General features: G+C 39.6%; 57 protein-coding genes, 2 pseudogenes, 1 riboswitch and 1 other annotated feature. Of the genes and pseudogenes, 41 read left to right on the top strand and 18 right to left on the bottom strand.

Annotated features, from left to right (window positions below):
- The 3 genes from M3234_RS26855 to M3234_RS26845 form a co-directional block, all read right to left on the bottom strand.
- A partial coding sequence (locus M3234_RS26855; RefSeq protein ID WP_262307613.1) for a transposase occupies positions 1-191 on the bottom strand: 191 nt, incomplete at its 3' end.
- Between the two features lie 483 nt (positions 192-674).
- Positions 675-1,115 (bottom strand): YaiI/YqxD family protein, encoded by a 441-nt coding sequence (locus M3234_RS26850; RefSeq protein WP_262307612.1) that lies wholly within the window; start codon positions 1,113-1,115, stop codon positions 675-677.
- 168 nt (positions 1,116-1,283) lie between these two features.
- Positions 1,284-1,622 (bottom strand): YobA family protein, encoded by a 339-nt coding sequence (locus tag M3234_RS26845; protein ID WP_262307611.1) that lies wholly within the window; start codon positions 1,620-1,622, stop codon positions 1,284-1,286.
- Between the two features lie 238 nt (positions 1,623-1,860).
- On the opposite strand from M3234_RS26845, the gene M3234_RS26840 reads away from it, so the two are divergent.
- Positions 1,861-2,649 (top strand): enoyl-CoA hydratase/isomerase family protein, encoded by a 789-nt coding sequence (locus M3234_RS26840; protein WP_262307610.1) that lies wholly within the window; start codon positions 1,861-1,863, stop codon positions 2,647-2,649.
- Between the two features lie 243 nt (positions 2,650-2,892).
- A complete protein-coding gene (locus tag M3234_RS26835) occupies positions 2,893-3,747 on the top strand; it encodes a patatin-like phospholipase family protein (RefSeq protein WP_262307609.1) in 855 nt (284 codons plus the stop codon).
- 60 nt (positions 3,748-3,807) lie between these two features.
- Here the strand turns inward: M3234_RS26835 and M3234_RS26830 are convergent, their stop codons facing one another.
- The 3 genes from M3234_RS26830 to M3234_RS26820 form a co-directional block, all read right to left on the bottom strand.
- Positions 3,808-4,788: a metal-dependent hydrolase gene (locus M3234_RS26830; RefSeq protein ID WP_262307608.1), complete on the bottom strand. Its 981-nt coding sequence runs from the start codon at positions 4,786-4,788 to the stop codon at positions 3,808-3,810.
- Positions 4,789-4,930: 142 nt separating this feature from the next.
- Positions 4,931-5,728 (bottom strand): HAD family hydrolase, encoded by a 798-nt coding sequence (locus tag M3234_RS26825; RefSeq protein WP_262307607.1) that lies wholly within the window; start codon positions 5,726-5,728, stop codon positions 4,931-4,933.
- A gap of 125 nt (positions 5,729-5,853) precedes the next feature.
- On the bottom strand, positions 5,854-6,774 hold the full coding sequence (locus M3234_RS26820) for an alpha/beta hydrolase (RefSeq protein WP_262307606.1): 921 nt from the start codon (positions 6,772-6,774) through the stop codon (positions 5,854-5,856).
- A gap of 756 nt (positions 6,775-7,530) precedes the next feature.
- Here M3234_RS26820 and M3234_RS26815 point away from each other — a divergent pair.
- Entirely contained in the window at positions 7,531-7,716 is a 186-nt protein-coding gene (locus tag M3234_RS26815; RefSeq protein ID WP_262307605.1) for a YkvS family protein, read from the top strand.
- 253 nt (positions 7,717-7,969) lie between these two features.
- Here the strand turns inward: M3234_RS26815 and M3234_RS26810 are convergent.
- Positions 7,970-8,140 (bottom strand): annotated as a pseudogene (locus M3234_RS26810) (pirin-like C-terminal cupin domain-containing protein); the annotation flags it as partial.
- Between the two features lie 160 nt (positions 8,141-8,300).
- Positions 8,301-8,567 (top strand) — a binding site (T-box leader).
- A gap of 86 nt (positions 8,568-8,653) precedes the next feature.
- Between M3234_RS26810 and lysS the strand changes: the two are divergent.
- Positions 8,654-10,114 (top strand): lysine--tRNA ligase, encoded by a 1,461-nt coding sequence (gene lysS / locus M3234_RS26805; RefSeq protein ID WP_262307604.1) that lies wholly within the window; start codon positions 8,654-8,656, stop codon positions 10,112-10,114.
- Between the two features lie 85 nt (positions 10,115-10,199).
- Here the strand turns inward: lysS and M3234_RS26800 are convergent, their stop codons facing one another.
- Positions 10,200-10,484 (bottom strand): hypothetical protein, encoded by a 285-nt coding sequence (locus M3234_RS26800; RefSeq protein WP_262307603.1) that lies wholly within the window; start codon positions 10,482-10,484, stop codon positions 10,200-10,202.
- Positions 10,485-10,759: 275 nt separating this feature from the next.
- Between M3234_RS26800 and M3234_RS26795 the strand changes: the two genes are divergently transcribed.
- The 7 genes from M3234_RS26795 (at position 10,760) to M3234_RS26765 (ending at position 14,245) form a co-directional block, all read left to right on the top strand.
- Positions 10,760-10,960 carry a cold-shock protein gene (locus tag M3234_RS26795; protein WP_027322326.1) on the top strand — a complete coding sequence of 67 codons (201 nt, stop codon included), beginning with the start codon at positions 10,760-10,762 and terminating at the stop codon, positions 10,958-10,960.
- Positions 10,961-11,044: 84 nt separating this feature from the next.
- Positions 11,045-11,203, top strand: coding sequence for a DUF3934 domain-containing protein (locus M3234_RS26790; RefSeq protein ID WP_262307602.1), 159 nt, complete (start codon positions 11,045-11,047; stop codon positions 11,201-11,203).
- A gap of 161 nt (positions 11,204-11,364) precedes the next feature.
- Entirely contained in the window at positions 11,365-12,300 is a 936-nt protein-coding gene (locus tag M3234_RS26785; protein WP_262307601.1) for a hypothetical protein, read from the top strand.
- Between the two features lie 434 nt (positions 12,301-12,734).
- The gene (locus M3234_RS26780; protein WP_262307600.1) at positions 12,735-12,950 is read left to right on the top strand and encodes a hypothetical protein; all 216 of its coding nucleotides are present in this window, start codon (positions 12,735-12,737) and stop codon (positions 12,948-12,950) included.
- Positions 12,951-13,021: 71 nt separating this feature from the next.
- Positions 13,022-13,234 (top strand): hypothetical protein, encoded by a 213-nt coding sequence (locus M3234_RS26775; RefSeq protein WP_262307599.1) that lies wholly within the window; start codon positions 13,022-13,024, stop codon positions 13,232-13,234.
- A 158-nt stretch (positions 13,235-13,392) separates the two neighbouring features.
- Positions 13,393-13,641: a hypothetical protein gene (locus M3234_RS26770; RefSeq protein ID WP_262307598.1), complete on the top strand. Its 249-nt coding sequence runs from the start codon at positions 13,393-13,395 to the stop codon at positions 13,639-13,641.
- A gap of 94 nt (positions 13,642-13,735) precedes the next feature.
- Positions 13,736-14,245, top strand: a complete 510-nt coding sequence (locus M3234_RS26765; RefSeq protein ID WP_262307597.1) for a hypothetical protein — start codon at positions 13,736-13,738, stop codon at positions 14,243-14,245.
- 84 nt (positions 14,246-14,329) lie between these two features.
- Here the strand turns inward: M3234_RS26765 and M3234_RS26760 are convergent, their stop codons facing one another.
- Positions 14,330-14,575, bottom strand: coding sequence for a hypothetical protein (locus M3234_RS26760; RefSeq protein ID WP_262307596.1), 246 nt, complete (start codon positions 14,573-14,575; stop codon positions 14,330-14,332).
- A 344-nt stretch (positions 14,576-14,919) separates the two neighbouring features.
- On the opposite strand from M3234_RS26760, the gene M3234_RS26755 reads away from it, so the two are divergent.
- The 6 genes from M3234_RS26755 (at position 14,920) to M3234_RS26730 (ending at position 17,136) form a co-directional block, all read left to right on the top strand.
- Positions 14,920-15,450, top strand: a complete 531-nt coding sequence (locus M3234_RS26755) for a hypothetical protein (RefSeq protein ID WP_262307595.1) — start codon at positions 14,920-14,922, stop codon at positions 15,448-15,450.
- A gap of 27 nt (positions 15,451-15,477) precedes the next feature.
- On the top strand, positions 15,478-15,723 hold the full coding sequence (locus M3234_RS26750; RefSeq protein ID WP_262307594.1) for a hypothetical protein: 246 nt from the start codon (positions 15,478-15,480) through the stop codon (positions 15,721-15,723).
- A gap of 122 nt (positions 15,724-15,845) precedes the next feature.
- Positions 15,846-16,223: an Hsp20/alpha crystallin family protein gene (locus tag M3234_RS26745; RefSeq protein WP_262307593.1), complete on the top strand. Its 378-nt coding sequence runs from the start codon at positions 15,846-15,848 to the stop codon at positions 16,221-16,223.
- A 14-nt stretch (positions 16,224-16,237) separates the two neighbouring features.
- Positions 16,238-16,423, top strand: a complete 186-nt coding sequence (locus M3234_RS26740; protein WP_262307592.1) for a hypothetical protein — start codon at positions 16,238-16,240, stop codon at positions 16,421-16,423.
- A gap of 16 nt (positions 16,424-16,439) precedes the next feature.
- Entirely contained in the window at positions 16,440-16,793 is a 354-nt protein-coding gene (locus M3234_RS26735; RefSeq protein ID WP_262307591.1) for a hypothetical protein, read from the top strand.
- A 16-nt stretch (positions 16,794-16,809) separates the two neighbouring features.
- On the top strand, positions 16,810-17,136 hold the full coding sequence (locus M3234_RS26730) for a hypothetical protein (protein WP_262307590.1): 327 nt from the start codon (positions 16,810-16,812) through the stop codon (positions 17,134-17,136).
- Between the two features lie 41 nt (positions 17,137-17,177).
- On the opposite strand, the gene M3234_RS26725 is transcribed toward M3234_RS26730, so the two are convergent.
- Positions 17,178-18,752 (bottom strand): PucR family transcriptional regulator, encoded by a 1,575-nt coding sequence (locus M3234_RS26725; RefSeq protein ID WP_262307589.1) that lies wholly within the window; start codon positions 18,750-18,752, stop codon positions 17,178-17,180.
- The gene (locus M3234_RS26720) at positions 18,727-19,326 is read right to left on the bottom strand and encodes a 4Fe-4S dicluster domain-containing protein (RefSeq protein WP_262307588.1); all 600 of its coding nucleotides are present in this window, start codon (positions 19,324-19,326) and stop codon (positions 18,727-18,729) included. Before M3234_RS26720 ends, M3234_RS26725 begins: the two co-directional genes overlap by 26 nt.
- Before the next feature lie 131 nt (positions 19,327-19,457).
- Between M3234_RS26720 and M3234_RS26715 the strand changes: the two genes are divergently transcribed.
- The 7 genes from M3234_RS26715 (at position 19,458) to M3234_RS26685 (ending at position 27,541) form a co-directional block, all read left to right on the top strand.
- Positions 19,458-21,512 (top strand): molybdopterin-dependent oxidoreductase, encoded by a 2,055-nt coding sequence (locus M3234_RS26715; RefSeq protein ID WP_262307587.1) that lies wholly within the window; start codon positions 19,458-19,460, stop codon positions 21,510-21,512.
- A 470-nt stretch (positions 21,513-21,982) separates the two neighbouring features.
- On the top strand, positions 21,983-22,225 hold the full coding sequence (locus M3234_RS26710; RefSeq protein ID WP_262307586.1) for a hypothetical protein: 243 nt from the start codon (positions 21,983-21,985) through the stop codon (positions 22,223-22,225).
- Positions 22,218-22,838 carry a TorD/DmsD family molecular chaperone gene (locus tag M3234_RS26705; RefSeq protein ID WP_262307585.1) on the top strand — a complete coding sequence of 207 codons (621 nt, stop codon included), beginning with the start codon at positions 22,218-22,220 and terminating at the stop codon, positions 22,836-22,838. Before M3234_RS26710 ends, M3234_RS26705 begins: the two co-directional genes overlap by 8 nt.
- The gene (locus M3234_RS26700) at positions 22,832-25,033 is read left to right on the top strand and encodes a molybdopterin-dependent oxidoreductase (protein ID WP_262307584.1); all 2,202 of its coding nucleotides are present in this window, start codon (positions 22,832-22,834) and stop codon (positions 25,031-25,033) included. Before M3234_RS26705 ends, M3234_RS26700 begins: the two co-directional genes overlap by 7 nt.
- Before the next feature lie 12 nt (positions 25,034-25,045).
- Complete coding sequence (locus M3234_RS26695; protein WP_262307583.1) at positions 25,046-25,609, top strand: 4Fe-4S dicluster domain-containing protein; 564 nt, start codon at positions 25,046-25,048, stop codon at positions 25,607-25,609.
- Positions 25,609-26,412: a dimethyl sulfoxide reductase anchor subunit family protein gene (locus tag M3234_RS26690; RefSeq protein WP_262307582.1), complete on the top strand. Its 804-nt coding sequence runs from the start codon at positions 25,609-25,611 to the stop codon at positions 26,410-26,412. The genes M3234_RS26695 and M3234_RS26690 overlap by 1 nt, the downstream gene beginning before the upstream one ends.
- Before the next feature lie 31 nt (positions 26,413-26,443).
- Positions 26,444-27,541, top strand: a complete 1,098-nt coding sequence (locus tag M3234_RS26685) for a 4Fe-4S binding protein (protein WP_262307581.1) — start codon at positions 26,444-26,446, stop codon at positions 27,539-27,541.
- Between the two features lie 290 nt (positions 27,542-27,831).
- Here the strand turns inward: M3234_RS26685 and M3234_RS26680 are convergent, their stop codons facing one another.
- From M3234_RS26680 to M3234_RS26670, 3 genes are read right to left on the bottom strand one after another with little or no spacing between them, the layout of a single operon-like run.
- A complete protein-coding gene (locus tag M3234_RS26680) occupies positions 27,832-28,995 on the bottom strand; it encodes a Ger(x)C family spore germination protein (RefSeq protein ID WP_262307580.1) in 1,164 nt (387 codons plus the stop codon).
- 1 nt (position 28,996) lies between these two features.
- Positions 28,997-30,427 (bottom strand): spore germination protein, encoded by a 1,431-nt coding sequence (locus M3234_RS26675; RefSeq protein ID WP_262307579.1) that lies wholly within the window; start codon positions 30,425-30,427, stop codon positions 28,997-28,999.
- Positions 30,424-31,509 carry an endospore germination permease gene (locus tag M3234_RS26670; protein WP_262307578.1) on the bottom strand — a complete coding sequence of 362 codons (1,086 nt, stop codon included), beginning with the start codon at positions 31,507-31,509 and terminating at the stop codon, positions 30,424-30,426. Before M3234_RS26670 ends, M3234_RS26675 begins: the two co-directional genes overlap by 4 nt.
- 528 nt (positions 31,510-32,037) lie before the next feature.
- Positions 32,038-32,121: riboswitch (cyclic di-GMP riboswitch) on the top strand.
- A 28-nt stretch (positions 32,122-32,149) separates the two neighbouring features.
- Between M3234_RS26670 and M3234_RS26665 the strand changes: the two genes are divergently transcribed.
- From M3234_RS26665 to M3234_RS26625, 9 genes are all read left to right on the top strand, one after another.
- Positions 32,150-32,377: a hypothetical protein gene (locus tag M3234_RS26665; protein WP_262307577.1), complete on the top strand. Its 228-nt coding sequence runs from the start codon at positions 32,150-32,152 to the stop codon at positions 32,375-32,377.
- Positions 32,378-32,599: 222 nt separating this feature from the next.
- Positions 32,600-32,869 (top strand): CD3324 family protein, encoded by a 270-nt coding sequence (locus tag M3234_RS26660; protein ID WP_262307576.1) that lies wholly within the window; start codon positions 32,600-32,602, stop codon positions 32,867-32,869.
- A gap of 139 nt (positions 32,870-33,008) precedes the next feature.
- The gene (locus M3234_RS26655; protein ID WP_262307575.1) at positions 33,009-33,659 is read left to right on the top strand and encodes a FusB/FusC family EF-G-binding protein; all 651 of its coding nucleotides are present in this window, start codon (positions 33,009-33,011) and stop codon (positions 33,657-33,659) included.
- Positions 33,660-34,129: 470 nt separating this feature from the next.
- On the top strand, positions 34,130-35,242 hold the full coding sequence (locus M3234_RS26650) for a glycosyl hydrolase family 18 protein (protein WP_262307574.1): 1,113 nt from the start codon (positions 34,130-34,132) through the stop codon (positions 35,240-35,242).
- A 170-nt stretch (positions 35,243-35,412) separates the two neighbouring features.
- Positions 35,413-36,357: an HD-GYP domain-containing protein gene (locus M3234_RS26645; protein ID WP_262307573.1), complete on the top strand. Its 945-nt coding sequence runs from the start codon at positions 35,413-35,415 to the stop codon at positions 36,355-36,357.
- 168 nt (positions 36,358-36,525) lie between these two features.
- A complete protein-coding gene (locus M3234_RS26640; protein ID WP_262307572.1) occupies positions 36,526-37,452 on the top strand; it encodes a DMT family transporter in 927 nt (308 codons plus the stop codon).
- Between the two features lie 221 nt (positions 37,453-37,673).
- Positions 37,674-38,867 carry an MFS transporter gene (locus M3234_RS26635; protein WP_262307571.1) on the top strand — a complete coding sequence of 398 codons (1,194 nt, stop codon included), beginning with the start codon at positions 37,674-37,676 and terminating at the stop codon, positions 38,865-38,867.
- A gap of 426 nt (positions 38,868-39,293) precedes the next feature.
- Positions 39,294-40,475 (top strand): NupC/NupG family nucleoside CNT transporter, encoded by a 1,182-nt coding sequence (locus M3234_RS26630; RefSeq protein ID WP_262307570.1) that lies wholly within the window; start codon positions 39,294-39,296, stop codon positions 40,473-40,475.
- 101 nt (positions 40,476-40,576) lie between these two features.
- Positions 40,577-41,194 (top strand): AmiS/UreI family transporter, encoded by a 618-nt coding sequence (locus M3234_RS26625; protein WP_262307569.1) that lies wholly within the window; start codon positions 40,577-40,579, stop codon positions 41,192-41,194.
- Positions 41,195-41,363: 169 nt separating this feature from the next.
- Here M3234_RS26625 and M3234_RS26620 read toward each other — a convergent pair whose 3' ends face one another.
- Positions 41,364-41,663 (bottom strand): hypothetical protein, encoded by a 300-nt coding sequence (locus M3234_RS26620; RefSeq protein ID WP_262307568.1) that lies wholly within the window; start codon positions 41,661-41,663, stop codon positions 41,364-41,366.
- Between the two features lie 254 nt (positions 41,664-41,917).
- On the opposite strand from M3234_RS26620, the gene M3234_RS26615 reads away from it, so the two are divergent.
- The 5 genes from M3234_RS26615 (at position 41,918) to ppsA (ending at position 47,300) form a co-directional block, all read left to right on the top strand.
- A complete protein-coding gene (locus M3234_RS26615; RefSeq protein WP_262307567.1) occupies positions 41,918-42,394 on the top strand; it encodes a CarD family transcriptional regulator in 477 nt (158 codons plus the stop codon).
- Positions 42,395-42,609: 215 nt separating this feature from the next.
- Positions 42,610-42,807: a sporulation protein Cse60 gene (locus M3234_RS26610; protein WP_262307566.1), complete on the top strand. Its 198-nt coding sequence runs from the start codon at positions 42,610-42,612 to the stop codon at positions 42,805-42,807.
- 544 nt (positions 42,808-43,351) lie between these two features.
- Positions 43,352-43,966, top strand: a complete 615-nt coding sequence (locus tag M3234_RS29600) for a conserved phage C-terminal domain-containing protein (protein ID WP_262307565.1) — start codon at positions 43,352-43,354, stop codon at positions 43,964-43,966.
- Between the two features lie 324 nt (positions 43,967-44,290).
- The gene (locus M3234_RS26600) at positions 44,291-44,566 is read left to right on the top strand and encodes a hypothetical protein (protein ID WP_262307564.1); all 276 of its coding nucleotides are present in this window, start codon (positions 44,291-44,293) and stop codon (positions 44,564-44,566) included.
- A gap of 130 nt (positions 44,567-44,696) precedes the next feature.
- A complete protein-coding gene (gene ppsA / locus M3234_RS26595; RefSeq protein ID WP_262307563.1) occupies positions 44,697-47,300 on the top strand; it encodes a phosphoenolpyruvate synthase in 2,604 nt (867 codons plus the stop codon).
- 328 nt (positions 47,301-47,628) lie between these two features.
- Here ppsA and M3234_RS26590 read toward each other — a convergent pair whose 3' ends face one another.
- Positions 47,629-47,988: a darcynin family protein gene (locus M3234_RS26590; protein WP_262307562.1), complete on the bottom strand. Its 360-nt coding sequence runs from the start codon at positions 47,986-47,988 to the stop codon at positions 47,629-47,631.
- A gap of 1,378 nt (positions 47,989-49,366) precedes the next feature.
- Between M3234_RS26590 and M3234_RS26585 the strand changes: the two genes are divergently transcribed.
- Positions 49,367-49,846: a DUF2975 domain-containing protein gene (locus M3234_RS26585; RefSeq protein WP_262307561.1), complete on the top strand. Its 480-nt coding sequence runs from the start codon at positions 49,367-49,369 to the stop codon at positions 49,844-49,846.
- Between the two features lie 10 nt (positions 49,847-49,856).
- Positions 49,857-50,074 (top strand): annotated as a pseudogene (locus M3234_RS26580) (helix-turn-helix domain-containing protein).
- Between the two features lie 168 nt (positions 50,075-50,242).
- On the opposite strand, the gene M3234_RS26575 reads toward M3234_RS26580, so the two are convergent.
- The gene (locus M3234_RS26575; protein WP_262307560.1) at positions 50,243-51,046 is read right to left on the bottom strand and encodes a S8/S53 family peptidase; all 804 of its coding nucleotides are present in this window, start codon (positions 51,044-51,046) and stop codon (positions 50,243-50,245) included.
- A gap of 151 nt (positions 51,047-51,197) precedes the next feature.
- On the bottom strand, positions 51,198-51,368 hold the full coding sequence (locus M3234_RS26570) for a hypothetical protein (protein WP_262307559.1): 171 nt from the start codon (positions 51,366-51,368) through the stop codon (positions 51,198-51,200).
- Positions 51,369-52,104: 736 nt separating this feature from the next.
- Here M3234_RS26570 and M3234_RS26565 point away from each other — a divergent pair.
- Positions 52,105-52,289: hypothetical protein (locus tag M3234_RS26565; RefSeq protein ID WP_262307558.1), on the top strand; the 185-nt coding region annotated here is incomplete at its 3' end.

Below are 52,289 nucleotides of genomic sequence, written 5' to 3'. Positions count from 1 at the left end.
TTAAACTCTGTTGTATAAGATGTATAGGGTTTTATAAAAGCGTCCGCACCATGATGTTCATATTGTTTAATCCAATTTAATAAAACTGTATGATGCAAACCTAGGGATTTTGCAATAGACTTTACTCCCTCTGTCCCCTGTTGATAGCGTATAACCGCATCTATTTTTTCCTCTGTAGTAAATTTAGACATATAAAAACTGCACCTCCAATTGTTAGCTGTGTGTCTAACAATTGGGGTGCAGTTCATGAGCTCAGGTGGATTATTCCTGCCTAGCCGATCCCCCTTAGAGGGAACCGTCTATTACTGGACCAAACATGTGACAGCATGTTTGTTCTTTTTTAGTTTATAATTTGTATACCATTATTATAGCCGTTCCAGCATCTTTTGCAATTTTTTAAGAGGCACTTTTAAAAGCCTTAAATAGGTCAACAAATCGGGGTCATTACCTGCAGTCCTCTGGGAGGAGGACTATAAACGGGCAAATACAGGGTAAACAAACGTCCTGAGAAGGGGCGTAGAGTAGAGGATGCCCGCTATGGTATTGTTACGGTGACCAGGAACATTATGTGACCGCTGTAACTCTTTTTTTCCTATTAGATTTAATGGGGTTCTTGCCAATCGTTTTTAGTTTACTTTTTGTTAAGTTTTTTCATAAAAATGGAAGGTTCTTTTTTACTGTGAAATCGCTCTTTTAAAAAGTTTCTTAAATTTTTCTCTATCCTCTGATGTTAAAGGTTTTGGACCCTTTGTACGCTTTCCGCTTTTTCGAGCCATAGCACTCAAATAACGTGTTTGTAATAATTGGTCAATGTTTTCATTTGTATAGCTGAACCCACTATGGTGAAGTACCGTACAACCTTTTGCTAAACCCAGCGAAGCAAGACCATAATCTTGCGTAACGATGATATCTCCTTTTTCGGCTAACTTCATGATTCGATAATCCGCAGCATCTGCTCCAGAGTCGACATAAATGGTTTCTACACTCGATGGTTGTTGCGTATTAGAAAAATGAGAGAAGCTAGTAACAAGGGTAATAGGAATTTCCGCCTTCGTACCTTCAGAGATAATGATATCTTTTACCGGACAAGCATCTGCATCGACATAAATTTTCAAACATATCTCCCCATTGTAAAGTTTGAATTGATAATAATGATAAATTTAGCCTTTGTCAAACCGATAAAGATTTGGGTTGCAAAGAGGGTGATGCTGAATGACAGTTTTTTATGCTTTAATGCTTGTTAGATTATGAATGATCTACTTAATATTGCACGTATCTCCTATTCAATTTATTAATTCTACATTCGTTACATTAATTCTAAAAGGATAAGATTCTCGTACCTCACCCTCATAATCTACTCTTATCTTATCGCCAACTTGAAATGTTGCGTTGCTGTTAACGGAAAGATTCACAAAAACACGGTTACCTGATTTAAGGATTTCCCCCTGATCTACATTCACAATGGCATTTTGATCACTCTTTTCCTCAATGGTACCTATAAAAAATCCTGTTGCTTTATCAACCTTTATTTCGTTGTCGTTAGGGTCAGTATTTACAGGTGTACAAGCGACTAATAAGCCAATAATAAAAGTTAACAATAAAAACCTATTTTTCAATCTCATACAAGCCTCCCGTAGTAAGCATTTATTCTATTAATGAAAACCAGTATAATCCTGAATTTGCCGCAAATATAAAAGACTACCGTAGTCGATATATCGGTCGAATTTAGTTCATACCTTAATATAAAGTTTTTATATGTGACAAGCAACCGAGAGGGGAGTTATATTATAAATAGTCTGAATAGTAGATAATTTAGTTTGAAAGGGATTTTTTTGAGAAAAATGTGAGGAGGAATAAAGGATGAAACATATTATTGTGGAAACGAAAGATGGGGTTCGTAGACTAACACTAAACAGACCTGAGCGTCTGAATGCCGTAAATGATACGCTCAGTCATGAGATTATTCAGGCCATTACAGAGGCTTCTGCTGACGATGAGGTACGTGTCATTGTCATTACCGGCAGTGGACGAGGATTCTGTGCAGGTCTTGATTTGACTGATTATTCGACGAAAAATCAGGATATTCAATCACGTCATCAGAAATTAGATGAATTGGGTTGGGTGGGACATCAAGCATTGGGGATTGTTCATTGTGATAAGCCGGTTGTGGCTGCCATTAATGGAATTGCGGCTGGTGCAGGACTCGCGCTCGCTTTAGCTTGTGACATCCGGTTCATGTCTGCGGATGCAAGGGTTACAACTGGATACATTCGCCGAGGTCTCAGCCCTGATGCGGGAATGAGTTATTTTTTACCGCGGTTAGTCGGGCAGGCAAAAGCTGCCGAATTGATTTTTACTGGTCGGGACATTTACCCTGAGGAAGCGGAACGAATTGGATTAGTGAACGGTGTATTTCCGGCTGAAGAATTACAGGAACAGGTGATGAATTTTGCCAGGGAACTCGCGGCAGGGCCCCCGATTGCAATGACACTTTCGAAGAGATTGCTAGCTGCAAGCCCTGACACAGATCTTACAACGATTTTAAAACAAGAGTTCGCGTTTATTAAACAATGTTTTGGGACTAAAGACGTTCAGGAAGGGGTTCAATCCTTTGCCGAGAAAAGAAAGCCTGTGTTCCGAGGCGAATAGGTGAATCTCTGGATTTAATTGAACCATTCCAATGTACGATACCTGGAAAGTGCCGGGCACCCTCATTATTTACTTCTGCTGGCACTTTTTATTTTTATTTTTATTTTTGAACCCTCGTCGTCCAACTGAAGCAAAGATGTTTCAAACCAATTCTCACTGAAATGCTTATCAGTTACAAACTACTCATTTTTTTGATACCATATTTTTTAGAAAGAATCTTAAATTGAATAGAGGGAATGGAAGATGACAGACGCGGGATTAGTTCTTGAAGGCGGCGGCATGCGTGGATTATATACAGCGGGAGTGCTTGAATATTTTATGAGTCAAGATCTATACTTCCCGTACGTAATTGGTGTATCTGCTGGAGCTTGCATGGGTGCTTCCTATCTTTCAAGACAAGCAGGACGGAACAAAGAGGTAAATCTCGGCTACATTGAGGATAAGCGTTACTTATCCTTTTCGAATTTTATTAAAAAGCGGGAACTGTTTGGAATGGACTTTTTATTTGATGAAATCCCAAATAAATTGGTACCCTTTGATATGGATACCTTTATCAAAAGCCCTGAGCAATTTGTGATTGTCACAACGGATTGCGAAACAGGTAAGCCCGTTTATTTTGAAAAAGAGCACCAAAGTGAACATCTGACTAAACTCTTGAGAGCATCAAGTTCATTGCCTTTTGTAGCGCCAAGTGTGGAATACAAAAACCAGCAGCTTTTAGACGGCGGGATTGTGGACCCTATTCCGATCAAAAAAGCTGAGAACGATGGCTATAGAAAAAATGTAATTATCTTAACGAAACCACAGGGCTATTTTAAACGGCCGCCAAGTAAGATGTCTGCTATTTTCAAGTACAAGCAGCATCCTAAAATTAATGACCTATTGAAAGTGCGATACAAACACTATAATGAAACCCTAGAATATATTCATAGACAGGAAGAGCTAGGAAACCTATTTGTGATTAGACCAAGCATGGAGATGCCGGTCGGAAGGGTGGAACGCAACAAGGAACGATTAGAACGCCTTTACGAATTGGGTTTGAAAGACGCAAAGGAACAATTTAATAGGCTAGAAAGCTTTTTAGCGAAGAATAGATAAAAAAATTAATTGCCAGGCACTCTCCAGAAAATGGGGAGGTGCCTGGCACTTTTTTAATTATTAACACACTTTTTTAAGTTTTCGGACAACCTGCTTGTATTGCTTCAAGGAATACACGGTGCCGATAAAGCAATTCTTCATCTTGAAGTCTGAGGAAATATACAGAATGGCAAGAGTGGGAAAAAATTTATTTGTGCGAAAACGAAGGTCCTTCCAATAGACGAAATATCCATTTTTCCAAGCCCGAACAAAAGGATAGGCGAATTGGGTGCTGGACAGAAAATCAGAAACGGAAGGATGGTTTTGGCTATCTGAAACCAGTTCTGGAAAGTGTATTTCCTTTGATAAGGTATGTTCAATGTGCAGGCTTCCATCACAATAGACCCCAAATAAAAAATCTTCCTTTGTCTCAATTAGAACGTCCCAATGAAACAAGGACGTACGTGGAATCAATTTAATCCGGAGCGACCGGATGAAGTGATGCTCTAATTTTCTTTTTATCAAAAATGCGTAAACTGTTCGGACCAAAACATATAGGAAGATAAAAAGATAGATAATCAGAAAGGTTTTTCCAGGTTCATAGAAAAGAAGCAGGCCAAATCCTAGCACATGAAAGAAAAAAATGGTCGGGTCGAATAAGGGGAGTGAATCAAAGGCAATCCATTTTTTAGAGAAAGGGAGTAAGACCTGTGTCCCGTGCACGTTAAACAAATCAAAGAAGACATGCAGAATAACGGCTAAGAAGGTCCAAAAAAATAGATGGGTAAAAGATGATACGGTGAAAAATGAGAAAATGATACCTGAAACGGCGGCACTCCATAAAGGTAAAGCAAGAATCGAATGGGACCATGCTCGGTGGTTTCGGTAATAGCTGCCTTTTCCTTTCATACGATAAATAAAGTCAAAATCAGGTGCATTGGAACCTATGACCGTACCGATAACAACGGCTTGTGACAGGGCAGCATCATTCGCGATAACAGGATCAATTTGAGCAAGAGCACCTAACCCAAACCCCATCATGATGTGAGACGTTGTATCCATTTTATCCCTCCACTCAAAATGTAGGCTTTCTCTATATTATATTTGGAGATGGTTTCTTCTTTATTACTCAAATGTAAAAGGTATATATATTTTTTGTAAGTAAAAAAATAACAGGCAATCACCTGTCATTTTTTAAATAAGCCTATATCACAATGGATTTATACGATGGAAGCAGATAGCGTTCGATAAAGTCAGCCAAACCATCTTGTTCGTGGTGTCCAGTAACAAAATCAGCGGCTGCTTTCACCTCTTTGCTTGCGTTCCCCATTGCCACACCGGTACCTACATGAAGAAGCATTTGAATATCATTGGGTCCGTCTCCAATGGCAACCGCTTCATTTGGACTAATTCGAAATGCGTGCAGCAACCTTTTGATCGCAGACCATTTCGATACATTATGTGCAACCAGTTCAAATCCATTACTCCAATCGATCACTTCGGCTTCTTTTTTAAACAAAGCAGAGAATTTCGGACTTGGTTCGCCAGTCAGCACACTATATTTAAGGACATCTTGATAATTTGCCTGTCTTAAATCTCCAATATACCGCGGAGGGATGTTCCCAACTTGTGTCCAGTATTCAATTTCTTCATTGGTTTCCTTACAATAGATCCCATCTGCTGTATGAATAATGACATTACAAGGATTTTCGGCTGTCAGTTGGTGAAATCGAGCTTGGTCCACTTGAACGGTTTGCATATGCATCGCTTTCCCAGTCACCGCATCATGAATAGCGGCACCGTTCAAACAGATCATTGGAGACCGTAATCCTATTTCTTTGTGATAGGGAGCGGTTACTTCATAATGGCGGCCAGTAGCCAAGAAAACCTTAACACCCTGATTCACGAGGCTATGAATCGCCTCCATATTTCGGCTGGAAATGTCGTTTGAGGCTGTTAGAAGTGTACCATCCATATCAATAAATACTGCACGCACATTCATTTTTGCTGCCTCCCTTCGTTGGTAAACCCATCATACCATGTGAATATTAAAGGCTTGTAAATTCAGTGTTCAGATTAAATAAATTTCAGGCTCCCCCCAGAATATTGGAAGGTACCTGACAATTTTTATGTTAAGTATTTATCAAGAAACTGGACAACACGGCGCGTATATTCTTTTTTATTCTGAGGATAAGAATGAATGTGTTGACATCCTTCCGTTAGCCATAATTCTTTACGATTGGCAGAGGAGACCGAATGGAATAAACTTTTACTTTCGGTATAAGGAATGGCTTCGTCTGTTTTACTGTGAATGAATAGGAAAGACTTCCCTTTTGCATTCTTAACATGATTGATTGGAGACACTTCAGTAGGGTCAATTTTAAGAAGTTTTCGCATAGAGTGATAAATAATTGGTGTAAAGGGATTTTTCGGCAATTTGGACCAATAAGAAAGATTTTCTTTTAAAAACGGCCCTAAATCACTAAAGGGACTATCAGCAATGATGGCAGAAACTCCAGGATGTTCGCACCCGGCAATAAGGGCCGTGGAAGCACCCATACTCCAACCAAGAAGCGCAATCTTTTTCTGACTTTTTTTCTGAATGGCATAATCAATCGCCGCATATAAATCGTGGTTTTCAAAGAACCCCAACCCCGTTGTTCTTCCTTTTGATTTGCCGGCATTTCGAAAATCAAACATCAACACATTATATCCCTGTTCCGTAAGAATTCGAGCAAGTTTGAGTCCTTCAATCTTATTCATGGAACGTTCATTCATATAACCGTGTGCTGTAATGACTGTTTTTTTGCTTTGCTGTGAAGCGGCGGGAATCCACCAGCCTGCCAGCTTAACTTGGTCTTTTCTGCTGTGAAATTCAATTTCGTCGAAAACCATGCCATAATCCTTCGGGCTTTTCGTCGTTTTTGCAGGAAAGGGATGCGTTAGATACAAACCGATGCTAAGAGGGGGGAGAAAAAATATAAATGGTACTGCCAACAACGGCCCCCAGAGGGATTTACTTTTTTTCTCCTTTTTCTCCTCATCCATCCTAACTCCTCCTGTCCATTTTAAGTTTTCGGTACATTATCATATGCCGATGAACAAAAAACGGAAAACTCTAAAGTCCTAATTTGGATTATTTATGGTAATTTATAAGATTAGAACGTATTTGCAGAGCGATCTTCGCATATTTCATTGTTGAACAGTCTGGCGCTTTTCTTAAATAAGAAGGCGTCTTTTTACATGTACAACACATTTAGGGATTGAGTTTAATGAGGTGTAAAAAAGGTGAATGAAGGGAGAAACAATTTCTTGGTGGAATTATCAAATAAGTAATGGGTGCGGCAATTATCCAATAAGGGTTATCGCAATTTTTTTGTTCCGCTGCTTTTTCTTTAACAGGAAGACCTTCAGTTAGTTATGCGTGTAAGTGTGTAGAACCAAAATCAGTTGAAAACGAGTTAGAATGGTCTGATACAGTTTTTAAAGGGAAAAATAATTGAAATGAAACAAGATAAACACTCAAGAAAAATTCTGTTTGAGGTAACAAACATGAGTAAATCGGCGTTTTCGCTTCTTTTATTGAGGGAGGATAGTTGAAGAAGGATATTTTCTGTTTTAAGCCATTAGAATTTCAAATAAGCCTTACACGAACACAGGTATTGAAAATAACAGGAACATAGGAGGTATGAGATATGAGGTTGCCTAACGGGTAGCTTTCCTTTAAGCCAAATACAGCTCGTATCTTAATTGTTGCTGCATTTTTTTATCTTTGCTGAAAATAATAAGTTCAGGGGTGATAAAATGGCAACTGCTAAAATAGGGGACAATATTATATTTAAGCGTGATGGGGAAAGCTATGAAGGAACTGTTACGGTTGTAAGAGAAAATTCTGTTATTGTTGAGTACGGATACAATAAGAAAAAAGATGAACCTATTACAACCATAGTCAATCATAAAAATTATAAAATTACGAATGAAAATTTGTGAACAACTATACTTAAAGTAATGGGGCGTTGATCTAAGGATTAACGCTCTTTTTTGTAGAACTTATTGAACTAACGGGTAGTTGAAGAAGGAATGTCACTGTCTTACCAAGACACACTTAATACGGTTTACAAAAAACGCCCAGAATTAGCTTCTGAGCGTCTGATTCGTTATTCTTTAAAAAATGGATATAATTTTTATTTAATTTGTTCGTTGTTGAGTGACTCCAATACTTAGATAACTATATCTAAACCCCTTAATCTGCTGGAGTTTCAAATTTTCCCTCTTGATAATCCCGATAAGCCTGTCGTATTTCTTCTTCTGTATTCATTACAAAAGGTCCATATGCTACTACAGGCTCTTTGATAGGTTCACCTGCAAATAGAACAAGTCGTAAGTTTTCGTTTGCAGAAACATGAATACTACTCATATTCTCAGCATCTGCGGAACCTATGCAATAGTAACAGAATCCTTATTGAAGTAACGGGAGGTTAGTTAAATTACGATTTATAAAAAATTATTGGTTAAAGTACCATTGACTAAACAAGTTAATTTAACTAAAATATTTTTAACTTATGAAAACGGAATATAGAGCGATGAAGAGAAGAGTAATTTTGATTAATTATTCACAGAGAGCTCCTGTTGGTGGAATGGAGTAATAATTAGCTTAATGAAAAAGCCTCGGAGCTTCGCACGGATCTAAGCTTGGTTATTCTTAGTGATACTGCGACGGGATCTCCCGATAAAGAGATAGGGTATAATCAATTTATTTTATTGACGTACCTAAAGAGGTTGGTATGGTAACATATCAACAAACTGAGGTGGTACCACGAAGCTAAACTCTCGTCCTCAAGATGAACAATCTTGGGGGTGGGAGTTTTTTTGTTGATAAAAAATATTGTCTAATTGATAAATGATCAAATAACAGGAGGTAAATAAAATGGGTAACGAACAAAGAACAAGAAGAATAGAGAAACTAGAAACTTTAATGACCCTGGGAATAACAGCCTATCCCGAAAAATTTTCGGCAAACTACGAGCTTAACGAAGCTGCAAGACTTGAGGATGAAAAAACGGGAGTAAGAGTTGCGGGCCGAATAATGAGTATTAGGGATTTTAAAAAACTGAGTTTTATTACGATCTCAAACATTAATGGGAGCCTTCAGCTACTTTTAAAAAAAGAAGAAGTTGGTGATGGACCCTTTGAACAATTTTTTGAGTTTGTAGATATTGGGGACTTCATAGGTGTTGAAGGGCGAATGTATTCGACAAAAACAGGTGAGAAAACATTGCGGATCGAAAACTATGTATTTCTTGGAAAGGCATTACGAACTTTGCCTGAGAAGTGGCACGGATTAAGTAATGTTGAACTTCGATATAGACAGCGTTACTTAGATTTAATGATGACGAAAGACACTCAAAGTCGATTGTTAACCAGAACAATGATGGTTCGTGCTATTCGCAGATTTTTTGAGGAAAAAGGCTTTTTGGAAGTTGAAACACCAGTATTGCAACATACATCATCGGGTGCAATAGCTGAGCCTTTTAAAACGTTTCATAACGCTTTAGACACTGAATTAAATTTAAGAATAGCTCCAGAAACATATTTGAAGAGATTAATTGTTGGTGGTTTTACCAAAGTATTTGAATTTGCAAAGTGTTTCAGAAATGAAGGGATCAGCCCTCAGCATCTTCAAGAGTTTACCATGGTTGAAGGCTATGCGGCATATTGGAATTATGAGGACACAATGAAATTAATGCGTGAAATGCTTCTGAATGTGCTTGAACAAACATTTAATACAACGACAATAATGATACAAGGTCAAGCTATTGATTTTTCATTAAAGTGGGAAGTTGTCTCATTCCGAGATTTAATTTTAAAAGACACAGGAATTGATATTGACCTTTATCCTGATGTTAAGGATTTATACCAAGAAACAAAGGAAAAAAATGTTCAATTAGATCACCCTGATATTGAATCTTTAGGGATAGGTAATTTTATTGATCTTCTTTACAAAAAAATGTGCAGACCCAAACTTATCAAGCCAACCTTTTTAATCCATCATCCAATTGATTTATCTCCATTGGCTCGTGCAAATGATCATAACCCTACTATTACAGATCGATTTCAATTGGTGGTTAACGGAGCTGAAATTATAAATGCCTATTCTGAGTTAGTTGATCCACTTGAACAAAGAAGAAGACTGGAAGAACAGGCTATACTTAAAAATAATGGAGATATAGAAGCTATGGAGATGGACGAAGATTATGTAGTTGCTATGGAATATGGCATGCCGCCAATTTCAGGCTGGGGATTTGGCATTGAACGTTTGCTAATGGTGTTAACTGATAGTGATACGATTAAAGATTGCGTTTTGTTTCCATTAACTAAAAAATTATAATCAACAAGATAATTGGATATTTAATTGGAGGTGGTAAACGGAAGTCTCAGTTACCACCTTTTTTAAAAGGGTGTAAATTAGAAAATTATTTTTCGTGTCTTACACCCCTAAATGACAATAAAGCTGTTTTTAATGAGGCATAAGAACCTATAGCCGCATATCCATAGAACCACCCCATAAAAATACCTGCTACTAGATGATGTCTGTGACTGATAAAAATTGAAATACTTAATCCTAAAATAAGAGCAATAGTGGGTACAAATTTTTTGGGAATCTTCAGAATCACTTTTAGTATTTCAGTAATAATCATTATTAACGGGACTGCTATTACAGCATCCCAAAAATTAGTTTGTATCGTAGGGAAATCCATTTGGAACACACCTTTTTACATTCATTATGTCCTTATTATAGAAAAATAATAGTGAGTACATGGATAGGTGAACAGTAAGAAATACAATTCAGCGAACGGGGGGATTAGTTAAAGAATGAGGGTTCCTTGCAATCAATTTCAACAAATGTTATTCTATAGATGAATTATTTTTGTTCGGTGTATAGGATGGTATAGTAAAACTTTTCGTCTTGATGATCACTGAGAGCAAGGATAGTAATACATTGTGTGTACGAACACAGTAGGAGGCAACAAACATGGAAAAAGGTAAAGTAAAATGGTTTAATGGTGAAAAAGGTTTCGGATTCATCGAACGTGAAGGTGGAGAAGATGTATTCGTTCATTTCTCAGCGATCCAAGGCGAAGGGTATAAAACATTAGAAGAAGGTCAAGAAGTGACTTTTGATGTTGAGCAAGGCCAACGTGGAGCGCAAGCAGCTAACGTTCGTAAGGCTTAATAACAATGACAAAATGGACAGGCTCTTTTTTTAGAGTCTGTCTTTTATTTTTCTTTTTAAAGTAGAATATAATGGGGTGAATGTGTGAGTAAAGCTAAGGGGAAAAGCGGAATAGGCAGAGGAACAGACAAGAAAGGATGGAATCGTTGGCAAGCTAGTGCAAACAAAGCAAAGAGTGCCAAACCCTATATAAGTAAAGGTACAAAAAAAACGGATAGTGCCAAGACCACGAAGAATAGTTAAAAGAAGTGAGGGACCATACTGGTTCTTTTTTTTTGTTCCTAAATGGGGCAGTGTAATGACATGCAGTAAAACGATTTGTAAAGAAGGAATATCAGAATATTAATAATCTTGCCAAAAAGTGAATAAGGTAAAACAGTATATTCTCCGAAGGGGGAGTCAAAATGAAACAATTTAGAAAATGGATAAATCGGACGTTCAATCATGATCCCAGAAAAAAAATGACTCTCGTTATGGGAGCTCAATACGAACCGCAAATATTTGGACAACCAGTTGAACGAAACCAAACTTCGTTAATAAGGAACAGAGATGCCGAAAAATACTTTCGTCCTTCCTCCCTCCCTATTAAAAATACCCTCGTCAAGAACAGCCAATTTTTTGATCCCTATTATGAAAAAGACTACAAGGAAATTAAACTCCCTGCAACATTAATTCGGACTCCTGATGAAACGGTTTTATACTACTTTAGTATTTTAAGAGAGGCAGAAAACCTCACTCAAAACCAGTTGGGGGGGTGCGGAACTGTAGGGATGGCAAAGTTGCCCTATCCAATAGCTTATAACTTTTTTACTAAAGACTATCAGAAAAGGGTTTCCTATAATGAATATCTTCGATCGTTTGCTGGAATTGGACATCTAAATTTAATTAAGATGAACAGACTGCCTTATGAAAAAGACATTGTTCCTTATTTCATTGAGCTAGAAAGCATCGAAGGTTCATCAAAAGGTGTCACCTATTTTGCATATTATTACGGCTATGTCCAATTAAAAAAAGTTCAAAACCTGTATAAAATGGACCAGATGAAATTGTACGGAGAGGACTTCCTATGTGCCCCCTATCATCTTTGGCAGCATGATGCAGAAGCAGTCGTTGCGATTATGTATGGAGAATGGTGCAAATTAATAAAAAAACAGCTGCCTACTAAACAAGATGGTTACGTCAAAACTATTGATTTTATTGGTACGGATGGAGCCGATTATCGCTTTATCTTTTATCAATTAACAAATGATACAGATGTATTAATTTCTCAATATAAAAAGGATTCTCTAGGAAACTGGGATTCCATCCGAATTGACCCTATCAAATGTCTGAAAAAATAAGCGTGATAGTAAAGAAACTCGAGCCGCCATTTGCTTGAAGACCATTGGCAACCTTTTTTGAATTGTTCACCAACATGACACAATCGATTTCAAAATCAAGCAATCCCGCAGTTCTTGGAATACTGGGGCGCACCACCCATCGACACCATTCCATGCCATGGAGATATGCACTGTTATATCGACGGAGAAAAACACGTATTTAAGCATGGGTGTATAAAAGATGATTTTATAAGAGAATTTCCGGGGTATGAAGCTGATGTTGAGAAGCTTTTTGGCATAATGGAAACAATCAATAAGGAAATGTTTTCAGGGACGGAAGCGCCAGAACCTCCATATGATATGAGTCTGTTTGAGCTAATTCGGTTTGGAATAAAGTCCAAAAAACAGAAACCATTGTTTATGAAATATGGTAATAAAGCCAGCATGGTTCTATTATGGGATGGTCGGCAGAAGAGAAAGAGTATGGAAAATTTATAAAACAGACAACGGCTATTAAAAATTTATATTTGGTTGGACAATGGGTGTTTCCCGGTTTTGGTGTGGAAGGGGTGATGGCGAGTGGCTTTTATCTGGCCAAGGAGATTTTAAAAGGTGACGGGATCGATTTGAAGAAGGAATTCACAGATCATTTCAAAAATGGTATTAAATAACAAAGGCATCACTTATTGCGAAACTCTTCACAATAAGTTAGGAAGAAGAGGTCGCTAAAAATTAATTTATCATGGATATCCTCGTTAGGATCAATAAGGAAGGGACAACGATCATTATTGTGACCCATGATGCAAAGGTGGCAGCAAGAGCAAGACGAGTGATATTCCTGATAGATGGCAATATTCATGATGAACTGATTTTGGGAAAATTTGATGGTGGTGAACAGCAAAAGTCAATCCGTGAGAAAAAGTTAGCAGATTGGTTGGGAACGCAGGGATTCTAGAATAAATCAAGTGCCAGGCACCTTCCAGAAAATCGGAAGATGCTTGGCACATTTTAATTTCAACTTTAGCCATTCTCGAAATGTTAATTTGATGTTCCATTGTTTATTGTTTAAACATAAAATAATGAACAGTAACAGGAGAACAGGAGGGAATTTGGATGGCTTCGATTGTTAATGTAGGAATGTTGAACATAAATTCTCCTCAACCTAGTTCCGCTATATTTGTTGGTGAAGGTATTGTAAATGGAATGGATGCGAACAGGAAATACAATTTAAATACAGGGGGAATTTACGGTATTAACACCGTTAATTTAGGAAATATAAATAATAATAATGATAGCTTTGAAGTCATCGACGGGGTGATCTTTGATCAGGACTTTAAGCCAAGCGCTCCCGTGAATGCATAAACAATTAGGAAGACACGGATTTTAGTCTATTGAACAACCCAAGATTCATGAACATAAATAGATTCATAATGAACTTTAAGGTGGTGAACCCTCAATGGTAAAGACTACAAATTTTAATTTTACGGGTAATATTCATGTTCAAACAATGGAGAGACAATGTGGTATTTTTATCGGGGAGCAAAACACCGCCATCGGTTGGAGTGCTCATGGCAAGCAAAACAACGTGATCGGAACTATTGGCGGACGATCTAATGTTCTATATCGCAATATATCGATCCTAATCGACCCTGACGTAGTAGATACTCCTATAGATGATCGGGACATTCATATTGCCCTTGACCAATCAAATGATGAAAGCAACACAACGAATCTAAATCTTAATAGTGTAAACGTCAATTCCATGCAGCCAAGCAGCACAGTATTCGTTGGCAAAGGGCTTGTTAATGGGATTGATGCAAATCAAAAACAAAATGCAAACCACGCTAACATAAATGGGAATCATAATCGGCTAATGAATAATGTCAATTTAAATAATGATCAAGATCAGGTCGATGCCATCATGGATGATCGAGATATCAAAATTACAAACATTGAAAAAGAATAATGCAAAAGGATGCTTCGATGATCGAAACATCCTTTTTTAAATATCCAATGTGGATTTCATAGTAATAACACAGTAATACTGACATTAAATAGATTGACCTTGCACGCCAGGTAGTATGTCTGGGTCAACAATTTGTGCATCAAATAAATCATTGTCAATTATATTTGTCCAATTGGTTATGTTCCAAAAAACTCCAGCCTGCTGCCCCACTCCATTGTTTGTCTTCCTATGTGAAGACCAACCGAATTGTTGATTTTCTCCAACGTTAACTCCAGCATTGGTATTTTGTTGATTTACGTTTATTGCCCCAAAAGAAAAAGAAATGGCCACAAAAATATCCCCCTATTTAGACATTTAATCTTATATTTTATCTATGAGTTAATGTTAGATATCGTAAACTTAATAATCTTTATATACTATGCAGACGGCTATAATTTGACCAACCATTTTTAGTTAGAAACATATAACATTATGCGAGTGGGTAAGTAACTGCAGCGGAAATCTTATGAAAATGTACTAATAGCCAAAAATAACCAGGAGGACTCCATTTAAATGGCTAAGAACAAAGACATAAATAAAATCATACTTTATTAAAGTAAGACATTTTCCTTTACCTAATCAAATCCGCACCTGGGACACTTGCCAAATCGTAAACGGTAAGTTGGAGGCTAATGATGCAAAAAAAAATCATAAATAATTTAATCATCAAGGGAATATCTGTAAATAACATAGATACAACATCTGGAATCTTTGTTGGGATTAATAATGTAAATAATTGGTCTTCACATCAGAAAAATAATCATGGCTTTGGTTCCGTGTCTAATTCACAAGTCTCGGAAAACTTTAGCATGGTTATCGATAACGATGTCATTGACACGCCTATTGAAAATCATGTAGTGACTTATGTGGATGGAAAGGGGGATCTACAGAAAGTGGATCCCCCGATAGAAAATAATGCAGTGACTTACATCGACAGCAGGCAGGATATACAAAAAATTGATGTTAAGGAAATAAACACGAACAGTTTATTTACAAATTCAGCCATTTCAGTTGGAGAGAATATACTAAACGGATGGAGTGCGCACAGAAAGACAAATGAAGGAACTGGCAGTGCGGCAGGTATTACGCAGCAAACTTCCAATGCCAATATCGTAATTGACAATGATGTAATGGACGGTCTAATGAGCGATAACCTTCAAAATTAAAATTCGACAGAAATTGGGGTGATTTTTTTGGCGATTCCTATAGCAATCGGAGCAATTAACGTTAATCATCAAGATACCAACTCTTCGATTTCTGTAGGTGAAAATCAGCTAACTGGATGGTCAGCTCACAGGAAGACGAATAATGGATTTGCTCAACAAAGTGGTATCATTACAAATACCTTGAATTACACGATTATTATTGATAATGATTTAAGTGATGGGAATATACTGGATCCCGATTTTATACCTGGTGCTCAGGCGCAGGTACTTTAAGCGAAGATGTAAAGTACCTGCCTATAGTTATTTAAAGAGATTTATTGACCTTTTAGGCATTACCTTTATAAACCAAACATATGGTTAAATAGAGGACTAGCTTATAGGGAGGTTTTCAATAAGTGATAAAGCCTCATTTGCGTTCTAATGTCAAACAGATGTTAGGAGATGATTTCTCCGAACTGTTGCATGAAATCTCACCATTTGTGGAACCCAGGATGGATATATATAAATCAAATCAGAACTTCATACTTGCAATGGAACTGGCTGGTGCCAAGAAAGAGGACATCTCTGTAAAACGAATGGATCGCACTTTAATCATTGAAGGACACATTAACCAAGATTATATGGATGATAAGATAAAAGTGATAAGCAGTGAACGGTTTTACGGTTTTTTTCGAAGAGAAGTATCTATTCCGGAAGAATGCCATGTGGAACAGCTTCAAGCCATTTTTGAAAGGGGAATACTCTTCATTACCATCCCTTTTTTTAAAAAATAAAGAGGAGAATGTTCATGACTTCCATTAAATATGGTTCATTAAAAATTAACGAAATAAAAAACTCTTCCGGATTAATGGTGGGAACAAATATTATAAAGGGAAGAAAAAGCGAATCTGTCGTCAATGAAGGGTTTGGTATCATTAAAGGAAATAAGAATAAAGTCCAATCAAATGCGGGATTTATAGAGAAACACTCGTAAAAGGGAATGGAGATTGATGGACCAAGAAAATTTACTAAAAAAACTTGATCAATTATTCCAAAAGATTACCACACTTGAGAAATCCATCCAGGATAAAAACAATCCATCCGTCATTATAAAAATGGACGTGAAAGATCTTCATCTACAACAATTAAACATTGAGGAACTAGCTTTCCAGCTTGAAAAGCTGGATATAAAAGAGTTAAGTGGCATGTTAAACCTCGGGAATACATTCTCTCCCCATGTCCATCCGAAACAGGTTCCTAAAACCCCAACTGTTCAAAAGAATCCACAGCAGCAAGAAACAGGAGAAAAGGACGATATTCAAATAAACATAAATGGAAAACCAGTGTCATATACCATACTTTAGGGAAAGGATGTTGGGCGTGAAACGTTTTTCCCCCGCTTTTTTTATTGGATCGATTTCTATCGGAACGGTAGAAGGTGCCTCCTGTGTAAATCTAGGAAACAATCTTCCTAGCGGTTTTGTCAATTATAAAAAACAAACCCAAGGATTTGGCTCGATAACGGGTGACCATAATGATATCCACGAAATTTTAGCTTCCATCGATGAGAATGCGATTAGTGATATCTTCCATTATGATTTATTGGAGCACCAACCAAATGGACAGGCATTAGATCAGATTCAAAATGAGATGTTAAACTCAGAACTTACGATTGAAGAAGAGAGTGAAGAGAATAGCGAACAGTGACAGTCACTGTTCGCTATTGATCTCTAGTTTGTTAAACAAACTCATTTCAACATTTTCATAATTTTGATAGCCACATCGATTTTCACAAGGTCATCTAAAAGATTAAAATCAACATTTAGAAGAGATTCGATTTTTTTAATCCGTTTTCTTAATGTGTTGGGATGAATAAACAGCTGTTCGGCCGTTGCATTTATGTCGGCATTATTTGTGAAGAACGCTTCTACTGTATCAAGGTAGAAATCCTCATTCTCTTGATCCATTCTAATTAATTCACCCAAAGTTTCTTGATAATAATCGTGCAAAATATCATTATGAATGTTGGCCAGCAGCCTGGCGATGCCGATGTCCTCAAAATGCAGCACAGCCCGGTGCTTCGTTTCATATTTCCCGAGCTCCAAGGCCACTTTCGCTTCATAAAAACTTCGAAAGCATTCCATATTCGATGGATGCTGACGGCCTAGGCCAATCTGGAAGTCGATCCCCGAAAAGGTAGTCTTGAGACTATGGAGGATTTTTTCAGCCAATGAAACCATATACTCCTTTTGATTTTTCCCCGTAATCGCAGGCGAGTCAAACACAATCAGGACAATGAACCCTTGAATGGGAAAGGCGATAAGCGTGTGAAAATGGGCCTGTACAACCGAACGAATTTGACTGATGATCTGGTTTTGATCGATTGTGCCACCAGTAAATGTGGCAGTCACATTCATTCGCACGGCCATTAACTGAGTTGGTTTCGTGAAGTCCCAGCCCCATTGCCTGCCCAACGAGAGCAACGTCTGCTCGGATTCAATATTGTTGTATAAAAGATTCGTAAGAAATTGTTCTTTGTAAGACTGATGAGCACGAAGGACGGCCTCTTCATTTTTTAACAAAGAAATGAGTGCAGGAATGGCATTTGTCAGCTGTTCAATCGTTACATCGAGCATCATACCCGGCCGGATGGAAATGAATATAAACCCATAAAGCTGTTCCTCTGATTGCAGTCGAATCAGGAGAACCTCCCCGGCCGCATCCTTAAGCATAAAAAAAACATCAGTCCTTGATTTTGCTTCCTGATAATAGCTTGCTTGAAGGTCTATTCTTTGTTCCTCTGGACCTGATTTCCCATTCCAGTTCTTCATATAAAAATGTTTATCCAAAAAGTGGATCTCTTCGCCAATGATGGCGCCCAATCTGGATAAAAGTCCACTTAACCCCCGTCTTTGTCCTAATTGAAGCCAGTAATTCGCAGAACGTTCCCAAACCAGGTGAAAAAATCCCATCGATTTAAGCTGCTGCAGGTCCGTGATTGCTTTTTTCAAGCTGTCCGGATTGGAGACAGGTACAGTTAATATTGGCTTACCAATGGTTTCAGCCATTTGTAAGATCGCTGGGGAGAGGATTAGCTCTTCAGCACCATAAAAAAGGATTCCTTGAACGTTTGGCTGTGGAAGGTAGTCAGCCAATAACGAACGTGCATCGCCGCATTTAGGCAACAATAATAGACTTGCAGCCTCCAACGCATCGGTTGGCGCAGCAGCCTGGGCGATAAATCTGTCCTTGCCTTTCCACCCGGCGATAATTTCCGCTTGGTCAAAAGGGGAGGAGCTAACGATTTCCTGAAACACCAACATGATGGTTTCCTCCTTCTGTACAGCACCAAAAATGCTGGATCTCTTCTTTTCGAGTCTGAAAGCGAATGGAAGGATTGGTCACTTTTTTCATCTCAAAGCCATGTACGGCTTTTTCATAATGCGTATTACTTGGATCAAGAATATCAATGATTTCAAGTGCTTTAACCGGGCAGGCCGAGACGCAAATGGGCAATTTGTTATGCATCTGGCGCTCGTAGCACATATTGCATTTATCTGCTTTTGCCGTAATCGGGTTGATCACAATCGCATCAAAAGGACAGGCAGTCACGCATTTTCCGCATCCCGAACACTTGGCTTGGTCAATCAAAACAATCCCGTTCGGCTTCTTTTTAATGCAGCTTTCTGGGCAAACAGCAAGGCAAGCTGGATTTTGGCAATGGTTGCAGGCCATTGAAAAATGATGAAAACTGTGCCCTGCAGTCACAACACCAGGAACATCATGGATTTTTCTGCGAAATGTATCATCATAGCCATGTTCATTTTTACAGGAGAATTCGCAGGAGCGACATCCTAAACATTTTTCGACATGGACAAGAAATCCGAGTTGTTTCATAAAATGATCACCTTTTTAGTCTCAAATAAATAAGTTTTCCCTTTATACTTAGTATAAATAGTTTTTAATCAGCAGAGTGGCAAAACATCGTACAAGTTTTTAACAATTTATCGTTGGAAGGAGATTACCCCATGGAAAAGACGTACACCATCACCCGCCATGTTTGTCCCCGAAATTGCTATAGTTCCTGCAGCATGCTGGGGTATTCTGTAAATGGCCGTTTAAAAAAGGTTTCCGGCGATCACCAGCATGGCTACACAAACGGGCTTCTCTGTGCCAAAGGGTATAATTATTTGCACCATGTTTACCATCCCGACCGGATTAAATATCCAATGATGCAAGTGCCACGGGGGAGCGGGAACTGGCAGCGAATCTCCTGGACGGAGGCCATCGATGTCATTTCAGGAAAAATTATGGAGCTCTATAAACGCTATGGTTCACATCTTTCATTAGCCTTAAATAAATATTCTGGGAATATGGGCGTCCTGCATCATGCAATGGAGGGCTTCTTTAACGGATTGGGGGAAACCTCCCGAGCTATCGGCAATCCATGTTGGGCCCCGGGGATGGACGCCCTTTATTATGATTTCGGCGAACACCACACATCAGATATATCGGATGTTCGTCATGCAAAAACGATTATCTTGTGGGGAATTAATCCTGTTTGGACCTCGATTCATTCGATGCCCTATATCATCGCGGCCCGGCAACAAGGGGCGAAGGTCATTACGATTGATCCAGTCTACACCGAGACGGCAAAGAAATCAGATGCCTATATCCAGATTAAGCCTCGCAGTGACGGAGCACTGGCACTTGCGGTTGCCAAGTACGTGTTGGAGCATAACCTGTATGACGCTGAATTTATCCGGAACTATACCCATGGCTGGACAGAATTAGCGGAATACCTAAATGGTTGTTCCATGGAGGAGGCGCTCAATCAATGTGGCCAAACGATGGAAGTGATCCAATACTTGGCCGAGCAGCTTACCAAAAATAAACCAGCCTATATTTGGGCAGGGTTTGGCATGCAGCGCAACCAAAATGGCGGCCAAAATATACGCGCCATCAATGCCCTTGCCGCCATCACGGGGAATCTGGGCCGGAAAGGGAGCGGCGTTCAATTTGGACAACGGGCGAGCTGGAAATTCAGCTACAGCATTCTGAACCATGTGCCGTTTGATAAGCAAAAACAAACAGGGGTTCGGCCGCTTGATTTTAATGATTTTGCCAATGAACTGCAAAGGCATCAGAATCCTCCCGTTAAATTTCTGTGGATTACGAGCCGAAATTTGCTCACTCAAAGCGGGAATGTCGAAAAGCTCAAGCAATCGCTGCAGCAATTGGAGCTCATTGTGACGCTTGAGCATTTTTTAACCGAGACGGCGGCATGGTCCGATATTGTTTTGCCCGCTACCACTCAATTCGAAGAATGGGATGTGATGGCCAGTTATTGGCACCATTGGATCAGCATCAACCAGCCGGCCATCAGTCCTTACTATGAGAGCAAGAGCGAGATGGAAATAGCCCGTATGCTGTCCAAACGGTTAAATAGTTATGAGGAGAATTTCAGTGCGTTTCCAACCGACCTGAGTGATGAGGATTTCATTGACCAGGAATTTACCGAAGAATTTTACGAAGCGTTGCAAATTCAACACTGGCGGGAATTAGTGGACGGCGGCCCACGGAGGGTGAATCTCCCGAAAACCGCTTGGGAATCCTTGGAGTTCAAAACGCCTTCAGGAAAAATAGAGTTATTTTCCACACAGGCAGAAGCCGAACAGCTTTCACCCTTTGGGATGGCGCTGCTTGGGGAGCAAAATAAACAGGAATATCCTTATATTTTATTGTTAAATCATGAGCCGTTCCGGATCAATTCGCAATTTCAAAACCTGTATTCCTATAAGCAAATCAATCAGGAGCCATGCATTTATCTGCATCCTGTATTGGCTAGGGACAAAGGGATTCAATCAAATTCATTGGTTAAGCTGTTCAATGCCCATGGACAAATTACGATTCGAGCCAAATACTCGGAGGATTTAGAGTATCACACACTTGTCATACATCCGAATCATCCTCTGGTAAATCAACTGGTGGGCTTTATTCCGGCAGACATGGGGAAAAAGGTAACTGGTGGCAACGGAAATGCACTCAATGATCTGTACGTGAATATTGAAAAACTGTCTTAAAAAAGTATACCGGGTTTATTTATCGCCGTTTAAATTATTAGTTCATTCCTATTTTTTTATAATTAATTCTCAGGAAATATGAAATCTAGTATTGGCGACCGACATTGGTTGAATGGAGCACTTCTGGTAGTCAATGAGGTAGTTGGCTACCCAAATTTTGTATTCCATAAGTGTAAATGCGTGTGCATTACATTGTTAATATATAGTTTGCACCGCTATATTTAAGCCGTAAGACAAAGTATGGACGGATTCAGTTATTGCAAAAAACAGCAGCTGAATCAATGTCCATACTTTTTTCCTTTCTTGAGAAAAATGTGGCGAAAATATTGTGAAATGTTGAACAAAAAGTGACAAGAGCTTCCGTTTGATTGTTTTTACACCAACAGCCGCAAAAGTCTGTAAACACTTCTACATTTGCTCACTTCTTAACATGGTATGCTGAAGTCACAATCCAGAAGGGAGTAAAAACGATGATGAAAAAGTTTCTATTTCTCCTACTTAGCGTCGTATTCGCAGCTTCACTGACCGGCTGCAACGAGCAGGCAAATGAGGATGTAAAAGCGAAAATCCAATCCTTCCCTAATGAAAATTATACGGGTGACCCGAATCCCGTCGTAAAAGAGGAAATGAAATTAACCGACGAGGAAAAAGCCGAATTGCAAAAGCTGCAACAAGAAATTTTGTCCGAAAAAGAAGGAGAATCCCATGACTGAAAACTGTAACGACAAGCAGCAGGATCGATTCGAGCTTTACCAGCTTCTTTGGCATTACTATCGGGGTGACCTGCTGAATTTAACAGTTAGAGAATGGGCGACAGTGACCGCGTTTCTATCAAGCAAGCCCACTCTAAGCCAGAATGATTGGGGGGCAAAAGCGATAAACCTGCTCGAAACCATCAACAATCAATCATTGGAAACCTTTCCATTCGATTTTAACCGGCTGTTTGTCGGCCCGAACAAACTATTGGCTTCCCCCTATGAATCTAGCTATCGAAACACCGAAGGCACAGTAATGCAGACAGAGACATTAAAGGTGCGTAACTTCTACTACCACGAAGGCTTGCAGGTTGACCGGGAGGGGCAGCACCCTGATGATCATCTCCAATTTGAATTGGAATTTATACTGCATTTAATCCAATTGGCGGAGAAAAAGGAAATCCTGCGGCTGTTTTTGCACAACCATCTATTGAAATGGTATGAGGCCCATTGCCGCAGAATTGAGGAGCATAGCCAAAATGTGATGACCTTGGCGTTTGCTTATTTATTGAGAGGATTTTTACAAAAGGAAACCATGTTATTGAAAGAAGAGGAGGCCGCCTTATGCTAAAAGAATCGATTACACGCCGAAATTTCATAAAAGGTTCCGCTTCACTAACAGCCCTTTTGGGACTAGGGGCAGCCAGCAGTCAGGCGCCAAAGGGACTCGTTCCGAAAGCGGCGGCGAAAACAAACGGAAAAGTGCAGCAATTCTATAATGCTTGTCCGCGAAATTGCTATGATACATGTTCGATCTTAACAACCGTTGAAGATGGCAGAATTACCTTTATCACTGGAAATGAGAACAACACCTATACGAAAGGGCGGCTTTGTGTAAAGGGAAATACGTATCCCCGTGTCGTTTATTCACCCGACCGGATTAAATATCCGATGCGACAAAAGGGGCGGGGAAGCGGCAATTGGGAACGGATTAGCTGGGGTGAAGCCTACACCATCATTTCCAAAAAGATTTTGGAAATCAAAAAGGAATATGGCAGTACCCTACCGATTTGTCTCAATAAATATTCCGGCAACTTTAATATCTTAAACTACGCAACAGAAGGAATGATGTCGAGTATCGGCTATACCACCCGTGCCCAGGGAACACCATGTGATCCTGCCGGTTCTGATGCCCAGGGCTTTGATATGGGAGTCGCCTATAATAGTGATCCAGAGCATTTTCTCGACGCTGACTATATCATCCTATGGGGAGCAAACCCAGCCTGGACCTCGGCGCACTCGATGTATTTTATTGAGCAGGCGAAGGAGCGCGGGACAAAGCTCGTCGTGATTGACCCGCTGATTACCCAAACAGCCTCAAAAGCCGACGAATACATCCAGATTAAAGCAAGTACAGATGGGGCGCTGGCGCTAGGAATGATCCGCTATATATTCGATCATCAATTGTTCGACAAGAATTGGGTCGCCGAAAATTCAATCGGCTTCTCCGAATTCTTTGCCTATGTAAACAAGAATATCACCGTTGAATGGGCCGCAGAAAAAACCGGTGTCCCACAGGCGGTGATTGAACGCCTGGCCCGTGAATACGCGACAGCCAAACCAGCAAACATTTGGATTGGTTTCGGCATGCAGCGCCACGTGAACGGCGGCGCCATGGTCCGAGCTATCGATGCCCTTGCAGCCATCACCGGAAACATTGGCAAACGCGGCGGCGGTGTCAACTATATTGGCGGTGAAACATGGGGCTTCAATTACCATACGATGAGCTTTGGCGCACCGGAAGGAAGCGGCGGTGAAGCGGATCGCATGGTGAATATGAACAATTTCGGAGCACAGGTGCTGGCAGCGGATGAACCGCCAATCAAGATGATGTGGATAGCCTGCCGCAATCCGATAGCGCAAGATCCGGAACCAAACGTTGTCAAAAAAGCCTTTGATCAGATGGATTTGGTCGTGACCGCCGATTTATATATGACGCAAACCGTGGAATATTCCGACATTGTTCTGCCGGTAACCACTCCATTTGAGTCGGTCGGGATCAATGTCAGCTACTGGCACTATTGGATGAATGTAAACGAACAAGCAATAAAACCACTTTATGAAGCGAAGAGTGACCTGGAAATTGCAATGGGTCTATCGAAAAAATTAAACGAGCTGGCTCCGGGGTCTTGTACATTCCCAACTTCCGGAAACCCGAAGGAATGGGTCGAAAAAGAGCTCAATGATGAAATAAAGGAATTGTTTAACATAGAAAGCTGGGAAGACCTTAGGAAAAAGGGCGGCACGGCTAAAGCAAATGAAAAGATTACAGTCGCCTGGGAGGACTTAAAGTTTAGAACGCCATCAGGCAAATATGAATTTTATTCCAAAAAGGCGGTTGAATACGGCCATCACCCGCTGCCTGTTTTTACGGAAGAGTATAAAGCGCCAAAGGAATATCCGATTCGCTGTATGTCTCCACACTGGAAGTTTGGGATTCATAGCCAATTCCAGCATCAAGATTGGCTGATGGCGATTCAGGATCATCCGTACCTCGAGATAAATCCTGAGCTGGCAAGGAAAAAGGGCATTCAGAACAATGACATCGTCAAAATTATCAATGAAACCGGCTATATGACACTACCGGCTAAGCTCACGAAGATGGTGCCGCCAGATACCGTTGTCATGTATGAAGGCTGGTGGAAAGGCGTCAATTATACGGAGAATATTACTGTAAAGGCATTGGCAGAAGATATGGGTGAATATCAAAAAGGGCAGCGCGGAATTGCCTTTCACGATAACTTTGTCAACATTGAAAAAGCGTAAGGAGGAGCAACCATGGCTAAAAAGCTTGGGTTTTTAGTAAATATCGAGCGCTGCATCGGCTGTCACGCTTGTGAAATATCGTGTAAAAGTTTTTACCAGCTCGAACCAGAGATGCGTCGACGCCGAGTGACGGAATTGCCGGAGGATCTAGTTGGCACCCCGGTGCGAGCATTTGTCTCCACTGCTTGCAATCATTGCGACGAACCGGCCTGTAAAAATGCCTGCCCGGTTGGCGCCTATACGAAGCGGGAGGACGGGATTGTTGTCCACAATCAGGAGCTGTGCATTGGCTGCCAAATGTGCGGAAAAGCCTGTCCCTATAAAGTTCCTGTCTATAATCCTGTCAAAAGAAAAATGGATAAATGCAGTATGTGTTATGAACGGTTGGATGTCGGCCAACTTCCAATCTGTGTGGAAAAATGTCCGTTGGAGGCGATTCAAATCGTCGATTATAATGAGGTCCAACCGGAAAATGGCGTCAGCATCGTTCCGACATTTGCCGACCCTTCGATTACCCATCCGACGACACAGTTTATTTTGCCGAAACCGGGCAAACAAACAAGGAGGTCATCGTAATGCATGATATGCCACTTGTTATCTTTACAGTACTATCACAGCTTGCCATCGGCGGATTCGTGACCCTTTGGTGGATAGACCAAAAGAGCACGATCCAACGGAAAACCGGATTGCTCATCTCGCTTTCCCTTGTCGTCATCGGTGGAATCGCCGTCCTAGTATCGTTGTTTCATTTAGGACATCCATTTGCTGCCTATCGGGCAATTTTAAACATCAAGGTCTCATGGCTCAGCCGTGAAGTGACCTTTTATGGTGCCTTTGTTGGCCTAAGCATGCTGTACAGCTGGTTTTGGATCAAAGATGCGGCTTCATGGCGCGGCATGACTGGGGCGGTCGCGACAATCTTGGGCATTCTGGCGATATTCTCTTCAGCCAAGATTTATATGATACCGGCCATTCCCGCCTGGAACAGCATGACGACCATGTTTATGTTCTTTTTAACTTCTATTCTATTAGGTCCTTTATTTGTTGGGGTGTTTTTGATCATTCGCGGGGAGCTGTCGATGAACCTAACGGCAGTGGTGATCGTTGGCTTCATTGCGGCAACGGTTGTGATGCTGGTTTATTTTTCAGGACTTCAAGGGGGACTGCCGCAAGCGGCTGAGAGCTTGCGCTTGGCAGTTGGGCAGCTCATCTTTTGGGTTCGGCTGTTCACCTTTATTATTGCATTTGCCATTCTTGCGATTACCGCTATCGGCAAACAGAAGCAGACTGGCACCATTTATACCGTAGTGTTCGTACTGATATTGATTAGCGAGTTTTTGGCCCGCCTGCAATTTTACGAGACGGCTGTTCATTTGTAGGTATTCATAGCTTGAGAGGAGGCTGGTTTGGATGAATCTTCTAACCTGGGCAAAGGCCATTGAGAAAAAAACAAATGCGCTTGTAATCGAACCAAAGCTTTGTACAAGGTTAATATCGCCAAAAAGTACATGCCGGCAGTGTGTAGACTATTGTCCTACAAATTGCATCACTTTTACGAAGGATACCATTGAAGTTAGTGATTCATGTTTGGAATGTAGCATCTGTACAACCGTTTGCCCAACAAGTGCACTTTCCTCCAATCGGCCTTCTCTCCAGCAATTGGTACAAACGGTCTTGCACACCTGCAAGGAAAATGAACACGTATATTTCCATTGCCATAAACATCCGATTAAGGAGGAAGGGGTGGCAGCAGTCGCTGTTCCCTGTCTTGGCAGCATACCACGAGAAGCCTGGCTTAGCTTTCTTGAGGAATGTGACAATTTGACGGTTTACCTTCCCGATGGGGGATGCGTCGACTGTGTCATAAAACAGGGGGAACAGGTATGGAAAAGAGAATTGACTGCAGGAGAAACGATGAGCGGCAAGCGTCTGGTGGTCGTTTCGGACGTGAAGCAGTCTAGGGGAATGGACGAACTGGATCAGCGGAAGCGTTTGTTATTCTATTCCGTATGGAGTGAATGGAGGGCCGTCCACAAGCTTGCGGTGAAAGAAACTCTTGGCACCGGCGAAATCAAAACGTACCAGGAAAAGCTCAAGAATGATGGTGCTTCCCTTATACGGAAAGAATGGACTGAGGCAGCCAACGGGGTAATGGAAAAGGTATTCAATGAATCCACCTACCCCTATCAGGCGAAACGAAACCTGTTTTTGGATCAGGTACGTAAAAATAAGGACCTGCAAGCTGGTAAGAATGTTCGGCTCCCTATGATCCTATCTGATTGCACCCTGTGCGGAGCCTGTTCCATTCTCTGTCCCACTGATGCACTGATCCAGGAAACAATAAACGGAGTCACGCAAATTAAGCTTAACCAGAAAAATTGCGTTGACTGCAAACTTTGTGAGGAGATCTGCTATTTCCAGCAAATAAAATTGATAGAAAAAGAGAATCGCGAGTTGTTAAGGGAACGCGGAAGGGAAACGGTGCTTTTCGAGCGGAAAGATAAATGAGCGAGAATGCGGCCAACTTAGAAAATCCTCTAAATAAGAAGTGATAGAGCGGAACGAAATATTGAATTTCTCGTTTATATTACGTATCTGGGATATATCAATTAAAATGCCAAGCACCCTACCAAAAATTGGAGGGTGCCTGGATCTTTATGTCCGTTTTTCCCATCTCTTCATAACATCTATTGGCGTAGTGAAACGCAGACCTTTTGCCTTCCACTGCTCCAATAAGTTCTATAGGTGTAGTGGAACCCAGATGGCTATAAAATCCGTCCCCGTGGCGTTCTGAACACTCATTCCTTAATCCTGATTTTTCGATTTTTAAATGACCCAGAATGCTCCAGCGTGATATGCGCTTCAATCGACTTTATGCTGTCTTCACGGAGCAAGGTGTCCTGATCTTTTAGCTTTTTCCATTCAGTATTATGTTTTCTGTATACCTGATGTTCTAAGTTTAAAAAATCAATCTTATGTTTTACCCCCAACTGATATAATTGCCTCACTTCAGTAATGATTCCTTTTTTTACGAATTCCTCCATTGCACGCACATTGATCGTGTTGTTTTTCATGCGATTACTCACAATCCCATTGGCACGGTAGACGATGGTAAAGCGAAAGTTTCCATTTTGTTTTTCAGGGTGTATACTAACCATTTGGTCTTCGAGCACAGCAAGAAATTCCGGATTTTTTCCGTTTGGCAAAAGTAAGGAAGCGCGAACGGTTTCCGGGGTCAGCCAGCGCAGGCCTTTTAATTTCTTATACGGAAAATACCCTTTGTACTTTTGGGTATCAATAAAAAAGGCTCCATTAATGGCTAATTTCCCCTCGTTCTTTTTATTTTTCTTCCATTGTTTATCATTGATGGTGAGCGAGGGAATGTAGGTAGTGCGACCAGGTTCAAAAAACTCACGCGCGAATTGATTCAGCTTTACCGGATGAATGGTGGAGCTTTGTTCATACGTACTTTCCGGACTATGCAGGATCGTATTCAACGAATTTTGGTTAAAAAAACCGCCAGTAGAGAGGATGTCAACCATGGAGTCCTTTGTTCCAAAAATCCAAGGAGTCGGCCGGAATTCATAATAACGCGTCAAGCCATCAAAAATACTGCCCAGTCCTTTTTTCAACGCATCCTCACTCAAAACAATCGCAGTAACATGTGCCCACAGAAACCGTTCTTGCGCTGTATAATAGGCTTTAAAAAAGGCGTCGATAAACGTTGCCCCGCTCGTCTCAGAAACATAAACTTCAGACGGTACTTTGGCACCGCCTTCCTTTTTCGCTATTGAGGTCAATCCCAGCATTTGAATATAGACATGATATTTCCCATCACGAAAATCAACTCCGACAGCGGTGGCAAAGTTTTGATTTTCAATTTCCCCGATGTCATGTCCGCAAGCCGGGACAAGTAATAGAACAAGAAGGATAGAAAAAGCCATTAGTAAACGTCGCTTCATACTACTTACTCCGCTTCTGCAAAAATGATATGCCAAATTTTTTTCGATCAAACGGGTTCACTAACAATGCTGCTAAAAATTCTTTGTATGATAACGAGGCAATGGGTTCAAGATAGGCTACTTTATATGACTCCAATGTAGATAGATAAATAAGAATGCTGAGAAAGCCAATAAAAAGTCCATATATCCCTAAAAAAATCGATACTACTAAGGTGAAAAGCCGGAGGATGCTTACAACTCCAACCAATGATTGATTCACTAATGTGTAGCTAGCGACCGCTGATAACGCAATAATCACAATCATTGTGGGGGAGGCAAGTCCAGCTCGAATCGCGGCGTCCCCGATAATGATACCTCCGACAATCGAAACCGTTTGGCCAAGAACGGTCGGCATTCGAACTCCCGCTTCTCTTAACAATTCAAACAACGCAAGAATAAAAATTGCTTCAAGACCGATGGGCAAGGGCAAGCCTTCACGCGAAACAACAACAGTAGCCAACAGGGTAAACGGCAGTTGGTCAATATTGACAGAAGACAGCGACACCCAAAAACCCGGAAGGAAAACGGCGACAACGAAACCGATAATCCGAATTATCCGTCCAAACAGAACAAGATAGTAAGGAAAATGGACATCCTCAGGCGATTTAAGAAGCTCAAAAAAATTGATCGGTCCAATTAACACGGAGGGGGATCCATTTACAATTAAAATAAACCTTCCGCGCAGCATGCTTTCAATAACATAATCGGGACGCGTGACATAATCGAATAAAGGAAACAAAGACAATGATCGATCAGAAAGCCATTGCTCCAATTGACCACTGCTGACAACACTTTCGCCTTGAAGGTCAGCAAGCCGCTTTCTGACTTCCTCAATGATGTCTTTATTGGCTTTATCATTTAAATAAAGCAGGGAAACCTCTGTTTTACTCAGCGAACCAACCGTAAAGGACTCACAATAAAGCTGCTCCGACTTCATTCTTTTACGAATCAACGAGATGTTGGTGTTCATCTCTTCGGTAAAACTATCCTTCGGTCCTTTAATTGATACCTCTGTCGTCGATTCCTGCGGTTTACGTTGTGGTACCTTGCTAATATCAAACACATGAAAAAACGGAGTCCCTTCCCGAAACACAATCAGGTAACCTGAAAACACAAGATTAACCATTTCCTTCATGCTTTTTATATGCTGAACAGGAGGAAGCGCGTCAAAATCACTTCGTGGCTCTACACTGCTAATGCTCAGAAGAATCCGGTTAAAATATTCATTTAACTGGGTGGAGTCAAGCATTCCTTTGCAATAAAAAGCTTGAAGCTTCTCGTCTTTTTCAATGGGGATGAAGGTAATATCCGCATAATGATGAAAAAAACGTTTCAACTCCTCGCAGGACAATGCTTTTTTTTCTAAAGCATGATCGAATCGTTTCATGTTCATATGTTTTGGGTTCCTTTCTTCATTGGCAGATAACTAATGATCAATAAGGCCAACGAAATCAACACGGCAAATAGGAGAGCAACCGGATAAAAGAATTTACCGACCATTGTTTGCACCCACATGTCACTTAGTGGAACGAAATTCAATATTCCTAAAAGAATGGAAATCAGAACAAACACGTATTTTTTCTTAGAAGCAGGCGATTCAGCTTTTAGCATATTCGCAAGCAGGTAAAAACCTAATGAAATGCGGATAATCTCGCCGCTTAATAATTGAAACACGGCCAAAAAATCAACATGGGAAATATAGGCCCCCAACTTGATGAGCCGCCATTGTTCAAAGGCCGGGAACCGCATACCGGCCGCAATCGTTGGACCAAATGAGGACAAAGAACCCATCGTGGGTCCAAGAATCAAACCAACCAGAATCGTAATGAGAAGGAAAAGGTTGGCCAAGGTAAACGATTTTTTTAAATGGTGCTGCAGAAGCAACAGCACAAGCAAATCCGCGCTTCCCCCAAGAATGACGATGGTCCCTTTAACAATGGGGTGATAGCCATTACTAAGGACAGGGAATAGGTAGGAATAGTCTTTTGCCGGGAGGGTAAACAAAGCGACGAAAATCCCAAGCAGCCAAACAATCGGCAATAAAACCGCTGATACATAGACAATCGATTTTAGGCCACTATAGGCCGACCAAGCACTAATCAACAGAAAAGGCAGCATCACAACAAAGGCTGGCGTTTGCGGAAGGAAATAAATATGAACAGATTGAATCAAATCATAAAAAGAAATGGCACTTATGGTGAAAACATAAACTGCAAGGATGCTGATGAAAACAAAAGAAATTACACCCCCAGTTCGTACCTTGATCCAGTCAAAAAGACACAGTCGCTGTGGATTATTTTTCATGATTAAATAAAGGACCAATCCCCAAATGAGTAAGAAGACATAGGCAACCAAGGCGCATATCCACGCATCCCGCTTTCCATTTGCCAGCAAATGAGGAATGATGAGCACATGATTAGAAATACCAATAAAAAGGATGAGAACAAAAAAGAATTGAATCCGGGAAAAATGCATGCACACACCACCAAAAAAATTCCTGCTATTGTTAGGTTTAGCCTGCGCTGGGAAATTATGCATAGCATAGCATCAAGACAAACTGCTATAAAGGGTTCATGAATCTACTGCCGTGTGAGTTGTTGACTGATGGTTTCTCTTCCTATCCAATTTTTAAGTATCTCGTATACTTTATGGGATAAGTTGGATATGTAAATTATCTAATCTATTAACCTTCTAAAATGTACATTCAAAATCATCCTATTATCAGGCAGTTAATTTCTAAAAATAGCTTCGCAAATTTGGTCACCGATTCCAGGAATTGGCGGCCGTTTTTTGTCCCCGCAAATAAAATAGTCAAAACCGCAAATAAAAACCGCCATTGCGCAAATAAACTGCTTAAAACTGTAAATAAAAACCTTTTTGCGCAAATAAAAAGCGTATAAGATTGGAGAGCACTTATGAACGGTGGGAAATAATTGTATTTATCATTATATTCTGTTTACAAAATATTCTAAAGTATGTAATATTATTATAAAACATATATTTAATAGATAAAGGCAAACCATTCGAAAGATTGGGACGCAAAGCTACAGGTCTAAGGTTACATACTATGACGGCTGAGTTGCCTAAAATAGACATATTTTAGGAGTGTATATCTGTGAATGCTCTAGCTTGTAATCAAGAACTATTTCTTGATATTAAAGAAATTAGTGATGAAAATTTAGTAGAGTTATATGTAACGGCCATTCTTGAAAAATACGAAAAAAACTTACGGTTATTTGAAGAAGAATTATTGGAAAGAAGGTTATTTTTAACTGCTTTAGAATGGTATGATTATAAAAAAAGCGTTTTTCGATTAAGGAGTGCTTATAGTTTTCTGAAATAAAAAAGGTCAGATAAAATAACAAAATCGTAGTTTAAAGGGGGGTGCTCACAGATGGAGAATCACATTAAATTATCTGGTACTTCTTCCACTCATGCAAAGCCTATTATTGGAAAGGCGATACTTTGCATGGGGCGAAACAATTAATTTTATCGCTAAACAAGCTTTTCTAATGTTTTGGCTTTGCACCTTATTATTTAAAATTTAAATAAGGGGCGAGCAAAATTGAAGTACGTAAATGCAAACAAAGTTTTACCTGAGAAGTTAATATTGGAAATTCAAAAGTATATCCAAGGGGAAACCCTTTATATTCCGAAACAGGAAACAGAATATCGAAAATGGGGTGCTTCCAGCGGAGGAAGACGAATGCTGGAAAGTCGAAATACCGCTATTCGAAATTCTTTTACTAGCGGAAGCAACATCCAGCAGTTGGCCGAAGAATATTATCTTTCGCCTGAAACAATCAAAAAAATTGTATATTCGCATAAGAAATAGAAGTACGGCACTGGTGAAGATCTTCATCAGTGCTTTTTTATGTAAAGCATAGTTCTAAGTCATTTTCTACATATTAAATTTTTACCTTTTTTTATAAAATAAGGTATGAAGACTGCAGTAACAAGATAGGAGTATGAAGATGACCGAACAATTTATTAAAAACGAACAATTAAATTTTATAAAAAAGCAAATAGATTTCATTAAGGACAACATCAATAAGAACGTACCTCAAAACGTTTTGACTGCTACAATCGAGTTAGCGAATGCCAAAATCCTGGACCTCTTTCCAGGTGCAACATTGGAGCAACAGGAAATGTTGAAAATTTCCAAACTAAAAAATGATAAAGAGTATGACCCATATATCCAGAATCTTATGAACTACCTGCTGCCCTTTCCAAAAATAACCGAGCAGCAATTGAGAAAGATGTTTCCGAAGCAAAAAAAATTAAAACTGCCTGATCTATCAAATATGAATCAAAACCAGTTGACTTATTTAAGCTGGAATGACTTACGATCCAATAAAAAATTTATCGTATATGATTTGGAAGGAAAAATGGTCGGTATCGAATGTGAATTTACCCCAACTAGTAAGAAGAATTTCTGTTCCTTCTGTCATAGTTTTAGTGAGGTTGCCTACGTTTCTACTGTAACCAAAACAAAAAAATTAAAAAATCCAGATTACTACAGGTCCATCGCCAACCTTATTTGCGCAGATAGCAGTGAATGCAATAAAAAAATTTCCGATGTAGACTACCTAACAACTTTTCTAAAGGATTCACTAGGGGTGTAAGTACCTCGGGGACGGTTCTGGCGGGTTCAAGGAGCCATCAAGTTCCTGACATACGCCGGATTCATCATAACCGGCATGGACAATAAATTTGAATCAAATTTCTCGCCGGAAGCAGCAATGTCCGCTTGAGCCTGTGCCACGGCTTCAGACCTTAAATTTCGCCCTTTGAGGCGGCCGTTTTTTATTTTAATACCTGTTATTATTTATTGTTGATTTTGGTGTAGATATGAGAATTAATAAGCGGAGAAATTCCGGTTAATGTATATAGGGGAAGCCTAAGAAGCTGTATCAGACCCTATTTTTAATAGAGGCAAAACTGAGAAAATCCTTTGGAGAAAGTCCTATAGAAGGCTCATAGTGGCCAAGAAACCTATTCCTATTTTTCATGGCTCCGTAAAAAGGAGCATAATGAATAAGTTGTACCCCTTCTCAGCAACTTAAGAAATATAGCAATTGAAAGAAGGTGTAGTATGGCAAAAAAATGGTATCGGTCATTCACCATCATTTCTTTAAGCATAGGATTATTACTTATGTCTTCCTGTAATGGAGCGGAAAGCGAAAGCAAACAGGAAAATAATAAGGAAAAAACACCTCGTGAAGTGTTAGGGTTTTATACAGAACAGGAAGGAACGTATCCTAGCTCCCAACCTACAGTTGACACGCAATACACCAATTTAAGCAGCATTGCCCCTTTCTGGTATAAGCTTGATGACAAACGTCCAGGCAATCTGATAGACTCCGTTACAGCAGATCATAAAACCAAGGTGGTTCAAAGTGCCCATCAAAAAAACCTAAAGGTATATATGGTTGTACATAATTTGTTTTATGAAACCGTGGAGAAGGGCAAGCAGGTAGCGAGTAATGTACTCGATAACAATCATAACCGCGATGTTTTCATTCAGACCATACTGAATGAAATAGAACAATTTAAATATGACGGGATCAATATTGACATGGAAAATTTGAATTTGACTGACCGCGACTCTTTTAGTCTGATGATTAAAAAATTAGCAGATACCCTGCATCGTGATGGAAAAGTAGTGACTGTTTCGGTTCCGGCCAACACGGGTGATGCCCGTGCCAATCCCTGGTCACCATGGTTTGATTACGAAAAGCTTGGTCAATATTCAGATGGATTAATGATTATGACATACGATGAACATAATCCTAGAACAAAACCTGGGCCTTCAGCATCAGTCGATTGGACAGAAGCAACAATTCAATATGCTTTGAAACAGGATGTACCACCGTCAAAAATATTGCTCGGGATCGCTGGTTATGGATGGGACTGGGATACAACGACAGGCGAATCCAAGTATAGCTCCTATAAAGAGTTAATGGAGCATAAAACAAAATATAAAGCCAAGGTGAATTGGGATACCCGTTCGCAAACACCTTATTTCAGTTACGCTGATGAGGAACAACATAACCACCAGGTTTGGTTTGAGAATAGCGATAGTCTGAAGCATAAGCTAGACCTTGTAGAAAAATATAATTTACGGGGAATCGGGATTTGGCGGCTTGGCTTAGAAGACCCAACGTATTGGAAGACCATACTGGAGGAAATAACAGTGAAAAAGTGAACGCGAATACTCCTACTCAGCCTAACTCTTATAATAACTTCGGTTTGTAAGGGTTAACTAAACTGAAAAGATTTGCTATTTTGAAAAGGGACTTTTTTAAAAGATAATATGGTATCTTTAAAAGGAAGTTTTATTCCAAATTTACTATATTATAGATAAGGGAGAACCATATGCTAGATAAACTTGTTGGAAAAATCGGGAATTATATGTATTTCCGCTATGGTTTTTTTATACTATTATCAGTAAGTTTATTACTTAGCATCGTTTTTCCTCATAATGATGGTTTTATCATGTTTATTATTTCCGTGATTTTTTTGGGGATTGGCTTTTATAATAAACCTATTTTTTTGCTGGTTTTTACGGTCCTGGTGGTTTTTTTCAGGTTTAATCTTTTGCCATTAGCAGGAGAGAGTTTCTTTATTATTCATTTAGTGACTTATTTTTTAGTTGCCTATATTTCAGCGGGTGCGATGTATTATGTTCAGAAAGTGAAAAAGGATGCCTTAGATTTAACCAAGTCCCTTATTAATGCCTTGGATTTTAGGGATACTTACACTTCTGACCATTCTGAAAATGTGTCTAGATACGCTGTTAAAATTGCTGAAAATATGAACCTTTCAAAAGAACATTGCCATGTCATTCATACAGGTGGCTTATTGCACGACATTGGAAAGATTGGAATTCCTGAAAACATCTTAACTAAGCCTTCTGAATTAACTTCAGAAGAATATAACATCATTAAGTCACATCCAGTCATTGGCTATGATATGCTCAAACATGTTGATGGTTTTAAGAAAAATGGTATGTTAGATATTGTTTTATATCATCACGAAAGATATGACGGTAAAGGCTATCCAAAAGGATTAAAAGGCACAGATATTCCATTGGCTGCTCGAATCGTCTGTGTTGCTGATGCGTTTGATGCGATGATGTCCAAACGGGTTTATAGAAATAAAGCGGATTTGGATGTTACCCTTAATGAGATGCGCCGAAATAAGGGAACACAATTTGATCCTGAAGTAGTGGATGCGTTCCTCAGCATCATTCAAGAACAGGATATAAAAGTGGAGCAACTCATAGCGTATGACCACACAAAAGGGGCAGCAGTACGATAATAAGAATAAAGTGCCAGCCACCCTCCAGGTAAAGGAAGGTGGCTGACTCTTTATTTAAGCGGTAATTTCCCATCATTTTATTTGCCAGTCTATTTCGATAATGATTGCTACTATTCTTTTGCCGTGATAACCTTGAGAATATGTGAATTGTAGATGGGGATGGGGATTTTGAACATTAAAGCATTTGTGATGGCTTCGATTACGATTATCATCTGGGGGTCATCGTTTCCCGTGATTCGGTCGGTATTCCAGGAGGGATATACACCGGGGCCGCTCATTCTCAGTCGATATCTAATCGCATCTGCACTCTTCGTGAGCTTTGCCCTGAGTCCGTGGGTAAAAATTCGGTTGCCTCAAAAAGAGGATCTTTTAAAGATTACCATTTTAGGATTAGTCGGGATTAGCGTTTATCATATCGGGGCGACCTTCGGGGTGCGATACGTGTCAGCTGGAACAGCAGGAATGCTGATTGCTGCAGCCCCGATTTTTACATCGCTCATTGCGGTGTTTATTTTAAAAGAACGAATGGGCGTGTTTGGCTGGCTTGGGTTGGTGCTCGGCTTTATCGGCATTGGCGTCATTTCGATTGGGTCATCAGGACCTGCCTCCGGGAGTACGATGGGTGTGCTGCTCCTTCTGATGGCAGCTGCCGCAACCGCCGTGCTGTTCGCCTATCAGAAGCCGCTCTTAAGCCGTTATTCATCAATGGAATTGACAGCGTATTTTACCTGGATTGGGACGATTCCCTTTGTCATCTTTTTTCCGGGTCTGCTCCAAGAGATTCAACATGCAACAGTAGAGGCGCATCTATCTACGCTTTATATCGGGCTTTTCCCAACCGCTATCGCGTATGTCACCTGGGGCATGGCTCTGTCCGCTGGGAAATCGAGCTCTGTTACAAGCATGTTATATCTTGAACCTCTTGTTGTGATCCTAGTTGCGTGGCTATGGTTGAATGAATGGCCAAATACCGCTTCCCTCATTGGCGGAACACTCGCCATTGCGGGTGTCATCGTCATCAACATGTTTGGATCAAAACAACAATGCCCTGCAATTGAGACACAAGGGGTAAACAACGTCAGTCCTCCTATATAAATAAAAGTGCCAGGCGCCACCAAAAAATGGGTAGCTTCTGGCATATTTTATTGGTTATTGATGACCGATTGTTTGTATGCTATAGTATAAAATAACTTATTAAACAATTTTAATAAGCTATATTATTGCATACTTATTAAAGGTTTTTAATAAGTTATTTAGGTTAATCAAATGGGTTGAATTAGTATTGATAAAAAATGAACGACAAGCGAGGAATACATATGACAACCATCCTTTTAATCATTATTTATTTGGCGTTTATCAGCTTAGGGCTGCCTGATTCCTTGCTGGGTGCGGCGTGGCCTGTAATGCAAACGGACCTGGGGGCGCCACTTGAGACAGCGGGACTACTTTTTATGACGATTGCGGGTGGTACCATACTCTCAAGCTTAGTTAGTGGGAAGGTACTGAAACGGTTCGGCACCGGCAAAGTCACCGCAGTGAGTGTCTTCATGACAGCCGGTGCGTTACTGGGATTTCATTTTGCGCCCTCAGTGGGTTGGTTCATTGTCTGTGCCATCCCACTGGGACTGGGAGCAGGAGCTGTTGATGCGGGTTTAAACGATTTTGTTTCAATCCATTATAAAGCCCATCACATGAGTTGGTTACATTGTTTTTGGGGAGTCGGAGCTACACTTGGGCCAATCATTATGGCTCAGTTTATGTCAGGTCAAGATGTTTGGAGAAGTGGATATTTTTGCATAGCTGCGATTCAGTTTGGGTTAGTCATCATCCTTCTCACCACTTTACCCCTATGGAACAGAGTAACAAAAAACCACCCTATCACTGTAGAGTCTGAAGTTGATACAAGTTTAATTGTAGATGAAAATGTGACACCAATAAAAATAAAAGGAGTGAAACTGGCTCTGGTCTCCTTCTTGTTCTATTGTGGGGTTGAAGCAACAATGGGACTTTGGGGAAGCAGTTTCTTGGTTAATATCAAAGGCTTAAGCGCGGCAACTGCTGCACAATGGGTTTCCTTCTATTACGCCGGAATCACAATTGGCAGATTCGTAACCGGTTTTATTACGTTTAAAACGACGAATCGAACCCTTATCCGCGGGGGACAAATGATCGCATTAACGGGTGCGATTATTCTATTTTTACCATTGCCCGCCACTTTTTCTCTAGTTGGTTTTATTATCGTGGGACTGGGATTGGCACCGATTTTTCCGTGTATGCTGCATGAAACACCTGCACGTTTCGGGAAAAAACATTCTCAGACCATTATGGGCTATCAAATGGCAGTTGCCTATACAGGCACTACCTTCTTACCGCCACTTCTAGGGTTCATTGCGTCTCGTTCAACGATTGGAATTTTCCCAATCTGCATGGTAATGTTTGTGGCAGTCATGCTGTTAAGCTCAGAAAAAGTAAACAGTTTACTAAGTAAGAAGTATATTACTGAAGAGTAGAACACGTCCATTAGCAAAAGATGAAATAACCGCATAGCTTCACAATTTGAAATAAGAAACTTGCCATTCTGCGGCAAGTTTTTTTGATGTTATTAAAAAGCTTTACCATTAATTACAAAAAAGAAAGGGTTTACAACATTAGTAGGATAGGAGTAGAATGTAGTTGTTCGCAAAACGAGTTAGACGTCTGACATCTAACCTTTGGATTCTGGTATTTAATTTATATACAACATAAATTTTTTTTTTATAAAAAGAGGTGCGCTTCCATGAGAATGGTTGATGTAATTTGCAGCAGGAGCAGATGCCATTGTATTGGATGAATTACTGCCTGGGTTTTTTTCTTCTAAGGACTTAACAAAATAAATTTTTTGTTGATGATGAAAGCGAATACAGCGATAGATTATTACATCTTTTGGAGGACTAACTATGAAATACATCATTGCGGTTATCGGATTGCTTGTTGTTTTTGCACTTGCATACTTGGTAAGCAATAATCGGAAGAACATCAAAATAAAACCGATTATTCTTATGGTCATTATTCAAATGATATTGGCAACGTTATTATTAAATACCACTTTGGGCCTAGGATTAATTAAAGGATTTGCCGGGGTCTTTACTAAATTATTGGAATATGCAAATGCCGGGGTATCGTTTGTGTTCGGCGGAATGACCAATGAAGGAGCTTTTCCATTCTTCCTAAATGTATTGCTGCCGATCGTGTTTATTTCGGTGCTAATTGGAATATTCCAGTACTTGAAAATCCTGCCGTTTATTATGAGACTAATTGGTTTATTACTCAGCAAAGTGAATGGCATGGGGAAATTGGAATCTTATAACGCGGTTGCTTCGGCGATGATTGGTCAATCGGAAGTGTTTATTACGGTGAAAAAGCAGCTGGGTCTCTTGCCTGCCCATCGTTTATATACTCTTTGTGCATCCGCGATGTCCACCGTTTCGATGTCGATTGTCGGTGCTTATATGACCATGATCGAACCAAGATACGTGGTCACGGCACTTGTTCTGAATTTATTTGGCGGTTTTATTATCACTTCAATTATTAACCCTTATAAGGTGGATCCAAGCGAGGATATTCTGGAGATTCAGGACGTAGAAAAGCAGAGCTTTTTCGAAATGTTAGGTGAATACATTCTGGATGGTTTTAAAGTAGCAGTGATTGTCGGTGCCATGTTAATTGGATTTGTTGCCTTAATGGCTGCGATTAATAATGTTTTTGATCTAGTTTTCCATATTACATTCCAAGAGATATTAGGATATATCTTTTCGCCGATTGCGTTTATCATGGGAATTCCATTTTCAGAGGCGGTACAAGCAGGCGGGATTATGGCCTCAAAGCTTGTAACGAATGAATTTGTCGCCATGATGGACTTATCAAAAATTGCAAGTTCGTTTAGCCCTCGTACATTGGGAATTATTTCTGTTTTCCTTGTTTCATTCGCCAATTTTTCATCAATCGGGATTATTGCAGGAGCAGTAAAAAGCCTTAATGAGAAAAAGGGTAACGTTGTGGCTAAATTTGGTTTAAAACTTTTATATGGTGCCACTTTAGTAAGTGTATTATCGGGTGTGGTAGTAAGTATCGTTTTATAAATGAAAGAAAAAGCATTTTTCATCCTTAGAGGAGCGAAAACTGCTTTTTCCTTTTTTGAAGGAGGGAAGGTTGTGGGAAAATCTTTGCCACAACAAAAAATATGAGTTTCGTCGGATTATTTCTTTCGGGAGCGGTTTTATTTCTAAATGGTTTGATGCTAATGGGAAAAGCAGAAGCAAAAAGTGTTGGGGTCTTTAACCTGTTTGTAGGCGTCATACAAGTGATTAATCCGTTTTATTTACTTATGGTCTCAGATCAAGATCATTGGGACTTATATAGTAATGGCGTGATCTTTTTATTTGGTTTAACCTTTTTGTACGTTGGGGTTACCGCGTTGAAAGGACTTGATGGCAGGGGACTCGGTTGGTTTAGTTTATGGGTGGCGATCATAGCGGTTGTCTATACGTTAACATCCATCATCCAATTCCATGATGCCGTCAGTGCGATTACATGGGGAATGTGGGCTTTTCTGTGGTTTTTATTCTTTTTGTCCAATTCAATGCAAATGAAGATTGACCATTATCTAGGGATGGTCGCTATCATTCAATCATGGGTAACACTTACGATCCCGGCCTTATTGTATTTTTTGGGTATATGGAATACACCTATTGTCGAACAAGTATGGCTGATTGTTTTAATCGGATCCTTCGCTTATTTTTGCCTGGGTTTATTAAAATTAAGGTTATTTATTCCGTTTGCCCATACAGAAAAAGAATAAAGAGACAAAGTGGCATTACCTTTGGGGTGTATTTTTATGGCAAATAGCAATGGTTCAAACAAAGGCCTTGCACAGTTGAAATCGTGGGATTTTTTTACTGTGCAGGGCCTGTTTGCTTTTATGGCAAATAATAGTTCTAGAAAATCAAAAGAAAATAATCAGTCAATGATTAGAGCTTCCAAGCGGGGAAGTCATTGGTTTTTTGGTTTTCATATTCCTTCATCCTGGAGCAGGGGTTCCCTAGCTTGCTCACAATGGCGCCTTGAGGGCTCGATGGTGCTTCAGTGCCTTTTAGTTCCTCTAATTGATTCGTTGCAAACATATTGGCAATGACAGCCAACCCCTCAATCGTGTCCATTAATTCAGGGTTGTCATTGTTGTACTTTCTTGCAATGGAGTAAATGTAATCGAGTCGATTTTTGATCATTTTGAGTGTATCGATATCAAACTGTACCTGTCTGTTTATCATATTGTTTCACTCCTTATCCTTAACTTTATGCGAAGAAACTGAATCTGGAACAATAAATTTTAATTGGCCAATTTCGGGATCTAAATTTCTAAAAAAATCCTTCAAACCTGCGAGACAAATATTATGGCAATTTTGTTTGAAAAAAGGCAATAAAATTATTGACAACTAATAATTAGTGGTGATAAAATAATAATTTTGATAAAAATAATATATGTGATATAATAAAGAGGATTTCAAATTTCGGAGGTGTTTAGTTGTTTCAAATTGGTGATTACATTGTTTATCCAACACAAGGTGCCGGAGTTATTGAAGCGATAGAAGAAAAGGAAATCCTCGGGGAGAAACGACCGTACTATATTATAAAAATGAAAATCATTAAAATGCAGGTTATGATCCCGCTTGGGAAAGAAAAAAATGCACGGATTCGCATCGTCTCAGACGATCATACACTCGAAGAAGTGATGGAGATATTTCATCATGGGGAAACCAATACAAATCTTTCAATGAAAGAACGATACAAAATTAATACCGAAAAATTGAAAACTGGCGGAATGAAAGATGGAGCGGAAGTGGTTCGTGATTTATTGCGAATAAACAAAAAGAAGTCACTTAATTCAAGCGAAAAACAGATGCTCGAAAGTGCACGGAAAATCTTTATTGGTGAACTTGGTCTCATAAAAGGAATCACTGATCATCAGGCAGCAGATATGTTAAACGACCAGGTCAGCTAAATTTGTACTTAAGAATGTCGTATCTGCTCTTTTTTAATCAACATTTTAAATAGAACAATTACATCTTAATCTTCATTTTCCCCACTCTATTGAACGTTTCTACAATCTTTCACAACCATTTTATTTTTCACTAGATGTTTTAAATAGCGTTAATAGGTTGACTATAAGGGTCAGCGGTTCGTTGGCAATGATCAAAGTTGATGGGAGAGAAATCAATGTACGAGGTAGAAGGGTTCCAAAGTATCGACTTTGCAGAATTAATTCGTAAAGTGAATGAGTTTCTAGGCACATTAGAGGACGGGAAACTGATTGATATAAAATACAATGCTACGCCACTAGATGTTAGCAGTCATACGGAATATGGGGTTAATCCAGATTCAAAATATACGGCATTGATCATTTTCAAGAAATAACGGCTATTTTTAAAAAATGTGCCAGGCACCATCCCAATTATGGGAAGGTGACTGGCACATTTTTTTGATCCATTTATGGCTCAAATCGAGCCAATGATAAATGGTACACTGAGCCATGATAGCTCAGTATGACCTATCTGCCATAGAAGTCTGCATCGTGGATGAAACAATCCCGAACCAAGCAATACCAGAGATTACGACAGAGAAATATATATTTTTTCCGCAGAGCACGAAACCGCAAATAAAAACCGCATTTGCGCAAATAAAGCTATCATTTTCGCAAATAAAAACGTCATTTTCCGCAAATAAAAGCAGCTTTTTCGCAAATAAAAAGTCTATCTGCAAATAAAAATCGCTTATCCGCAAGTAAAAACACCTTATCCGCAAATAAAAAAACAACTCACAAAAAATTTTTATTCCCATCCTGTCCTAATTATGTCCTAACCCATATATAGAGGGTGAAGCGGATGAGCCGATGCATCGGTCAGCCACTCAAGAAGGCGGAACCATTCCATTGGCTACACAAAAAGAGGAGGGTAACAGGGTGAGCAAATTATTGATCAACGAAAACCCGGTGATGATCATCCCATCACTGGCAGTGAAACTCGGCTTGAACGAAGCTGTGATTTTGCAGCAAATCCATTATTGGGTCCATGCCAGCAGACATGTGATCGAAGGGCGGAAGTGGATTTTTAACACGTATAAGAATTGGCAGGAACAGCTTCCGTTCTGGTCCGAAAGCACAATCAAACGGACCATTCACTCGCTGGAAAAACAAGGATTGCTTCTATCGGGGAACTGGAATCGGTCGAAGATGGATAAGACGAAGTGGTATGCCATCGATTATCAACAATTGGAGTGCTTGACAGAAGGCGAGCCAGCAGCCACGCCAGTGGACCTTAAACCAGAACCAGCTGTCGATATTGACACAACCGCACCAGGAGCAGATCCAAGCCACACCCTGGTCGATTTATATGAGCTGTTGGATAACAACGAAGACGAATCGATGCCACCAACACCTGCAGCAGAAATAGTACCGGTAGCCGAGGTCATCCGCTACCTGAATGAAAAAACAAACTCAGCCTACAAGCCGACCAGTCCGAAAACAAAAGAACTGATTCGGGCGAGGGAAAGAGAAGGAAAATTCCGTTTAAATTGAGAAATACCCGAATTTCTCTAAAAATAAAAGGGAGTTTATCCGTTTATCTTATAAAAATGTTAGGATTTTTCCTTATTTAGAGCAGTTAATCGGAATTTATCCGCTTATATCTGCTTTTTGAGACTCGCCTATATACATTTGCCGGAAATTCTCCGCCTATGAATTCTTATTCCTACACGAAAATCAACAATGATGAATAACAGAGCCTAAATAAAAAAACAGCTATCTGGAAATACCGTTTTGAACAAGGATGTGTGATGATGATAAATACCGACAAGTTCATTTACCCAGCTTTCATCCAACAGGACAATGAAGGAATGTATGGTGTATTTTGACGAAATCCAGGAACATTTAAAAGGACGCCATTGGCATATAGGCTGTTACATCGAAGAACAGGATGAATATATAGAAGCCATTGGGTTTAAAAATGAACAAGGAATGTGGGATATCTTCTTTGAGGATGAGGCTGAGGAAGATTTCCTCAATAAAAATCCAGAGGAACAAGATCAATCTTTACTTTTTACCGTGAAATCACATTCCGAAGCAGAGGAGAAATTTAAGCAATTTGTGGAGGGTGTGTTACTAAAACGTCGTGGTTAAAAAAACGAGTGGAGTATGAACTCCTCCTAATTTAATTATAACATGTAAAAATTGGTTATTATAGACTTTTTATTCTTCATGCCAACTGCTAAAATCAATAGAACATGAAATGGTTAGGGGAGATGTACGAATGAGTTCTTTGGTTCTCGGCTTTCAGGAGGTCGAAAATACACAGCTTTTGCTCGTCGGCGGAAAAGGGGTACATTTAGCGGAATTGTCAAAAATTCAAGGAATCAATGTACCAGAAGGATTTTGTGTGACAACAGTGGGATTTCGAAAAGCGATCGAACAAAACGAAACGTATCATGCATTGTTGGATCGACTGGCCATGCTAACAGTTGAGGATCGAGAACAAATTGGTGAGATCAGCAGGAAGCTTCGACAATTCCTTTTGGAAGTGGAAATTCCCTCCAGTGTTGTGACAGCAGTTACTCATTCTCTCTCCCAACTTGGTGATGAAGATGCATATGCAGTGCGATCTAGTGCAACTGCTGAGGATTTGCCATATGCCTCGTTTGCCGGCCAGCAGGACACCTATTTAAATATCATCGGAAAAGAAGCCATCCTGCTGCATATCAAGAAATGTTGGGCATCTCTATTTACGGAACGCGCGGTCATATACCGTATAAAAAATGGATTTGACCACAGAGAGGTTTCCCTATCCGTTATCGTTCAGAGGATGGTGTTCCCACAAGCTTCAGGGATTTTATTTACCGCAGATCCGATTACCTCTAACCGAAAGGTACTATCTATCGATGCCAGTTTTGGGCTTGGGGAAGCACTGGTCTCAGGCTTGGTCTCTGCTGATTGTTATAAAGTACGGGAAAATCAAATCGTCGAAAAGAGGATAGCATCCAAAAAATTGGCGGTCTGGCCGCGAAAAAACGGTGGAACTGAGACACAGACCATCGATCCTTCACAGCAAAACACACAAACACTGACTGACCAACAAATACTTCAACTAGCTCGCATCGGAAGACAGATTGAAGCATATTTTGGCTGCCCACAAGATATTGAATGGTGTTTGGTTGATAATGCATTTTATATGGTCCAGAGTCGGGCCATCACCACTCTTTTTCCAATCCCTGAAGCGAGTGATCAGGAATACCGCGTTTATATATCTGTAGGTCATCAACAAATGATGACAGACCCCATTAAACCACTGGGATTGTCGTTTTACCTGTTAACGACTCCTGCACCCATGCGGAAAGCTGGTGGAAGGTTGTTTGTTGATGTCACACATCAACTATCTTCACCTGTCAGTCGAAACATTTTAATAAATGCCATGGGACAACACGATCCGCTCATGAAAGACGCACTTATGAACATCATGGAACGTGGAGATTTTATTACATCGTTAGCAAATGATAATAAAACAGTACCGAGCCCGACAAGAGGCAAGACTAACATGCTGCCGCAAATTGAAAACAACCCATCAATCGTTTCTGAATTGATTAAGCAGAGACAAACATCCATTGAAGAGTTAAAACAAAACATCAAAACCAAATCAGGATCATATTTGTTTGATTTTATTCTAGAAGATATTCAGGAATTAAAGAGAATTTTATTTGATCCACAAAGTTCAACTGTTTTTATGACTGCTATGAATGCTTCAACTTGGATCAATGAAAAAATGAACGAGTGGTTAGGTGAAAAAAGCGCAGCAGACACGCTATCTCAGTCTGCACCAAACAATATAACTTCGGAAATGGGTTTGGCGCTATTGGATGTTGCCGATGTGATTCGTCCCTACCCGAATATAATTGATTATTTACAACATGTAAAAGATGATACCTTTTTGGATCAACTGGTGAAATTTGATGGTGGAAGGGAAGCCCGAAAAGCGATTTATGATTTTCTCAACAAATACGGAATGCGCTGCAGTGGAGAAATCGATATGACGAAAACGCGTTGGAGCGAGAAACCAACCACACTTGTCCCAATGATTCTGGCTAACATTAATAACTTTGAGCCTAATGAAGGCCATCGAAAATATGAGCAAGGGCGACTGGAAGCGTTGAAAAAAGAACAAGAGTTAATAGAACGATTGAAGAAATTACCTGATGGTGAACAAAAGGCGAAAGAAACAAAAGCAAGGATAGACCTCATCCGGAATTTCATTGGATATCGGGAATATCCAAAATACTTCATGGTGAATCGCTACTTCATTTATAAGCAGGCACTGTTAAAAGAAGCACAACAACTCGTGCAAGCGGGCGTAATTCATGAAAAAGAAGATATTTACTATCTCACTTTTGAAGAACTACGCGATGTCGTATCCACAAAGAAAGTAGATGACCAAATCATCAACAAACGAAAAGATGAGTACAAATTATATGAAAAATTAACGCCGCCACGTGTGATCACGTCCCACGGTGAAATCATTGCAGGAAAGTACAAACGAGAAAATCTCCCAGCACATGCGATTGCAGGTCTGCCTGTTTCTTTCGGAGTGATAGAGGGACGCGCTCGTGTCATCTTAAATATGGAAGAAGCTAATTTAGAAGGGGGAGATATATTAGTCACCACCTTTACCGACCCGAGCTGGACACCATTATTTGTATCGATAAAAGGCCTAGTTACCGAAGTGGGCGGGCTGATGACTCATGGAGCCGTAATTGCACGTGAATATGGCTTGCCGGCGGTTGTCGGAGTAGAACATGCGACCAAACTGATAAAAGATGGGCAACGAATCCGTGTTCATGGAACAGATGGCTATATCGAAATAGTGTAATGTCTAAATTAAGTGCCAGGCACTCTCCAGATAATGGGTGGTGCCTGGCACTTTTTAATTCTTGATAAAAAAGGCAAATGCTTATTCCTACTTACAATTATCAAATAATACAACTGTTGATTGCAATGCAAGGACTGAATCTGTAAATGAGACTTTTGAGGTTCGGGGCATTGATCGCACTTCACTTTAGTATTTTCTTAATAAGCTAATCGCGTCAAGCGTTTCAGATGGGAACAGGTGGAAATATCTTTTTCTTTTTCTGCTAACGGTCGCATTGTTTAATATTGAAATATTTCATCCCTATTTTTGGTACAGCTTGTTATTATTATCATTCTGAGTCCATTTTTAAAACTTCTTCCTCAAATTTTTGATAGGCATTTTGGACACCCATAATAACTTTTTTAATTTTAAAGTAACCGTTGGAATAGGCATATGTATCTCGTATTTCTTCCCACATGAAATGATACATTTTTAAATCTGATGTTTCACATAAAATAAAATCGGTGTAGGTACCGTCTCCAAAAGCATCAGCGTCAAAAAATTTCACCTTAACGTTTTCGTTGTATTTTCCAATTATTGAATATAAATCCCCTGCAAGCTCTCTTCTTTTTTCACGAGGTAAAGCTAACCAAGATGGATAAAACTCTAATAAAACGATAATACCGTGATTTAAAATGGTTTTGGTCATCCCTTTGTCTCCTTATAATTCATCTAAAACCCATTTAATTATACTAATTATTAGTAATATATGGTAGCGTTTCTTCGAATGAAACCAAAAAATGACTTATGAAAAGTATGTTTAGTAATATCTCTAATTTCTGATTTTTTGAAAGACAATAGTGAAAATCCTAACTCAACTAACGGTTGTTCCTTAAAGAACTTGCTGCACGAACGGCAGCCTTTTGTTATTGAGCGAACGGGAGTTCAATAAGTCAATAGGATCTTTGTGGGAAATTTAGTTGTTTAATTTAAGTTGCGAAGTAGTTTAATAAAAGGACACAAGGTAGGATAGACCAATTACTATTATGATAGGTAGCGTATAATTATGGATTGAATTTATTTTGTAGATAACCCTTGGTCTAATGGTCATCGAATAATCAACTTTAAGTGGAGTGCACATTTTAAATATGAAGAAGAGGAAGAATTGAAAGAAAGAACAGGATTGTATTTTGATTTACATCTGAAGACAGCGGAATATAATGAAGAAGATTTAGATGAGGATGAAGCCGAAGAATAAGAACGGGGCAGAATAGCTGAAGAAAAAGTAGAACAGAAAGAACAAGGAGGAGAATATTTGTGCTAAAAGTAAGACCTTTAGAAGATAAAAACTATGAATTGATTAAAGAAGCAGAAAAAGTTATTGTAAAAAATTATAGGTATTTTAGATCGAATGAAGGTGTTATAAATGAATGAATTGAAAGATGTTTCGTCGAGTTATTTATTTGTTATTTTTATTTTTGTTGGTGTATTAGTTTTTATTTCCTATTCTTCTTGGAATTTTCTTTCGCATTTTCTAAATTTCTTTTTTAAATTGGCTCTGTTAAAGTTCATTGTTGATATTTACGTTTTTTAGATTATGAAAAATAGCAGCCCAAATTGACTGCTATTTAGTACTTTTATCATTATCATTAAATTACCAATATTATTTGGCATTTCTTGATAGTTTAATAAAAACTCCCAACCCAGCTAAGAAAAAACCTAAACAAAACAAACTAGCTGGACTACCCCAAACGATATCACTCATTGTATTACCCCCTATAATTTCTTAACATAGTATAATTTTACCACAGGAATTAAAAATCCTCTTACTAATTCTTTAATAAAACAACATTATGATTTAACAAAGCCTTTAGATAAGAAAGTCTATCCTTGTTTAACAGTCGGGGCAGTTGAACAAGTTGTAAATTTAACATTTAAAAGTAGAGCATTTCAAAACGCTCTTTATTTTTTGTAAAATTAAATTCGTATAACAATAAAAATACAGCAATAAACAATATTAATTTATTGAAAAACGATAAATATCGTGATAAGGTTACTTTATCATTTAAACAGGTGAGGTGCTTTTTTTGAAAAAAGTAACGACATTCTTTTTAAAGTTAGCTGTTATTTTTATCGGAATCCCCGTTCTTGCATTTTGTATATTTTTGGCTCCTAAAATCGGGGATTTTGCTGGAGAATTATATCCAGATATTGCTTATCTAAAATCTCTCGTTTTAATTTTGTTGTATGGAGCGGCTGTGCCTTTTTACTTTGCTCTTTATCAGGCTTTTAACCTTTTGCGATACATTGACGAGAACACAGCGTTCTCAGATTTATCTGTAAAAGCGTTAAAGAAAATAAAGTGTTGTGCAATTACAATAAGTGGTTGGTATGTATTAGGTATGCCACTCTTCCATTTTATAGGGAAGAAAGTTGACCCTCCCATCGGATTTGTGGGACTCATCATCATTTTTAGTTCGTTGGTTATCGCCGTTTTTGCAGCTGTTCTCCAAAGACTTTTACAAGAAGCGATTAATATAAAATCAGAAAATGATTTGACGGTCTGAGGTGGAGGATATGGCAATTATTATTAATAATGATGTGATGTTAGCAAAACGAAAAATGAGTGTAACAGAGCTTTCAGAGAGGGTCGGAATTACTTTGGCAAATCTTTCCATTCTGAAAAATGGAAAGCAAAAGCGGTTCGTTTTTCAACATTAGAAGCGATATGTAAGACTTTGGATTGTCAGCCAGGCGATATTTTGGAGTACAAAAGCGCCAAGGACACTCAATAAGAATTTACAACAAATTTTATTAAACGGGGGCGTTTCTGCAATAATCAGAGACGCTTTTTTACGAAAGGGGCAGGTTACTTTAAGAAGGCTTTCTAAAATTAATTAAGAAAAAAGACTAGATTTTAAGCTAGTCTTAATATTACCTTGATTTTCAAGGTGTTGGTCAACCTAATCTGAACTTGACTCATCGCTATCATGATGGTGGTGATGATGATGATGGTCATGAGGACCAGGATGATGATGGTGATGCCCATGATCAGGACCTGATTCATCCTCTGAAGAATTTTTTTCGAAATCCTCTGATGAACTCTCAAAATCCTCTGATTCATCATCAACTGGGCCGGGGTCATTTCCTAATGCCCTTACAAGCAAATTCGCCCTAGGAGTTCCCAGTCCAGTTACAAAGTCATATCCAGGTATACAGCAGAAATTGCCTGCGCAGCCAACAGTAATGTCGTTGTAATTTCGGGCGTACTGCGATCCCCTTGCCAGATTGTAGAGCTCCTGATGCCCATCTGTCAGGGGCACATTCCGGATCTGATCGGCTAATGCAATAATGTCTGCCCAGCAAGGAGTTCCCACACTTGTTCCACCAGCGACGACCCATCCGGTAGACCCATCAGGTATCGGAGTGCTGCTGAAAACGGATAGACCTGTTGCGAGATCTGCAATAAAGGAAATATCTGGAGTGCCTCTTTTCCCACCGATTACAAACCCAATCTGGTAGTCTGGTTTATGTACGAAGAGACTAGGACCGCCCCCTGATCCCGACCAGCCTGTTTCAGCAATGCGGCTGCCATTCTGACGTAGCAATAAAGTTGTTCCACCAACGGATACGACGAACGGGGAAACCGACGGATAGAAAATCTGACCTCCAGCGTCCCCAGATGCGGCTAAATAAACCGTACCGGGATGTTGAAAAAAGTGACCAAACGCCTGCTCGAAAGAGGCTTCAGGAAGAGTCCAACTCATCGAGACCACTTGGACGCCCAAAGTATTCGCGAATCCAACAGCATCAAATAAGTCACCAGCAGCCGCAGTTACTGCGACAACGAGGTGGATGGTTGCATCCGGCGCGATGGCGTGGTCCCACTGCGTGTCAATGGCAGTCTCGAGAGTCCAATCAGGATCCACTTGGCTTGGCTGCCCCCTGAGGATAATAGATGTTCAGTTTCGCTGGGGGCAAACCAAACTGTTGGCTAAAGACTTGCAAATCATGTTCAACTGTTGGACTCCCATATGCAACCACAATCGCGATGTTCTGATTCTTACCGGTGATTCCTGACCTAATCAACGGCTCAATCTCATAAGCACGACGAATCTGCTGAGGGGAATAACCGGCGGGCTTGGACGATGTCGAACCCGATTTAATCCTGTTAGGGGGTATAGCGACACCGGGAAACTGATTCGGTATATTCTGTGGATCAAAACTATTCAAATTAACATTCCTCATTTCGAAAGAATCGATTTTTTTATATAAAATACTCTCTTAAAAGAGGAATGAAACGGCTTGTACACAGAGGGGGACAAAATGTGCTTGAGTTTCTTTGAAGGACCTTTCTAGGGAATTACAACATTTGAGTTTTTCTTAAGTGAATCTTTACGTTGAATGTTTGAGATTAGGCTAGACGAATTATCTAATAACTTTGATAATAAGTTTATGAAGTAATGTACTTACGAACGGGTGCTTTACTTTTATATAGAGTAAAGCCTTTTTCTTAGTCAAGTAACAGTCAGTTTAGCTGAAGAAGTTCTCATCACCAATGAGGATAAAACCGTTCTTCTCTTGATTAACGTATTAAAGCAAATGAATAAATAAAGCCCTTGTTTGAGAGGGGCTTTTAATTTCTAATCATCAAATTTTGTAATAATACAATTTGATGTTCTCTTTATCTTTGTTATCTTAATCTAATAGTTCTTTATTCTGAATCTAATCTAGAATAACTCACTCCGTTCGCATGTAATATTAACTTTAGTGCTGAATTACTTTGTTATAACTATCCATGTCTGTTGTTATTTGAATGCGGGTTATGATTGTTCCAATCATGGTTGTTCCAGTTATTATGAGAATGCGGGTTATGATTGTTTCAATCATGGTTGTTCCAGTTATTATGAGAATGCGGGTTATGATTGTTCCAATCATGGTTGTTCCAGTTATTATGAGAATGCGGGTTATGATTGTTCCAATCATGGTTGTTCCAGTTATTATGAGAAT

It is taken from the genome of Neobacillus niacini (assembly GCF_023715785.1).
Lineage (GTDB): Bacteria > Bacillota > Bacilli > Bacillales > Cytobacillaceae > Neobacillus > Neobacillus niacini_E.
This window is presented reverse-complemented; position numbering and strand designations above follow the sequence as displayed.

What these genes read in the sequence shown, in the direction of transcription:
- M3234_RS26715 (WP_262307587.1), top strand. Translation starts at nt 19,458, where the DNA reads ATGGAAAAGACGTACACCATCACCCGCCATGTTTGTCCCCGAAATTGC.
- M3234_RS26625 (WP_262307569.1), top strand. Translation starts at nt 40,577, where the DNA reads ATGAGTTTCGTCGGATTATTTCTTTCGGGAGCGGTTTTATTTCTAAAT.
- M3234_RS26635 (WP_262307571.1), top strand. Translation starts at nt 37,674, where the DNA reads ATGACAACCATCCTTTTAATCATTATTTATTTGGCGTTTATCAGCTTA.
- M3234_RS26575 (WP_262307560.1), bottom strand. Translation starts at nt 51,046, where the DNA reads ATGAGTTGGACTCTTCCTGAAGCCTCTTTCGAGCAGGCGTTTGGTCAC.
- M3234_RS26705 (WP_262307585.1), top strand. Translation starts at nt 22,218, where the DNA reads ATGACTGAAAACTGTAACGACAAGCAGCAGGATCGATTCGAGCTTTAC.
- ppsA (WP_262307563.1), top strand. Translation starts at nt 44,697, where the DNA reads ATGAGTTCTTTGGTTCTCGGCTTTCAGGAGGTCGAAAATACACAGCTT.
- M3234_RS26690 (WP_262307582.1), top strand. Translation starts at nt 25,609, where the DNA reads ATGCATGATATGCCACTTGTTATCTTTACAGTACTATCACAGCTTGCC.
- M3234_RS26835 (WP_262307609.1), top strand. Translation starts at nt 2,893, where the DNA reads ATGACAGACGCGGGATTAGTTCTTGAAGGCGGCGGCATGCGTGGATTA.
- M3234_RS26845 (WP_262307611.1), bottom strand. Translation starts at nt 1,622, where the DNA reads ATGAGATTGAAAAATAGGTTTTTATTGTTAACTTTTATTATTGGCTTA.
- M3234_RS26710 (WP_262307586.1), top strand. Translation starts at nt 21,983, where the DNA reads ATGATGAAAAAGTTTCTATTTCTCCTACTTAGCGTCGTATTCGCAGCT.
- M3234_RS26770 (WP_262307598.1), top strand. Translation starts at nt 13,393, where the DNA reads ATGGCTTCGATTGTTAATGTAGGAATGTTGAACATAAATTCTCCTCAA.
- lysS (WP_262307604.1), top strand. Translation starts at nt 8,654, where the DNA reads ATGGGTAACGAACAAAGAACAAGAAGAATAGAGAAACTAGAAACTTTA.
- M3234_RS26695 (WP_262307583.1), top strand. Translation starts at nt 25,046, where the DNA reads ATGGCTAAAAAGCTTGGGTTTTTAGTAAATATCGAGCGCTGCATCGGC.
- M3234_RS26720 (WP_262307588.1), bottom strand. Translation starts at nt 19,326, where the DNA reads ATGAAACAACTCGGATTTCTTGTCCATGTCGAAAAATGTTTAGGATGT.
- M3234_RS26630 (WP_262307570.1), top strand. Translation starts at nt 39,294, where the DNA reads ATGAAATACATCATTGCGGTTATCGGATTGCTTGTTGTTTTTGCACTT.
- M3234_RS26830 (WP_262307608.1), bottom strand. Translation starts at nt 4,788, where the DNA reads ATGGATACAACGTCTCACATCATGATGGGGTTTGGGTTAGGTGCTCTT.
- M3234_RS26645 (WP_262307573.1), top strand. Translation starts at nt 35,413, where the DNA reads ATGCTAGATAAACTTGTTGGAAAAATCGGGAATTATATGTATTTCCGC.
- M3234_RS26765 (WP_262307597.1), top strand. Translation starts at nt 13,736, where the DNA reads ATGGTAAAGACTACAAATTTTAATTTTACGGGTAATATTCATGTTCAA.
- M3234_RS26680 (WP_262307580.1), bottom strand. Translation starts at nt 28,995, where the DNA reads ATGAAGCGACGTTTACTAATGGCTTTTTCTATCCTTCTTGTTCTATTA.
- M3234_RS26795 (WP_027322326.1), top strand. Translation starts at nt 10,760, where the DNA reads ATGGAAAAAGGTAAAGTAAAATGGTTTAATGGTGAAAAAGGTTTCGGA.
- M3234_RS26825 (WP_262307607.1), bottom strand. Translation starts at nt 5,728, where the DNA reads ATGAATGTGCGTGCAGTATTTATTGATATGGATGGTACACTTCTAACA.
- M3234_RS26740 (WP_262307592.1), top strand. Translation starts at nt 16,238, where the DNA reads ATGACTTCCATTAAATATGGTTCATTAAAAATTAACGAAATAAAAAAC.
- M3234_RS26700 (WP_262307584.1), top strand. Translation starts at nt 22,832, where the DNA reads ATGCTAAAAGAATCGATTACACGCCGAAATTTCATAAAAGGTTCCGCT.
- M3234_RS26820 (WP_262307606.1), bottom strand. Translation starts at nt 6,774, where the DNA reads ATGGATGAGGAGAAAAAGGAGAAAAAAAGTAAATCCCTCTGGGGGCCG.
- M3234_RS26785 (WP_262307601.1), top strand. Translation starts at nt 11,365, where the DNA reads ATGAAACAATTTAGAAAATGGATAAATCGGACGTTCAATCATGATCCC.
- M3234_RS26755 (WP_262307595.1), top strand. Translation starts at nt 14,920, where the DNA reads ATGCAAAAAAAAATCATAAATAATTTAATCATCAAGGGAATATCTGTA.
- M3234_RS26800 (WP_262307603.1), bottom strand. Translation starts at nt 10,484, where the DNA reads ATGGATTTCCCTACGATACAAACTAATTTTTGGGATGCTGTAATAGCA.
- M3234_RS26725 (WP_262307589.1), bottom strand. Translation starts at nt 18,752, where the DNA reads ATGTTGGTGTTTCAGGAAATCGTTAGCTCCTCCCCTTTTGACCAAGCG.
- M3234_RS26735 (WP_262307591.1), top strand. Translation starts at nt 16,440, where the DNA reads ATGGACCAAGAAAATTTACTAAAAAAACTTGATCAATTATTCCAAAAG.
- M3234_RS26620 (WP_262307568.1), bottom strand. Translation starts at nt 41,663, where the DNA reads ATGATAAACAGACAGGTACAGTTTGATATCGATACACTCAAAATGATC.
- M3234_RS26590 (WP_262307562.1), bottom strand. Translation starts at nt 47,988, where the DNA reads ATGACCAAAACCATTTTAAATCACGGTATTATCGTTTTATTAGAGTTT.
- M3234_RS26775 (WP_262307599.1), top strand. Translation starts at nt 13,022, where the DNA reads ATGGATATCCTCGTTAGGATCAATAAGGAAGGGACAACGATCATTATT.
- M3234_RS26650 (WP_262307574.1), top strand. Translation starts at nt 34,130, where the DNA reads ATGGCAAAAAAATGGTATCGGTCATTCACCATCATTTCTTTAAGCATA.
- M3234_RS26655 (WP_262307575.1), top strand. Translation starts at nt 33,009, where the DNA reads ATGACCGAACAATTTATTAAAAACGAACAATTAAATTTTATAAAAAAG.
- M3234_RS26610 (WP_262307566.1), top strand. Translation starts at nt 42,610, where the DNA reads ATGTACGAGGTAGAAGGGTTCCAAAGTATCGACTTTGCAGAATTAATT.
- M3234_RS26815 (WP_262307605.1), top strand. Translation starts at nt 7,531, where the DNA reads ATGGCAACTGCTAAAATAGGGGACAATATTATATTTAAGCGTGATGGG.
- M3234_RS26670 (WP_262307578.1), bottom strand. Translation starts at nt 31,509, where the DNA reads ATGCATTTTTCCCGGATTCAATTCTTTTTTGTTCTCATCCTTTTTATT.
- M3234_RS26780 (WP_262307600.1), top strand. Translation starts at nt 12,735, where the DNA reads ATGGGATGGTCGGCAGAAGAGAAAGAGTATGGAAAATTTATAAAACAG.
- M3234_RS26675 (WP_262307579.1), bottom strand. Translation starts at nt 30,427, where the DNA reads ATGAACATGAAACGATTCGATCATGCTTTAGAAAAAAAAGCATTGTCC.
- M3234_RS26685 (WP_262307581.1), top strand. Translation starts at nt 26,444, where the DNA reads ATGAATCTTCTAACCTGGGCAAAGGCCATTGAGAAAAAAACAAATGCG.
- M3234_RS26840 (WP_262307610.1), top strand. Translation starts at nt 1,861, where the DNA reads ATGAAACATATTATTGTGGAAACGAAAGATGGGGTTCGTAGACTAACA.